We start from the raw sequence: 55896 nt of genomic DNA, 5'->3' as shown, positions 1-55896 counted from the left end.
CGGCCCTCGGTGGACGTGGTGACCGGACTGATCAAGGCCAACGTGCCGTCCCGGCTCGCCTTCGCCACCAGCTCGCTGACCGACTCCCGGGTGATCCTCGACCAGCCTGGCGCCGAGAGGCTGCTCGGCCAGGGCGACGGGCTGTTCCTGCCGATGGGCGCCTCCGCCCCGGTCCGGATCCAGGGCGCGTGGGTGTCCGAGGCCGAGGTCACCGCCGTCGTGGAGCACTGGCGCGTCCAGGCCGCCCCCGCCTACGACCCGACGGTTACCGCCGCTCCGACCGCCGACACCACGGCGACCGGCGGGGCTGTCGACGCCGCGGGCCTGGACGACGCCGACCGGGAGCTGCTGGTCCAGGCCGCCGAGTTGATCGTCACCAGCCAGTTCGGCTCGACCTCGATGCTGCAGCGCAAGCTGCGCGTCGGGTTCGCCAAGGCCGGCCGGCTCATGGACGCCCTGCACCAGATGCGCGTGGTCGGCCCGTCCGAGGGCTCCAAGGCCCGCGAGGTGCTGCTGCGCCCCGACGAGCTGCCCAACCTGCTCGCCACCCTCACCGGCCAGCACGCCGACACCGACGGCCCGGCGACCAACGTGGTGCCGTTCCCCCGCACCGGCCGCTAACGCGGCGCGGGCGGCCCCCTACGCCTTCCGAGCTCGGGGCCGCCCGCCACACCCCATCCATCCGCATCAGATGAGAGAGGAGCACCACCCATGGTGCCTGATTCCGCGAACTCGGCCCAGCTCGGCGCCCCGTACGCCAGCTCCTACGACGCACGCGGCCACCGCCGGCACTTCCAGATCCCCACCGCCGGCGCCCACGCCGTGCTCGTGGAGATCTCCCCCGGCCTGACCGACAGCACCTCCCGCTGCACCGGCTGCGGCATCACCGACAGCGACTTCAGCGAGCTGGAGATCCTCGCCCGCGCCGGTGCCCACGCCTCGGCCTGCGGCCGAGGCACCGTCACCGCCGCCCTGGACGCTGAGGTCGCAGGTGTGCGCGCCGAGCTGCTCCGCGTCGACCCCAAGGCGTCGGGCTACCTGCAGATGGCCGGGGTGCTGCTCGGCGCCGGCCTGGCCGTGCTCGGCGGCGCTGGAGCCGGCGGCCACCTGCCCACCACCGCGGTGCTCACCGGTGCGGTCACCGCCGCGGTGGTCCTCGTCGCCGTGGTCCTGCTGCTGCTGGCCTCCCGGCCCCGCCTGGCTGGCGGGTACGGCTTCATGGCCTACGCCGACGCCGACGACGCGCAGACCGTGCTGACCCGCCTCGCCGAAGGCGACGTTGAGCACGTCGCGCAGATGACCCCGCTGACCCGCGCGCGGGAGCTGTGGCTGCTCTCCCGTGCCGTTCGCGCCAAGTACACCGCCATCGCCCGCGCGGTGCCGCTGCTGCTGGCCGGCTACGCCGGCGCGGCCGTCACCGCCGCCCTCGCGATCTGGGGACGGTGACCCGATGGCGACCACCACCACGATCGTCGTGCAGGACCGCGTCGACGCCTACGAGCTGTTCGCCGCCGCCCGTACCGTGCTCGGCCTGCCCCTGGACGGCCGCTGGCACCTGGTCGACCACGGCCGCATCCACATGCTGCAAACGCTGCCCGAGCAGGGCATGCCCGCCCTCGCCAGCGTGCACTTCCCCGTCGACGGCCGCCGGCACCCCGGCGAGCCCGACGCCGGCATCCCCGGCGGCTACGCCCTGCTGGCCTTCACCAGCGACGGCGGCGACACCAGCCAGACCCGGCGCTGGCACCGCGACCTCGCCAGCCGCGCCGGCTCCTGGCTCACCACCCGAAGGCTGCGCTGGACCGTCTCCCTCGTCGACGGGCCCTTCACCACCGGCTACGCACCCCACGACCCGCAGGCGGTGGTCCAGTGACCCGCCGCCGTCCGTTCGAGACCTTCGTCGTCGGCACCAGCGACGAGTACCGCCTGGACGTCGTCACCGACCCCGATGTCGACAACCCGAGCACGATCGTCTACTTCACCGCCCGCGACGTCGACGCCGCCTGCCAGCAGGCGCAGAAGCTGCTCGCCGCGGTCGAGGGTGCCGACGACCGATTCGGGGAGCTGTACGTCCACGACGGCGACGGCACCGCCCTCTACTGCGACACCATCCACCTGCCCGCGTGACCATCCCCCACACCGCGTACGGGCGGCCCGCCACGCCGGGCCGCCCGTCACCGCGTCCACGCTCGGAAACCGTTACTACGCAAGGCCGTCCGGCTCATCCTGATATGTGCGCAATTCGAGCGACTGTCCGCACAGGACTGAACGGATCCGAGCGTGTTGGTACCCCTACCGACGCGAAAGTCACCGTAAGATCCACGGGTCACGCGCCTACCGCGCTTAATTCGATCTTGAGAGGGAGCGCCCCGGCTCAACCTCTAACTGAAGACAGCAAGAGAGCCCCACACCCTGTGTTTGCTTGGCGGCGGATACCAGGGTCTGAGGCTCCAACAAGCTCGGAGGACATCGTAGCACTCAACCTTCGGGCTGGGTGCACTCTTGTCTCCGACACCTTTCCCGCGTGTCGCGGCGACGCCTATCCGCACCCAGTCTCACCCCACTTTGCCGACGCGATAGCTGCGGCTGCTTCATCGATCACCGGCGGTGGTCGATGATGCTGATTTCACTCGCCTCTGGCCCGGCGTCGTTGGGCGTGTTGGAGGTCGGTCGGGCAGGTCAGTTGCGTCTGGCCTTGCCGGACGTGGCTCGTCTGCCGTACGCCACGGGCCAGCAGGAGCCGTGCGCGGACTGCGCGGCCGTAGGGCGGGCCGGTCAGGGTGTGTCGCGCGACGGGCCGGGCTCGGATCCGCTGTGTCTGTCGTGTTGGCGGGGTCGGCAGCGTCGCGCGCCGCGGCGTTCGTTGACGCCGGATGAGGCCGGGTGGCTGGCGGAGCTGACCGAGCAGTTGGCGTGTCCGACGTGCCGTCCGGATCCGGCCCCGGTGGTGGTGGACCTGCCGCCGGCGGCGGTGCGGGCGCGGCGGCACCGGCGGCGGCGCGACCGTGCCCGTGGGCAGGGCCGAGGGCGGGCGTCGCGGCGTGCGGGTTGCTGGCGGTGCGGGGAGGCCGAGTGGGTCGCCTCGGCCCGGGCGGTGTTCGCCGACGACCAGGCGCAGGCCGCCGTTGAGGCGCAGCGCGTCGACGAGCTGCACGCCGCGCATCGGGCGACGTTGCGGCGGCTGGCCCGCGCCGAGCGGCGGCTGGGCTACGTGCAGACGTGGCACGACCGGGTGGCCGGCGTGGTCGAGGCGATGCCGACGCTGACCAAGACCGGCTCGCGTGGGCGGCTGCAGCTCAAGCAGGGCCCGGCGGGCCGGGCCCGGCCGCTGTGGCTGATCGCCGACTTCTACGCCCGGATGGCCGCCGACCGCGCCGCGCGCGGGTTGAGCGGTCGCGGCCGGCCGCCGCAGCACCCTCTTGTGGTGGGCGTCATGGCGATCGCCGCGGACCCCGCCGCCGGGCGGCGGTCGATGGCCGGGCTGCATCCGAGCGCGGCGTTCGCCGGCGTGACGGCCAAGACGGTGAGCACCGCCTGGGCCTACAGCGAGCGGGTCGGCGCGACGGTGCGGCGGGAGGTGGGCCGCACGTGCAGCCTGGCTGAGCGGGAGGAGACCGGGTTGCGGCGGCGTCGCAGCGTGTACGACTTCGCGCCGCTGCACACCTCGCCGTTCGACCCGACGCCGCACCTGGGGGCGGCGGCGACGGTGGTGGCCCGGCTGCTGCAGCGCGCCGTGCAGCTCGTCGACGAGCACCAGGGCGCGGTGGAGGAGGCCCGGCGGGCGGTGGCGGCGGCCGAGGCCGCCGTGCTCGACGCCCACGCCGTCGTCGCCGAGCGCACCGCTGAGGACCTGCGGCTGCAGGCGGGCGTCAGCGCCGAGTGGCTGCCGGATGCCCGCCAGGCGGTCACGGCCGCCGTGGCGGCGCGGGCTCGTGCCACCCGGGCGGCTGCTCCCCCGGTCGACGTGCGTGCCGTGGTAGACGAGCAGCGGGCCGCCCGGGCCACGGCCGGAACCGTGGTGGCCACCGTCGCGTCCGCGTTCGACCTGGCCGAACGGATGGCGAATTTTTACCACCCTCCCCGTATGGGGTCCAGAAAGAGATCTTCTTCCGGTCTAAGGGGTTTGTTTTTCTCTGCTCAGCCGACGTCACCGTTAGCCGGAGCTCGGCGGCCTGACGGCCGGGGTGAAGAGCAGAACGGCGGCGCTTCGCGCCCAGCACCTGCAAAGGGAGTGGCCGGGCCGACAGCGCCTGCGCGTCCTAGGACGACGAAGAGGTCGTGTGCCGGCTCACCGGCCCGTCCGCGCCGCTCAGAGGCCATGGCATGGGCGAAACCCCTGGCTGCCGGGTTGGCGCGACGGTGGGAGTTCGTGGCCCGGTTCCTCGACGACGCCAACGACGGCCGCCGCAACCCACGGGCGGTGGCCCGCGAGCGGGGGCTGCGCCTGGCGATGCTCGCCGCAACCCTCGCCCCCCGGCTGAGCCGGCACTGGACGGCCGGCGACGTGGTGCGTCTGGTGGAGCGCCACGGCCTGGCCGGGCCCTACGCCGAGGCCCGCACCGTCATCGGCGCCGGCGACGCCCACTCCCCCCTGCGCTACCTGGCGACCGTGCTCGACCGGGCCCTGACCAACCCGGCCGCTGCCGTGCCGCACCCCTCACCGGTGCGCCAGGCGTTCGAGCGCGACGTCCTGGCCGCCGAGCGCGCCGCGCAAGCCGACCGCACCACCGCGCTGCGCACCGCACTCGCCGAGCGCGACCAGGCCGCGGCGGCCGAGCGCGCCGGGGCGGGCACCGCCCGGCACGCCGCCCTCGCCGCGGCGCGGGCGGCCGGGCGCGGCGACCACGCCGCCGCCCGCGCGATCGCCGCCGCCGACGAGTGGCCGGCGGTTACCCAGCCGGGCACCGGCCTCGCGCCGGACCTGGACCACTAACCCGCCCCTCGCCCCGGTACCTCAGTAAGGCCCGGCCTCTGAAATCGTCTCTACGGCGATCTCAGAGGCCCCCTTTTGTGATCACTAACAATCATGATCCATTAGTTTCTAATTTCTAAAACCAGATAAATGTTTCTGTTTTCTAGAAACAAAAATTGGGTTAGGATGAGGTCATGACGGAGACGAGCGTGGACGGCGCGCCCCGAGGCGTGCAGCCGACCTGCAAGTACGACCAGCGACCCCTGGCCTACACCGGCCGGGGCCGCCCGCCGGAGTTCTGCCCGGACGACGAACGCCGCCACCCCGGCGGCAAGAGCTGCCGGCAGGCATACGCCGAGCAGCGGCAGGCGGAACTGGCCGCCGGCCTGGACAAGCCCCTCGCCGCGTATCGAGAGGCCACCTCCCGGGTGCTGCCGGCCGTGCAGGCGCTGTCCGGGGACCTGGCCGCCGTGGTGGAGGCGATGCGCGCCGTGGACGGCTCCGCCCTGTCCCGCGTCGAGCAGGCCGAAGCCGCCGCCGTGGCGGCCGTCGAGCGGGCCCAGGCCGCCGAGGCCGAGCGCGACAAGGCCACCCGGGACGCCCGTACCGCCCGCGCCGACGCCACCACCGCGACCGAGGCCCGACGGGTGGCCGAGCGGCGGGCCCGCGACGCCGAGAATGAGGCCGAGAAGACCCAGCGCGACGCCTGGCGGCAGATCGCCGATGCTCGCGAGGCCCAAGGCCGCGCCGAGGCCCACGCCGGCGAACGCGCCCAGGCCGTCATCACCGAGACGCAGCGCCGCGAGGCCGCCGAGCAGCTCGCCGCCGCCCGCGGCGACGAGCTGAAGGCCGTTCGCGCCGAGCTCAAGGACGCCCAGGCCGAACTCCGCAAGGCCGACAAGGCCCGCGCCGCGGCAGACCAACGCGCCGACCGCGCCGAGGCCGCCACCGCCGCCGTCACCGCCGAGCGCGACACCGCCCGCGCCGAGATCGCCCGCCTCACCACCGCGCTCGCCGACGCCGGCCGCGCCCACGACGACCTGACCGCCCAGCTCACCACCACCGGCGCCGAGCGCGACACCGCCCGCGCGGAGCTGGCCGACGTGCGCGCCCAGCTCGCCGCTGCGGCGGCCCGCGCCGACGTCGCCCAGGGCGCTGCCGAGGCCGCCGCCGCCGAGCGGCGAGCTGCCGAACAGGCCCTCGTGAACGCCCGCGAAGAGACGGGCCGCCACCAGGCCGCCGTCAGCTCTGCCACCGACCGGGCCCAGCGCGCCGAGGCCCGCGCCGACCAGCTCCAGGCCCAGCTCGACCAGCTCCGTGCCCGCCAGGAGTAGCGGAAGCCCCGGGAGGGGTCAGGCTCGACCTGACCCCTCCCGGGCTTCCTTGGGCTGCTCAGGCGCGTGGTCGACGACCGCGCGGCCGGTCGGCGGGAAGGTGGGCGTTCAAGGCCGCCACGACCACCTCGGACCGGGTGATGCGGCCACCCAGCGAGCGGGGGCCTGCTCCGATCTGCTCCTGAACCCATCCCACCAGGGCGTCGATGACCTGAAGCTCTCCGGCCAGGGGGCGGATCGGCAGCTGGACCCGGCGGATCTTGGCCGCCGCGCGCCGCTGGGCCGAGCTGCGCCACGGGAACGGCTCGCCGGCGGCCGTGGCGATTGGCCGGCGGGCCTCCGCGACCAGCCTTGGTAGCTCGGCCAGGTGTGCGCGCAGCGCGTCGAGCACCAGCTCGGTGTTGCTCGTCGAGCTACGCCGGGCGCGCTCGAAGCGGGCCATGAGGGGCGCCGGGACGCTGAGGACCGTGGGACTGACCGCGAGCGCGGCGGGATCGTCCAGGTCGACCGACAGGTCCGGCAACCCGCTGGCGGGCCCGACACGGTTCCCGGGCCCCTCCCCCGCCGCCGTTGAGCCGGCGGTCTCGGTACGCGCCGGGCGGGCCTGCGCCGGTACATCCTGCTCCGGCGCCGGTGCGTTCTCGGCGACCGTGGTCGCGCGAGCGGCGACCGCTGGCCCGGCCGGCGCCGATTCCGTGTCATCAGGGACGCGCGTGTCGGCCGGCGGCGCCGTCAAGGCGGAGACCGCCGAGGTCCGGTCAGCGCTGACCAGGCCAGTCAGAGATGAGCCGCGGCCCCCGAAGCCACTGAGCTTCGGCGGTGGCGGGGTGTAGGCGTCGTCGGGGCCGTCCTGCTCGCTCACGTCGCTCACCGCGCCAGCGCACTGAACCGGGTGAAGACCTCGCCGGCGAGGTCCTCGTACTCCTGGGCGACCTTCCCGGCCTCGGTGCTGGGCACCGGCCGGCCCTTCGCCGTGCCGGCACGCACCTCCCACCACTTCGGGCCCTCGACCTGCTCCAGCTCATGCACGAGCTGACCTCGGTCGCGGCAGGCCTTGGCCACCGACGGCATGTGGCGGATCACGGAGTTGAACACGACCGCGTCGGTGCCCGCGGCCTTCAGGTCCGCCTCCAGCTCGCGACGGACCTCACGGCGCTGCCCCACCTCGTCGCCCTGGCGGTTGACGCGGTACTGGAACCCGAACATGGCCACGCCCAGCAGCTCCAGGTCCTCGTTGATGGACATGGCCCGGCTGAACCGCTCGGCGACACCGGACAGGCCCTGCCGGCTGGCCTGGTCGAAGCTCACCGGCACCAGAGCGGCCCTGCTCGCGACCAGAACCAGGTCCTGCAGGTTGATCTCGCGGGGCGGGCAGTCGATGAGGATCCAGTCGTACTCATCGGCGATGGTCGCCAGGACCTCCGCCAGAGCCAGACGCGCCCGGTGGGCGTGGCCGCGCGCGGTCTTGCCGAACATCATGCCGTTGACCTCGTCCAAGGCCGACCCGCCGGGGATCACGTCCAGCCAGGGACGCACGTCGCGCAGCCGGTGCGGCACCGTACCCGCCTGCAGCGCCGTCATCAGGCCCTTGCCGTCGTCGCCGACCTGCACCCCCTCGGGCAGCCGCCCATCGACCGGCACGTCCTCGGGCTTGAGATAGCCGAGGTCCAGGCCGAGGTTCCCCTGCGGGTCGCAGTCGACCAGGAGCACCCGCCGCGGCGAGTTAGCCTGCTCCGCCGCCAGGGCCAGCAGACCTCCCAGGTTGGCGGTCACCGACGTCTTGCCCTGACCGCCCTTGCCGTTGAGCACCGCGAGGACGCGGCCCAGGGACGGCCGTAGGCGGCGCGACAGCTCCATCGCCATCGCAAGGTCTGGGTCAAGCCCCACTTGCCCGAACGTCATCGGTCTGCCCTTCTCTCTTCCCGCAGGAGGCGTCTGTGGCCGTGTGCCTACCACCTACGAGCCCCATCGCGCCAGACGCCGCGCGCTCCCCCGCGCCGTAGATCACACACCAGATCACCAGCGCAATCACCTGCCGGAGCGCGCCATCACTCACGCGCCAGATAGCGCACGGGATCGCACGTCATACGACGCGCTATGGAGCGCGCAATTACGCACATCGCTTGACAAACGATATTGTCAAGGCCAGAGTGGACGGTATGACAAACGATGCTGTCAACGACAGCTCAAGAGATGGCGGGGGCGACAAGCGCAAAGACAGAGCGCACTCGCTCGCAGCGCAGCTCTCCCATGATGTGGCGCGCGACCTGGTGACCAACGTCGCGGCGCATGTCGCGCAGCAGATCGGGAGCGACAGCGCGGTTGCTACAGAGCAGGAACGCTACCTGCGAGAGCTGACCGTGTTGGTGGCGATCCGTGCAGCGGCGGACGACCTGGCGACCGTGGCGGCGTTCAACGCCGCGAGCAACGGCGCGATGTACCCCGCGATCGGTGAGGCAGCAGGAATGACGCGACAGGCAGCACGTGTGCGGTGGCCGGGCCTGGCTGACATCGCCAAGAAGGCCCACGACAGAACCGGCGTCCCTGGTTCGCGTGCCGCCGCGGCGGCATCAGGAGAGGAGCAGTGACCGTGACAACCGAGGTGCTTCCGGAGGCTACCGAGGCACACGATTCCCAGGAATCAAGAGCGGCGACCATCGCGCCGATGCGGCCCGTTTCTGCACCCGTCGCCGACGTCGTGACCCACCCTGCGAACCCGCGCAAGAACCTTGGCGACCTGTCCGAGCTGGAGGCTTCGATCCGTGAGGTTGGCGTAATCCAACCGCCGGTGGTGCTGCCCGCCGCCCGGGTCGCCGCCGCTTGGCCGGCCCACGCCGACAAGCTCGCCGGCGCACAGTGGGTGGTGCTGGTCGGCGCTCGCCGCCGCACGGCCGCCGGGCGCGTCTACGGCGACGACCCGGACGCCACCCTGAACGTGCTGGTACGCGAAGACGCGATCGCCGACGACCCGTTGGCGCAACTGGACGTGATGACCGCCGAGAACGTGGCCCGGGCACCGCTGAGCCCTGTGGAGGAGGCCCGCGCGTTCGCCGAGCAGGAGGCCGCCGGGCGCACCCAGCGCGACATCGCGCAGAAGGTCGGCTGCTCGCAGTCGCACGTGTCCAAGCGGTTGAAGCTGCTCAAGCTGCCCGAGGTGTTGCTGGCCGAGCTGGAGACCGGGCAGAGCGCCGACGACGACCAGGAGCAGCCGGACGGCAAGAAGAAGCCGACCTTGCAGATCAAGGACGCCCTGGCCTTCGTCGACGCCGCTGGCAGCGACCAGGAGCTGATGCTGGCCGCCTACCGGATGCGCGACGATCGGCGACACCACTGGACCCCCGCGCAACTGGTCAACCAGGTCCGCAGCGATCGGGAGCGGCAGGAAACCCGCGACGCGGCGAAGAAGAAGCTCGCCGCCGAGGGCGTGCCAGTCATCGACAGCGCGTACCAGCAGTTCGGCGACCGCTACGCGCAACGTCGGCTGGACGGGGCCAAAGCCGTCGCCAAGGCCCGCAAGGACGGCGCCCTGGTCGCCGAGGTCAACACTTACGGACAGGTCAGCTACTACTCGACCGCCGGCAAGCCGAAGGCCGCGGACAACCGCACGCCCGCCGAGCAGCAGCGAATCACCGACGAGCGGGAACGCCGCAAGGCGATGACCGCCCGGTTCGAGGCCGCCGCGGTGCTGGCCGCCCAGGCACCGAAACTGCCGAAGGCGGCCGAGGACATCATCGACGCCTGGCTGTGGGCACCGGGCAACGAATGCGCCCAGCTCGCCCAGAAGTGGCTGCGCGCCGCCGGCGTCGGCCCCGACCCGAACCTGCCGAACTACCAGTGGTGGGAGCAGATCCGCCGAGCCGACTGGAACACCCGAGTGCACGCCGCGCACGCCCTCGGCATCGCCCGACGCGAGGTCCAGACCCGCACCACCTACCGCACCTGGAACCAGAACGACGCGACCTGGCTCGCCCGCCTGGTCAAGGACGCCGGCTACACCCCCAGCGAATGGGAGCAGGCCCGCCTCGACGCCATCGAAGCGCCGGAGTCTGAGCCCGCCGCCGGCCAGCCCGAGCCGGGCGAGCAGGCTAATGGCCCGCAGCGGGTGTCGTTGGTCTTCGACGACGGGGGCGCCTGCTGTTGGCTGCTGTTCTACGACTCGCAGGTCCAGAAACCGGCCGCGTACGCCCAGCACCTCAAGGAAGCGGGCAACGTCGACGCCGCCCAGGCGTGGGCGGCCGAGCTGCTCACCGACCGCCACGGCATCAAGGTCACCGGCTGGACCGACGGGCAGTTCGTACCCGGCCAGCCGGCCCGCATCGCCGTTCGCGCCACTGACACCTCCACCGCGACGGCCGGGCCAGTGGGGGAGTGGCGGCTGCTGCACGACCCGGTCGACGACGCCTGGCTGCTGCTGGCCGACGACAAGCCCCACGCCGACCACGACGGCCTGGCCGCCGCCGACGTCGACCAGGCGTGCCAATGGGCCACCGGAGTGATGGCCGACGCCGACGTGGTGTGCCACGGCTGGACCGCCCGCGCCGGCGGCAACGCGACGCTCGAGTACGTGGCCGACCTGACCGGCGAGTGCTGACATGAGCGACCACGGCATCGGCTGGGAACAGCTGCGCGAGATACCCATGCTCGACCTCGCGCCCGGCGACACGTGGGTTCAACCGGCGATCGGGTCGACGTGGTCGGCCGGACCGGACGGCCGCCTCGCGGGCTGGGACCACGGCTGGCACACCCGACCGCCACGAGGCAGGGCGTTGACGGTGCTCAGCCGCGACGGCGACGCCATCACCATCCGCAGCCACGAAGGCGAGGAGAAGACCGTCACGATCCCGCGTGACCGCGACGCCCACGTGCTGCTCGTCGACCGGCCCGACCGGTGCGGCTGGACCGCCCGGAGCGACGACAACACCACGCCCCCAGCCGGCACCGAGAGGGCGGCGCTGGCGCCTGCCGGGGAGGTGGGGTCGCATGCCGCCGCCCTGGCCTACACCGCGGCGATGAGCGCAGCCGCCGCGGACACCGCCGCCAGCCTGCGGCGCACCATCGCCACGATGGGCCGCCGCCAGGTCGGCGAAGACGCGATCGGGCACCTGAGTGCGGCCCGGGACCAGGCCGCGGTGATGGCGGGCGCGCTCGCCAGCGCCCACGAGGTCCTCACGAAGCACACGGCCGTCGCCGAGGCATACGCCGCCGCGCCGGACGCCGGCGACAAGAACTGGATGAGCGACGACGCGGCCGGCCGGCACCGCGCCCCCGAACCCCGAGAGGACACCATGACCCCTACCCACCCGCCTGCTGGCGGCAGCCCGGAACCGCCGTCGCCCGGTGTCGCCGACCTGCTCGGCTACGCCGACGGCGACACCTGCCACGGGACCGACCAGGTGGCCAGTGCGGCTGGCCCGGCCACCTCCCTGGCGTTGATGGACTACGGCGACGGCAACGACCGCTGGAGCGGTGGCCGGTACGTCGCCGTCGGCACCTCGCCCGGCCAGTGGAACCCGGTCACCGGCGCGGAGCAGCCCGTCGGCGAGGAACGCCAGCAGCCGATGGCCTACGTCGCGCCGCACCTGGACTCGGCCGAGGCAGAGGCCGCCGCCGCGCACCTCGACGAGCTGGCCGACCTCGCCGAGGCCGGGCACCGGCCGCCGAAGCCCACCAAGTGGGGCCGGGCGGCGCAGCGCCTGGAGCACCTGCTCGCCGGCGACGCCGACCTCGCGCGGGAGAAGGTGACGATCGTCGACGACGAGCTGCCGGTCACCGTGCGGGACCTCCTGGCCCTGCTGCGCGACAAGGCACCCGCCGCCGGCCCGTCGACCCGCCGGCACGTGCCCACCACAGCGATGCGCGAGGCCGGTGGCGACACCGGCGTGCTGTGGATGGACCTGGTCGACCACGACGGCGCGACCCGGGTCGCCGTCAGCGGCGTCGAAGGTGAGGAAGACCCGGCCAGCGACTACTGGCAGCCCTACACCGCCCAGCACACCCCGGAGCAGGCCCGGGAACTGGCCACCAAGCTGCGGACCTTCGCCGCCGGCGCCCGGGAGGCTGCCCGTGGGGCGCTGTACCTCGGTGACGGCGACGAGGCTGGCTACCTGGACTGGTCGGTGCGGACCTCCGACGGCGGCCGGAACCTGGAGATCGGCGCCGGTGCCGACGCGGTGAACTTCGACCTCAACCCCACCCAGATGCGGGAGCTGCACGACGCGCTGACCGCCACCATCACCGCCGACGACTTCGCCGACGCGCCCGGCGCCTACTGGCCCAAGGAGAACGACGCGCGGTACATCGACTGGTCGGACTTCGAGTACGAGCGCGGCTTCAGCCTGCAAGCCGGCGACGGCACCCGCACGGTGAGCCTCACCCTGACCCTGAAGCAGTTGCAGGCATGGCGGGACCGGCTCGCCACCGAACTCGCCGGCGAGGGCCCGCAGTGACCTCCCCGCGGCGGGTCCGAGTGCTCGGCGACCTGTACCACGGGCGAATCCCGGCCGGCGCGGTCTACGTCGGCCGCGCTGCGCCCGGCCTACCGGCCAGCCGGTACGCCAACCCGCACCGCGTCGGCACCTGTCGCCGCTGCAAGCGGGAGCACGACCAGGCCGACGCGATCGCCTCGTACGCCGCCGACCTCGACCGGCAACCAGACCTCGTGGCCGCCGCGCGACGGGACCTCGCCGACGTCGACGTCGCGTGCTGGTGCCGCGAGAACGTGCTCCTCTGCCACGGCGAGGTGCTGCGGCGCGTCGCCGCCGGCGCCACGCCCCGCACCGCCCTGGCGGCCGTACTCGACGGAACCCCCGCCCCCGTCCCACTGTTCACGCGGTCGGGGTCGTGCTCGAACACGACCCCGACCACTACCTCCGGAACCCGAAACCGCTGACCAGCAACCCCGAGACACCCGAAAGGCAGACCCATCATGACCGACCTCCGTACCTACACCCACCCCGACGTGTACCTGCGCGGCACCGCCGAGGGCTGGGCCGACCCGCAGACCGACCCGACCCGCATCGATTGGCCCGCCCGGCAGGCCGCCGCCGCCATCCCGTTCCGGGTCGTCAACGGCCGGCCGGTCAACCCGGGCGAGCGCACCCACATCCGCTACGGCCGCAACCGCCTCGGGCACTGGGGCGAGGCGCAGTGCGCCGACGCCGCGGTGACCGCCACCGACACCACCGGCGGCCGGTGGATCGTCATGATCGAGCGCCGCGACGGCGGCGGGTGGGCCCTGCCCGGTGGCCACATCGAGCCGGGCGAAACTCCGGCCGACGCGGCGGCCCGGGAACTGACCGAGGAAACCGGCCTGATCGTCACCCTCACCGACCCGTGGGTCCGCACCCTGCCGGCCCGCTACGTGCCGGACCCCCGCTGCTCGGACGAGGCGTGGATGGTCACCACCCTCACCACTGTCAGCCTCGGCGTCTACGAGCCCGACAGCCTGCCCCTGCTCGCCGCCGGCGACGACGCCGCCCGCGCGGCCTGGATCCGCGCCACTGGCTACGCCGACCTCGCCCGGCACCTGGCCACCGAGCACGGCGGGATCGTGTTCTCCGCACACCAGCCGATGCTCGGCGACCTGCTCGGCGCACCGGCCTGGCCGACGGTGACCATGATGGCCGAGATCGACGGCATCGCGCTGAGCGACATCGGCGAGGACGGCGACATCGTCGCGCTGGGTCACCACGACCCGGCCCGGCTGCTGACCGCGCTGCGCCGCTACGCCAACGAGATGTGGGGCGAGGCCCTGGCCCCGGCCGACCCCGCCGACCCGCACGCGCAGATCCGTCACGAGTGGGTCGTCAACACCGGTGACACCGTCGCTGGCCCCGAGCAGGAGTGGTGCCTGGAGCCGGCCCAGGCCGACGCCCCGGGTGCCTTCCCGGTGACCCGCTGGTACGAGAGCTGACCGACCGGGGGCGGATTCCACGGAATCCGCCCCCGCCCAAGATCGACCGCTCATGCCTTCAGAGTCGATCTTCATAGCGGCACGAAAACGTCATACCGATGCGTACTGTCCGACCCGGAAGCTCACCTTCGAAGGGGCCCGGATGACCACGACGCTCGACCCGACGATCGCTGAGGCGATCACGGTACTCACCCCACCCGCGCGCCGCACCTACGGCGAGCGCGTCCACCAGGCCGCCGCCGGCGAGGCGTCGTGACCGGCATGCAGGCCGCCGCCGAGCTCCGGGTGCGCTGCGTCGTGCCGGACCTCGACGACGAACTCCTAGCCGTGATCCGGCAACTGGAGGAGATCCTGACCGCCATCGACCCGGGCCAGCCGGGCGAGCCCGATGCGCTGCCCGCGCCCCTCGCTGGCGATCAGGCACTGCAGGCGCTGCTGCGGATCTGGGAGCTCGTGCACCCTGGACAGGGAGAGAACGCGATCGAGGCCGGCTGCGGCCGGCTGCTGGCCCCAGACGGCCGGCTGGAGCTGCTGCCCACTGAGGGTGGTCGACCTGCCCGCCGAGGACCTGGCCGTGCTCGCCGCCGGCGGCGCCCTACTCCGGCAGCTCTACGACCGTGGCGACGATCTGGTCGTCGACGTCGTGCACGAGCACGCCCCGGATGCCCGGCATCTGTCGGGCAGCAAGCGCGACGAGCACGAGCGGTACGTCGCCGGCGCGCTGGCCCGGGTGCACGGGCTGCTCACCGCCGCCACCGACCCGCACACCGACCCGGCCGTCGAAGCCGACGCGGTGCTGCTGATCGGCCGCCTCCGCGCCGACCCCCGCGCGGACGTGACCCTCACCAGCGCCGAGTACGAGGCGTACCGGCGGATCGCCGTGGCCGCCAACACGGTGTGGTCCGGCAGCTCCATCGACCTGATCAAGTACGGCTTCTTCATCTGACCCGAGCACCGAAGGAGGCCCACGTGGCCACGTCCCCCACCGCCTACACCCCGGACCAGCTCACCGAGCTGCTGGTCGCCGGCGCCACCTGCACCGACCGCAACAACATCAGCGCGGCCGTGCACCTGATCACCTTCACCTCGCTGCCGCACCGGGCGCGCTTCGGCGAGCTGCTCGACGTCGACGACGTTGACGGCCCCGACGGCCTGCGCACCACCGCGGCGTTCGTCCGCGACTGGAAGACCCTGCCCGACAGCCCGGCGGCGGACCGGCTCGCCAGCGGCGACCAGCGGCTGATCGCCCTCGCGGTCAGCCTGGCCACCGGCGAGCCGGTCGACCTCCGCGACAACGCCAGCGTCGGCGGGCACGCGTACGCCCGCCGCGTCATCGAGGCCATCGCGATCGCCACCGGCTACGCCGAGCACTACGAGATCACCCCCACGGCGAAGCTGCACGAGATGCTCGCCGCCCGCGACGCCCTGCTCGCCTGAACAAACCGGCCGGGCCCCGGACCGGGCGCGTTCCCGGTGACCCCGACACCCAGGGCCGTCGGATGACGGTCGCGCCACCCCGCCGGATCGTAAGCAACCTTGCAAAGTTTATGTAAGGCGGCTTACGCTCCGTGGATGGAGATTGCGAGTGTCCCCTTCGGGCTACGTCCGCTCGTCGAGCGTCATGGCCCTCCGGTCGAGGTCGAGGAAGCGCGGCGTCGTTGGTCCGAGCTGGTCACCGCGGCCGAGGCGGGGGCCGTCACGCTTGTCACCCGCGACCGGTACCAGTGGGCCGCCCTGGTGCCGATGAGCGAGGTCGCCGAGATCTCGCCCGATGTGCCGAGCTGGCCGGTGTCCGACGCCCGGGGCAAGCTCGGCCGCCTGGTCGGCGAGATTCACAGCCTCGATGTCCGGGTGCAGGTGCTCACCCGCCGCGGCCGGCCCGTGGCCGCGCTGGTCGACGCCGGCACCCTGCTTGACCGGCCTGAGCCGGCCGACCGGCTGCCGGCCGAGGCGTTGCTGCGAGACGGTCACCGCATCGAGTTGGTCTTCGAGCCCGGCCGGCCCGGCCGCGTCGGCCACGACGGCCATGTCGTCGAGGAGCCGGAGGACTGGTTCTACGCCGCCAACGCCTACGACAACCGCGACACGGTCGTCGCGGTCGGCGTCGGCGACACCCTCGGCGAGGCTCTGCTGCGACTGGCCCCGCCGCCGGCCGTCGAGGCGGACGACCACCCGCCATTCTGACCCCGCCGATTCCCCGGAATCGCTACCCGGTTCATGACCGGCTGGTGATGCCTCCATAAGTGATCTTATCGAGGCGTGAAGTATCGGACCCGGACCGTAGCGTCGCCCGGGTTGCACCACCCGCAAGAACCCACCCAGGAGAAGGAAGAGCTCATGGCCAACGGCGTCAGCACCAACCCCTTCGAGGTCGGCCCGTTCGACACCCCGGAGCAGCGCATCGCCCACCTGGAGGAGCAGTTCCACAAGCACCGCGACGTCGACGGCGTGCCGGTGCTCGGTGAGGAGGAGCTGCTTGTCGTTGCCGAGCTGCTCGACCGGCTGAACGCGCTGACCAACCCCGACGGCATCACCCGCGACCCGTGGGGCCGGCTCGCCCGGCTCATGGCGGTGCGGATCTACGACCGGCTCGGCATCTGAAGCGAACCCGTCCCGCGATCGTCCAGGGGCGCGGGTCGGGACCATCCGAACTGGCCCCGGCCCGCGCCCGTCGATCATCTCCGACCACACAGGAGGCCGCAGCACATGACTGACACCGCCGCCCTGAACACGGTGACGCCGGCGCGGGCCCGCCTCGCCGGCGTCTTGACCGAGATCGCCGCTCTGGATCCGTCCCGCCGCGGGCACACCGGTCCGGACACCCTGGAGATCACCGCCGCCTACGCCGAGCGCAACGCCCTGATCTGGACGGCGCTGGCCCTGGCCCACGAGGCCGGCATCCCGGCCGGCGTCGGCCACGACTCGACCGACCCGCGCCCCGTCGTGGTCTACCTGGAGCTGCCCACCGGCCAGGTGTCCTGGCACCTGCCCGCCCACCTGACCGGCTGGGACGGGCACAGCACCGCGGCGAAGTACGCACGGGTCGCCGCCTTCGCCGAGGCGATCGGCGCGCCGGCGTGAGCACCGTCGACACCGACAACTGGATCGCTCGCCTGGAGCGGGAGCTGAAGGGCTCGGTGCCCGGGATGGTGCTGCTCGCCCTGGACGTCACCGACGACGGGGCGCTGGCGATCGGGATCCTGCGGGTGCCGTTCGACGCCCGGGGCGGCTGGCACGGGCCGCGGATGCTGCTGGCCATCCTGGCCGCCGCCGACGCCCGCGGCCTGGACGTGGTGTGCACCCCGACCCACTCGTATGGCGCCGACAGGCGCCTGTTGGTCCGGGCGCTGAGCCGGGCCGGGTTCGTGCCCGTGCTCGACGACCCGTCCGGTCACACCATGCGCCGCCCCACACCCTGCCCCCGCCTGCGGAAGGACACGAGCTGGTGAGCGAGAACGACGTGGCGGCCGAGCCCGCCGCCGTGCCGAAGACCCGCGCCCGCAAGGAGCCGAAGCCCAAGCCGCCGCCGACCGATCTGGGTCCGATCCAGGTGCTGCGGCACACCGGCCTGGCGGAGTGGCAGTGGGACGCCGGCACCACGGCTGGGCTGATCCCGCCGGCTGACTGCGGCGGCCGGTGGTCGATCGTGGTGGCCGACCAGGTCGCCGCGCGGCGCGACGAGATCGTGGCCGCCGTGGGCACCGAGGCCCCGATCGGCGGGCGCCGGGCCGCCGCCCGGCTGGCCGAACGCACCGGCCTGCCCGTCGACAAGTCGGACGTGGAGGCTCTGGCCGACGCAGGGGCGCTGGCAGTGGTGGGCTGGTACAAGGAATGGCCGCTGTGGGACTGCCGGGCCCTGGACGCCGTCGACGTCGACCAGCTCGGCGCGGTGGTGGCCGAACGGCAAGCGTGGCTCGCCGCCAGCGTCAGCAAATGGGACGCGCCCGCCTACCTCGGCTGGCGGCGCGACGAGTTCGAGCGGGTCGCCAAGGAACGCGGGCTGTCCCCGGGCCGTCAGGAGCGGTACGCCAAGGCGGACCTGGACGCGCTCGCCGGCGATGACGACCTCATCGAACAGGTGCGCGTCGACCGGCTGCTGATGAGCCACCAGGCCGCGCAGCACCTGGAGATCCGCCCGACCGACTTCAAGTACCTGCTCGCCGCCGACTTGATCGCCCCGCGCCGCCACACGTCCGTGGAGATCACCCGCTACCGCGACGTCAGCGTGCCCTTGTACCGGGTCGGTGACCTTGAGGCGCTGCGCGAGCACCCAGGCATCGACTGGGAAGCCGTGCACGCCGTCAAGGCGGGAGAGCCGTCCCCGCTGCGGGAACTGGCCCGCCGCCCGGTCGACCGGGCCGCCGTGGTCCGCCGGTGGGTGGCCGAGCTGGGCGACCGGCACGGCATCGAGGTCTGGGCGTGGTTCCACCCCGGCGCCGGCCGCTGGGAGGTCGACTGGGAACGCGTCGACGGTGCACCCACCGAGAAGCAGGTCCGCCAGGCGATCACCAACCACCCCTACCTCAAGGAGCACCGGCACGAGATCGCGGTGGCCACCGAGGCCGGCGCGGCGATCCGCTGGGCCCGCGCCATGCGCGAGCCTGGGGCCGCGGTCATCCTGGACACCGAGACCACCGGCCTGGCCGGCTACCTCGTGGAAGTCGCCGTCGTCGACGCCTGCACCGGTGAGACGCTGCTGGACACCCTGGTCGCCCCGGGCTGCGAGGTGGAGCCGGAGGCCCGGTGGGTGCACGGCATCACCGACGCCGCGCTGGCCGACGCCCCGCCCTTGGCCGAGGTGCTGCCCCGGCTGCTGGAGGTCACCGGCGGCAAGACGGTGCTGGCCTACAACGCCGAGTTCGACCACAGCACCATCGCCCGGCACGCCGGCCGCGACGGCCTGAACGCCGCGCACCTCGGCGATCTCGGCACCTGGTCGTGTCTGATGGGCCGCCGCTCCGACTGGGAACTCGTGCGTCGCTGGCTACCCCTGGGCGGTGGCCACCGTGCGCTGGGCGACTGCCAGACCGCCTACGAGCTGCTGTGCGCCATGACCGCGCCCTTGCGTACCCCCAAGGTGGCCCGGCGGTGACGATCGAGGTTCGCATCGTCGCCGGCGACGTCGACCAGGCCGACGCCGCGGCGCTGGCCATCGGCCGCGTTCTCACCGTCACCCGGGAAAGCCCGCCCCGGCCGCGCCGCTCCGGTGACGGCATCACCGTGTACCTGGACGTCGAACTGCCGCCGGTCGACCTGGACGCCCTGGACCGGGCCGATCCGGCCAACCGGTGCGGCCGGGCCGGCTGTGGCCAGTACGTGCCACTCGACGACGCCCTGCCGGTGCCGACCGTCGACGACGACGGCGGTGTCCGCTACGCGCGCTGGCACCCGGCGTGCCTGCGCGCCGAACAACGAGATCGGAGGTTGACCCGGTGACCGTCCTGTCCGGCTAGCTGCTACCGGGCCGGAGCTTCACGGGGGAGGTCAGGTCGGGCCTGACCTCCCTCGACATGCCAGCTCAGGGGGCCGGCGAAGCGGACGCAGACGGCGACCCGGAAGGTCGCGGCGGTGCAGTCACCGGGACCGGCGTGACCGCGTCGACGCCCTCCACATCGGGCTTGGGCTTCAACTCGCCGGTCACGCAGCTCTTGATGTACGCCTCTTCGACCTGGCCCTCCCACTTCTTGCTGGTGCCCCCGCCGTCCTGGTCCTGGGGCGGGCTCACCTTGAGCAGGTCAAAGCCGATCTTGCACGCCTCGGTAGACGGCTCGGTCTTCTGCTCGTACAGCTTGGCTCGGTAGTCGATGCCCTTCTGGGCGACCTCGTCCAGGTACTTCATCCGCTCTTCGTACGACGCCACCGTGCACCCGCTGACGGCCAACGCCGCGACGGCCACCCCACAGGCGGCCACCTTCCGCAATCTCATGACCGCACAGTGTAGGGATAGATGGCGGTGATCCGACCCCGCCTTCAGGGGTGATGCAGCGAATGGCCGGCACCCACCCCCCGGGTGCCGGCCGTGCTGCGCTTCGTCGACGGTGCGGTGCGGCAGAGATGGCACGTGGCCCTCGACAGCGCGACCCCTTCGTCCTGAACATCGATTGGGCGCTGCCGACGGTGACGGGCTCGCGGCGGTTTCGTGAGCGCGACGGCCCGCCGCAAGGTTGTCCAACAATCGATCGTTTTCCGGACAAGATCAAAAGGCGTCGCATCGGCCGGTCGGGCCTGTCCAACAAACCTGTCCAAAAAGTCGGCGTGTCCAAGAATCGTGCGTCGGGTTTGTTGGGCATCCTGGACGGCATGACCGACCCCACCCCCGCTCTGCCTGACCTTCTCGCGCCCGCTCCGCTCGCCGGGGTGCTCGTCGGCTACGGCCGGGTGTCGACCCGCGAGCAGAACCTCGCCCGCCAGCAGGCGGCGCTGACCGCGGCCGGCTGTGCGCGCTGCTTCTTCGACAAGGCCTCCGGCAAGAACGCCGACCGGCCCGAGCTGACCCGCATGTTCGACTACATCCGCCCCGGGGACGCCCTCACCGTCGTGTCCCTGGATCGGCTCGGCCGATCCCTGGAGGACCTGATCGGCATCGTGGGTCAGCTCAAGCGCCAGGGGGTGGGGTTCCTGTCGCTGCACGAGAAGCTGGACACCACCACGCCGGGTGGCATGTTCGTCTTCCACGTCTTCGCCGCCCTGGCCGAGTTCATTCGCACGATCATCGTGGCCAATACCAACGAGGGCCTGGCCGCCGCCCGTGCTCGCGGCCAACGCCTCGGCCGGCCGCCGGTGATGACGCCGGAGAAGGTCGCATACGCGATGCAGTTGCTCGCCGAGCCGGACCGGTCGCTGTCATCGATCGCCAAGCTGCTCGGAGTCTCGCGCAGCACCCTGTACAAGGTGCTGCCCGAGCTGCTGCCGCGTCCGCTCGCTCAGCAGCGCCTCGGCGCCCAGATCGCCGCCCTGCCCGCAGACGACCGGCCGGTGCCGTCGACCGCGGCGCACGACCAACTCCTCACCCAGCGTCCGGCCCCCGTCGAACCGGCCGCCGAACCGCGGTGATCGCCGGGGGCGGCCACGCAGACCCACACCTTCGCCTGGGCGATGGTCCACAGCCTGCGCGCTCGCCGTGCGAGCTCGACGCCGAAAGAAAGAGGCGGGAGGAGGGGTGCGGCTGTCAAACGAACGTTTTACACTCGCAGGGTGGGTTACGACTGGCTTCCCGAGGCCCTGGCCGCGCTGCTCGGCGTCGAGCCGTACGAGGTCGCGCAGGTGCTCGCCGCGCGGCGGCGGCTGCCGCTGGCGGCCACCAGCGGCGGCGTGCGGTTCATCGCGGTGATGGGACGTACCCAGGCCGGCCGCCCGCTGGTGGTGGCGGTGCGCAAGGTGAGTGAGTTCGACCAGCAGATCATCGGGGCGCGGGAGATGACCCCGGCGGAGCTGAAGCGGTTCGAGGCATGGGAGATGAACGCATGAGCGAGGACGTGGTACGGGCGGCCGAGGCGTTCGCCCGCGGTGAGGTCGAGTACGACGAGACCGCTCAGGTGGAGCTGCCGCCGGCGGCGGAGACGGAGCCGATGGTGATGCGCGGGGTGCGCCTGCCCGTCGACCTGGACCAGCGGGTGCGCTCCGCCGCGGACGCCGCCGGCGTGAAGCCCTCCACCCTGATCCGGGAGTGGATCGAGCTGGGGCTGACCGAGCTGGAGAACGACCGGCCGGTGTCGCTGTCCGCGCTGCGCCGCGCGATCGCCCACGTTACCCAGGCGAGCAGGGCCGCCTAAGCTGGCGAACCATGATGCCCCGACCCCTCAGCTCCGGGTCGGGGCATCACCACGTCCGGCCCTGCCGAACCGACGCTCGGCGGCGTCACATCTAGGCAACAGCAGCGCGATGGGGTGACCCTTTTAAGGCAGGAGCGAAACACGACGTCGGCTTCGCTGTGGATCGCTCGCCATCCGGTGGCGGCGCCAGGGCGGGGTAGCGTGCGGACATGGCCGTGGACTGGGGTCGGGTGACCCCGACGCTGCGCGCAGGGGACTGGACCTGTGCCATCCACGGGCGGATCCGTCCCCGCACCGCCGGACCGGTGCCCGTCTGCCCGCACTGTGACGCGCTGGCGCACAAGGTGCAGGTGAGCCGGTCCGGGCAGCGACAGTTTGTGGCCCCGAGCCCGGCCTGCTGCTCCGGGCCTGATCGGCACCCGTGGGCGGCTGGCCAGTTCCAGGTGTTTTGGACGCCCTGCCCGTGCCCGCCGCCCACCACGCATCGCGGCCACCACACCTGGGTCTGCTTCACCTGCCAGGTCCCCACCCACTGGCCGCCTCTCGCGGCGGCGGGACCGACGTGATGATGCTGCGGAATCAGCCGTCAGCGTCCGGAAGCTGAGCGAGAACGTCCGGTGGTGCCGGCTCGACCGGCAGTGGCCGGGGCTCGGTGTGTTTGTTCGGGTTGCACCGGTTGAACGGCCCGTACTCGGCGGTCAGGGCGTTGAGGTGCGGGTCGAGGTGGTCGCGCCACCAGATGCTCATGCCGGTTTGGGGGTCGCTGACCCGCAGGGTTTCCCAGGCCCGCCACAGCGCGTAGAGGCGGGAGATCGCTTCGGGGTGGGCCCACCAGCGGGGGCACCAGTTCAGCCCGGAGTCCGGGCCGGAGGCGAGACGGCGCTCGACGACGTGGGCGAGGTAGTCAGCGACGAACGCCTCGACGTTGCGGTAGACCGGCTCCGCGCCGGCCGGGTCGGCGGACGGGGGCGCGGCGGTCGGTGGGGTCGCGTCCGGGTCGCCGGCGAGCTGCCCGAGTAGGGCGCTGAGGTCGGCGACGGCATCGGCGGCCGGGCCGACGGCAGGTGTGGTCATGGGGTCGGCTCCGGCGGGGCGTCGGGGGTGAGGGTCCAGTCGGTGCGGCCGTGGGGGTCCCAGCGGGCGATCGACGCGCGGATCGCCTCCGCGTATGGGCCGTCCTGCCAGGGGGCGGTGCGGGCGAGCGCGGGCGGGGCGCCGGAGGCGTAGACGACCATCCGGCCGCGGGGCAGGGCGTGCAGGTCGGACACGTCGAGGATGCGCTGGCGGCGGGTGGCGTGGGAGACCGACCGCTGGCCCCACCCGGACCCGCTGCTGCTGGTCGACCGGGTGACGACGTCGTGCTCGCCGATCAGCTTCGACAGCTCTTCCAGCCAGTCGGGGTCGGCGACGCCGCCGCCGTAGGTGCGGACGTTCGCCGCGGACCACAGTTTGCGCATGCCTTCGCGGCCCCACACGTCGACGCCCTGGGGGTAGGACTGCAGGATCGTGATGATCGGCAGGCCGTGCGAGCCGTAGTAGGAGTAGAGGCTGGGGAGCTGCCGCAGCCGGCAGATGTTGGCGGCCTCGTCGAGGATGCTCAGCAGCGGCGGATCCAGCCGGCGGCCGGCCGAGGCCCGGGCGCGCAGCTCGCCGGCGCGCAGCACCGCGTCGGTGAGGGCTGCGACCAGCGGGGCGGGGGAGCCGGGGCCGCCCTGGGAGAGCAGGTACAGCACGTCGGTGCTTGCGACGAACGCGGCCGGGTCGAACTCGAGGACACCGCCGCGCGTGGGTGGGGTGACCCAGGCGGTGACGGCGGGCTCGGTGAGGCACATGAGCATCTTCTGCGCGCCGGCGTAGATGCCGCCGCGGGTCTTGTCGGGCATGTTGACCACCCCGGAGACCGCGTCGGCGGGCAGCGGGAAGCCGTGCTCGCGCAGCAGCATCGCCGGTTCGTCGTCGCGGGGGCTGACCGACCAGCGGTACGCGGCGAGGATGTCCCGGCCCGACACCGCGGCGGCGAGTAGCAGGTTCGCCACCAGTTCCTCGGAGCTGGGGTCGAAGAAGGCGTCGCGGCTGACGCCGGGCTCGCGCTCGGCGGCGGCGAAGTGCTCGCCGAGGCGGCGGGCGTCAGTGATGGTGGCCACCGCGCGCAGCGGGTTCCACCACATGCCCTGCCCGGCGCCGAGGATGTGCTGCGGGTCGAACGCCCACACCTGACCACGGGCGGCGCGAACCTCGCGGGTGGCGTCGACGATGTCGCCCTTGACGCTGGTTACGAGGGTGGGCCCAGGTGCCGCGACGACGGCCGGGATCGCGCGGCTGGTGGTCTTGCCGGTGCGCGGGCCCCAGATGTCGACGGCCATGTCCTCCCACGACTGGCGCAGCGGCATCCCGCCGGCGACGGTGTAGGCGATCAGCACGCCGAGCTGATCGGGATCGGGCCGGTTGACGTCGGCGAGGCTGGGCCGCAGCCGCCGGCCACTGTCCGCGACACCCTTCGGGCCGAGGTGGGCCAGGTCCTTGCGGCTGGCCATCCGCCGAGCGGCGGAGTCGACCCGGGTGCGCCGCCGGCGGCTCCACCGCCAGGCCGCCACCGCCGCCGTGGCCAGCAGCACCAGGACGGCGACCTCGATGACGGCGACGACGGTGCACGCGGTGGTCCAGGTGATGTCGCCCCGAAGCACGGCGGTGGCAACCCGGATGGGGCCGCCGCCGGTGTAGCCGGGTGGGCGGGTGAGCACGACCGGCAGCCACGCCGCGCTGGCGACGACCAGGACCACGGCGGCGATGCCGCCGACGATGAGGCCGGCGTCGTCGTGGCCGCCGCGCGGGCCGGCGGGGCGGCTCACGTCATCGTCCAGCGGAAGTCGGTGTTGCCGAGCTGCTTCTCCACCTCCGTGGGTTCCAGGTGCACCGGGATGCCCGGCCGAGACCCAACCTTGATCAGGAAGTTGCCGCGCCCGACGGTCTCGCTGCCCTCAGCGGCCGTCCAGGACGGGGGTGCCGACCAGGACAGCACCTCCCGCCGTTCGGCCCGCGACAGCGGCCGTACTCGGGAGACGGAGTCCAGCTCCTGCTCCGAGCAGGGGCCGATCATCAGCACCGCAGACCGCTCAGCGAAACCGCGGGCCTTGGCCCGGTCGTGGGCGGTGGGCAGCGCCTCCAGGTCGGCCAGGGAGTGGGTGATGAACGCGGTGCCGGTGCCCTTCTGCCTGTTCAACCGGGTCAGCCCGTCGGCGCGGTCGACCAGGCCGTGCCCGACGCGCAGCGCCCGCCACAGCTCGTCCAGCACGGTGAAAAAGGTCCGGGCCGGGGCCAGGTTGAGGTCAGCCATCAGGTGCGCGGCCTCCACCTGCGCGAAGCCGTAGGACCAGGTCGACAGCAGGGTCGCGGCGGTGCGCAGCTCGTCGGTGTCGTCGATGCTGGAGATGTCCACGCACACGGCCGGGGTGTCGAGCCGGATCGCGGTCGTGGTCTGCCCCTCGAAGGTGTCACCGAGCGGACCGTGCAGCAGCGCCAGCAGGGTGCGGCGCAGCCCGTTGGTTTCTTCCCGATAGCGGGGCAGGTCCTGCTCCTCCTGCCAGAGGGTGACCGCACGGACCTCCGGTGGGGCGTCGCGGATGACCCGCAGGACGTCGGAGAGCACCGGCGGGGTGTCGGTTTCCCGTTCGGCGAGGTAGCGCAGCGCGGCGGACAGCACGGTGGTCTCATCCGAGCTGACGGGCCCGCGCCGGATGAGGGTGGCCAGGGCGACCAGCATGTTCAGCCGCCGGTCGGTGACCGCAGCCCGCACCACGGCGCCGGTGCGCTCGTCGACGCGGTCCAGGACCTGCCGCCACGGACCAGCGTCCAGGGGGTTGATCCGGTCCAGGCCGGGCCCAACCCGCAGCACCTGCCCGCCCAGGGCGCGGACCAGCTCGGCATAGTCGGGTTTGAGGTCACCGAGGATCAGCGGGGTCACGCCCTGAGCGGTCAGGCCGAGGACCATCCGCCGCACGGCGGTGGACTTGCCCATGCCGGGCTCACCCTCGATCCATACCGACGGGTTGTTGATCAGCCGGGCGCGGGTGTACCAGGAGATCGGGTCGAAGCACACCGCCGAGCCGGTGTAGAGGTGCCGGCCGACCGGCACGCCGATCATCGGCGTCGACGCGCCGGTGCCGAAGGGAAACAGCCCGCACACCTGCACGGTGGTGCCCCGGTACTCCGTCGGCGGCTCGATGTACGACCATCGGCCGCCGCCGGGTGCGGCGTAGCCGAGGCGTCCGGGCCGGCGGCCGGTTGGTCGACGCGGCGGGGGTGAGGTGTCCTCGCGGGTGCTGATCGTCATGCCGGTGTCCTAGAAGGGGATCGTGGCGTGGGTGGGCAGGACCACGCCGGCGGGCAGGCCGGCAGCGAACCCGGCGGCCTGGCAGCCGTACATCGGCCGCAGCACCAGGCGGGCCTCTCCGGCGCGGGCCCGGATGATGCCGCTGGCCTCGTCGAGCTGCTTCTCGTCGGCGACGGTCGCGGTGACCAGCACGGTGAACCGGGTGACCCCGGCGCCTGCGGCTTCCTCCTGGGCGGCCTGCTCGGCGGCGGCTAGGTCGGTCAGGTCTCGGGCGCTGGGCCGGTGCTTCTTGCTGGCCAGGAACCGGGCGTCGCGCTTGTCGGCCTCGACCAGCCGGGCCGCCTCGCCCGGCGAGTACGGCCGGTAGACCATGGTGACCCGCTTGCGCAGCAACTGCGGGTCCGGGTCGGTCAGCCGGGCGAACAGCCGCGAGTACACCACCCCGCGCGGGGCTTCGACCATGCACCAGGTGCGCGAGATCCCGGAGTCGTGCCGGTAGGAGTCCCAGCTCTCCCGGGTGGCCACCGGGCCGGCCTGCGTCCAGTCCGGGGTGAGCCCGGGGTCCCGGGCCAGGTCCAGGGCGGCGGTCGGGTCGTACGCGGCGCGCACCACACCGGCCAGGCCGCGGGCGGACATCGGCCTGATGCCGTCGCCGGTGGCGCCGGTCAGCCCGGCGTGCAGGTGCGGCAGGCGGGCGGCAACCTCCCGGCAGACGTCCTCGTGCGACATCGACCGCCCGGGTGGGGCGGTGTAGGTCAGCGACACGCGGGTGTCCACGGTCGCGGATCCGGCCGGGTACGACTGGACGACGTCGTCGAGGACCTGCAGCGCCAGCGACGGCGCGTCGGGGCGGGACGTGGCGGCCACCTCGGCGGCCAGCCGGGTGCCGGGATCCGGTGTCGTTTCGACGGTGACCTGGGCCTGCACGAGGTGCGGCTCGCGGGACAGCGCCGCCAGCCAGGACGCCAGGTGGCTCACGCGGCCGTCGATGACCGCCTGGTCGACCAGGTCCATCCCCTCCGGGGCGCAGCGCAGGGTGACGGTGTAGTGCCGGCTCTGCGGCACCACCACCACGGCCACCATCCCGGAACGGCCGGTCTCGACCTCGTACACCTCGGAGCGGGCCAGCACGCCGGGCAGTTGGTGGGCGGCGGTCACCCGAGATGCGACCCCGGAGACGTAGACGTGGTGGCGGCGAGACCGGGCCAGCCACCATGCCACCCGGGCGGTGATGACCTGGAATCCGCTGCGCCCGTTGATCCGGATCGCCAGCGGCGCGAGGACCAGGACGCCGATGACGGCGGTGGCCAGCGCTGCGAGGGTGGAGATCGGCAGCATCGCGGCGGCGATCACCATGACCAGGAACGCGGCAATGGTGCCGGCCGGACCGAGCCCGAACAGGCCCGCGCCGCGACCGAGCCGCCAGTTGCCATAGGTGGGCTGCTGCTCGCTGGCCCGTTCCTTCACTCCGGTGCTCATGCGCCCTCACCGTCCACCGCTCCGGATGCCGTCCCGCCGACCTTGCGCACGGCCGCCGGGCCGACCTTCGCCGCCGCGACGCCCGCGGCGGCGGCGACACCGACCGGCCCAGCTGCGGCGGCCCCTGCCCCCGCAGCTCCGGCCCCGGCGCCAGCGGCCCCAGCTCCGGCTCCCCCTGTGCCGGCCCCGGCCGCTGCAGCCCCGCCGGAGCCGGCCGCCCCGGCTCCGCCAGGACCGGCCGTGCCTGCTGCGCCCGTGCCGCCGCCGGACGGGCGTGGCGCGGGCGCTGGCGGTGACTGTGCCGCGCCACCCGGGCGGCCCGAACCGCCGGAGGCCCCCGCGCCTCCGCTGCCCCGGGATCCGCCGCCGCTGGAGCCGCTGAGGCGCACCGCGCCGGAGGCGAGCTGCCCGGCGGCGGACGTGGCGGCGACCGCAGCGCCGCTGGCACCTCCGGTGGACAGCACCGCCACCGCCGGAGCGATGAGCCGCATCAGCGCGGGTAGCGCCACGATGGCCATGCAGAACATCACCATGCCGGTGAGCACGTCAGTTAGGGTCTGGCCCTGGCCCAACCAGAACACGGCGGCGTAGATCGTGGCGGCGGCCGGCTTGTAGAACACTAGAGCGAGCATCCACGTCAGGTATCGGTTGCGCGTGGAGCCGCCCACTGCGGCGGCAACCGGCAGCGCCCCGGCCAACAGCACCAGACCGGCGTTGCGGGCCAGCAGCAGCAGGAGCTGCACCATCGTGGACAGGAACACCATGATCGAAATGCCGATGACCACGATGGCGGGCATTCCAGTGGTGGCGGTGGCGGGTGCGAGCAGCAGGAGCCGTTTGCCGAGGTCGCCGTTGGCGGAGGCGCTGAGGATCCAGTCGGCGTAGGCGTCGCCGATCTCGATGAGCAGCTGCACCGCCGGCACGCCGGCGCCGGCGAGCACGACCAGTGCCACCAGGTTCTTGGCGAAGGCACCGGCTTCCCGGCCGTTGCGTTCCAGCGCCATCTTGATCGCCGCGACCAGGACGGAGCCGACCGCGATCGCGGCGACCGCCCAGCCGGTGTAGGCCTGCAGGTGCTTGACGGCGCCGGAGTTCTGCGACACCACCGGGGTGGGGATCGACAGCCAGCCGGTGACCAGCGTCTTGAGCATCTCGGCGGCGGCCTGCGACGCCTGCTCGGCGAGTTCCTCGAGGAACCGGCCGGCGCTGTTCTCCAGGATCTGGCCGGGGATGCAGGTGAGGTCGATCGGTGGGCAGTCCGGCATTACCGTGCCCCCCACTCGACGACGCCAGTGAGGTCGCTGGTCACACGGTTGACGGAAACCCAGGCACCACCCGGGGGCGCCTGCATCCGCCAGTCGCCGTTCTGCCACAGCAGGGTCAGCGACAGCACGTGGTAGCGCGGGGTCCCGGCTGACGGCGCGCGGAGCACAAGCCCGATCACCGCCGTGTCAGGGGTGTAGGACTGGTAGCTGAAGCCCGCCACCTGGCTCTGCGACCCAGGATCGGCGGGACTGGCGTCGCTGGCGCGCAGTTCGGCCAACAGCCGGTCACGGTCAGCGCTGGGCGCGAACTGACGCTCGATGGTCGGCTCCCAGTGCTCCCGACCCAGCGAGTAGCTGGACCGCATGCTGATCTGCGCTGCGGCGAGCAGGGCGCCCTCCGGGGTGTGCGCGAAGCCGGATGCGCTGGTCTCGGTGACCTGCTTCGGGCCGGCGGTGGCGCTGACCGGAACGGCGAGCGGACCGACCAGTTCCCACCGCACCCCCGCCGGCGGGGTGGTCGGCACGGCGGTGGGCAGCGGCTGCTCCGGATCGCTCTCCGCCGGGGCGGGGTTCGCTGGCGATCCGCCGCCACCGACGTCGTTGCCGTCACCTCCGGGGGCGAGCACGGCGATCAGCACCCCGGCGATGACGACGAGCAGCACCAGCGCCGCGGAGGCGACGAAGCCGGGCCGCGTCCACGGCGGACGGTCGGCGAAGTCCTGGGGGGCAGACGAGCGCGGCATCGGCGTTCCTCCTAGATCAGCGCGCCGACCACCGCGGACGCGCTACCGATGAGCATGCAAGCGGCGAACACCCAGCCGAGCTGGGAGATGTTGGTGTCGTCACCGCGGCGGTGCGCCAGGGCCATCTTCGCCGCGGTGTACAGCACCCCGCCGACGCAGGCGGCGGTGGCCAGGTAGGCGATCCACTTCAAGATCGTCAGGATCTTGTCGCCCACGCCGGGCGGGGCCTCGCCGCCGCCCGGGTCGGGCACCGGTGCGGCGGCGAGCGCGGCCTGGAGGTGGTCGAGGTGGTCGATCAGGGTCATCGTTTCCCCTCCGGGGGTGTGTGTACCTTCTGCCAGATCTCGGTGCGCAGCGCCTCGACGTCCGGGGGAGCGCCGACGTCGCGCGGATCGTCGGCGGCGAGCAGTGCGTCGACCCAGCCGACGCGCCACACCTGCGGCGCCCACCCGCGCAGCAGATGCAGCCGTTCGGTGGCGATGCGCGGTGGCCGCCGCGGGGAGGCGGCGACCGCGACCACCCCGAGCACCGTCATCAAGCCGGACATGCCGGAGCGGCGGCGCCACTGCTCGATCGCGCCGGTCGCCGCCCAGGTGCCGGACGCCGATGCCCGGCACACCAGGACCACGTTGGCAACGGGCATCGCCGGCGTGACCGCCGGCCAGCCCTTGCCGAAGTCCAACCCGAAGCCGACCAGTCGGGCGAGCGTGCTCACCCCCGCGCCGCCGTGACACCCGACCCACCACACCGGCGGCCAGGCGTCGAGATTCGGCGGAATCAGCGCGAACGGCATCTCGGGAGCAGGGCCGGGACGTGTGCGCGAAGGCCCGACAGCCACAGCCTTCACCGGCGACTCCGCCAGCGCACGCAGATACTTCCCGTCATCCGATGCCTCCCCCGTGTTTCAAGGTCACCGACGAGTACCCGACAGTAGCACTGCGTTTCCGAATGGATCTATGGTGTTTGCTCTGCCGCGATAGGACGCGAAAGGCACCACGGGGGAGGCGTCGAATGGCACGCAGAGCACGATCATCCGCGCGCATCGATCAGTTCGATCGGTCGGTCCGCATCGCCTACGGCTTTGTCCTCGCCGGACTGTTGCTGGCCGGCTGCACGCCCGCCGGCGAGGCGGGCGCTCCCTCGCAGGAGCGCAACGGCCCGGTCTACCCGACACGCGGCGTCGATGACGGATCGCCGTCGCCGGCGGGCGAACAACCCGGCCGCGACGACCACGATCACAACCCACCGTCAGTGGCCCCGCCGCCGCCTGCGCAGGCCGCTCCCGTGGCGGCGGCTTTCGCGGCGGCGTGGGCGCGCTCGGACCTGTCACCACAGGCGTGGTGGCAGGGGGTCGCCGAGCGCTGCGACGAGGGGTTCGCCCAGGCGCTGCGAACCGTCGACCCGTCGCGCGTTCCGGCGTCGCGGGTGACGGGCAGCCCGGTCGCGAAACAGGCGCCGAAGGACGGCGCGGCGGTGTACGAGGTGGCCACCGACGCGGGCACGTTGACCGTCACCCTCGCCGCGGTGAATGGCCGCTGGCTGGTCACCGGGAACGACTTCACCCGGTCGGTGAGCCGATGAACCGCCAAACGGCCACGCTCGCCGCGGCAGTGCTGGCAGCCATCGCGCTGGTGTGCGGCGGCACGATCGGGTTGCCGCTGGTGATGTTCGGCCAAGCAGATGCGGAAGCGGCGGCGTGCGAGGTGCCGTCCCTGCCGGGATCCTCACCGGTCCCGGGAGACGGCGCATGGGGCAGCGTCGAGACCACCAACGCCGCCACCATCGTCGCCGTCGGCCGGCAGCGCAAGGTACCGCCGCGCGGCTACGTCATCGCCCTGGCAACCGCGATGCAGGAGTCCACACTGCGCAACCTGGCCAACGCCAAGGTGCCTGAGTCGCTGCGGCTGCCGCACGAGGGCGTGGGCCGCGACCACGACTCTGTCGGGCTGTTCCAGCAGCGGCCCGGATGGGGCAGCGTCCGCGAGCGGATGACGCCCACCTACGCGGCGGGGAAGTTCTACGAGGCGCTGGTCAAGGTCGACGGCTGGGAGCGGATGCGGCTGACCGACGCGGCGCAGGCGGTGCAGCGCTCCGGACTGCCGGAGGCGTACCAGAAGTGGGAGGACGACGCCGAGCAGCTCGCCGCGCGGGTCCTCGGGCTGCCGAACATCGACGACATCGGCGGCGGCGCACCAACCGCCCCGTGCGGCGTCGACGACTTGGGGCCGGTGCCTGTCGGTCCGGGCGGTTGGGTGCAGCCGATCCGCGCCATCGTCGGCAGTGGCTTCGGCCCCCGTGGGCGCAACTTCCACGCCGGTGTCGACATGTCAAAGGCCGACGTACGGGGCGACCCGATCCGCGCGGCCTCGGCCGGCGTGGTGGAGCAGGTCAAGTGCGACTGGTACACCACGTGCAACCGGGACGGGAACACCAGTCAGCGTGGATGCGGTTGGTATGTCGACATCCGGCACCCAGGCAACATCGTGACCCGCTACTGCCACATGATCCAGCCGCCCGAGGTGAGCATCGGTCAGCAGGTCAAGGCCGGAACGGTCATCGGGTTCGTCGGCAACAGCGGCGGCAGCTCCGGCCCGCACCTGCACTTCGAGGTGCACGTCAACGTCCCGCCCGGCCCCTACAACGCCAATCGCAGCAACGCCGTCGACCCGGTGCCGTTCATGCGCGACCGCGGTGCTCCCTTGGGGGCGGCCACGTGACCGGGTGCAGCGCGATGGCCTCCCCCGTTGCAGCGGAGGAGGCCACCAACGTGCCAGGGCGGAGGTTACACCTGGGGCTGAGCTGCCTCGACCGGCGGCGTGACCTGCTCGCCCGGCTCAGCGGGCGTCGCCGGTCGCGGCGGACGGCGGCGTCGGGCGGGTGCGGACTCGGGAGCGTCCAGGCCGAGCTTGGCCAGGTCCTGGACGGTCCAGCCACCCCGCAGGGCGGCGTCGTACCGGTCGGCGTAGCGGGCGTTAGCCTCGCGCAGAGACTCGGCGAGCTGGTCACGCTCATGCCGGGCGGTGGCCGCGTCACCGACCAGATTGGCGCGCTCTCGCAGCAGCGCAAGGGCCGCCCTCTCGGTCTCGCTGCGCACGGCCTTGGCGCTCTGTTCGGCCATGAAGTCCTCCCCAGGGTCACTGCGGTCTGGTGGGTGTGGACGCCGAGCTTAGCGGCCAAGATCCGCCAGCGCGGTACCGCTTTCCCACCCTTCCCCCCGGCCGGTGGGGGCGCCCTTCACGTCAGCCGAGGACGTCGACCAGGGTCAAGGGTGGGCCGGAGGCCCATCGCGCAGCGACGCAACGCGCCCTTGACGCTGGGCGGCGGCCGGCTACCGTCTCCAGCCCCCACGGGGTGGGTTCTTGACGTGCGCCGTCGAGCGCAATCGACGCTACGAAGCAGCCGGGTCGTGGGCACACGACCAGCCGAGCGCCGTCGTGCGCACTCGACGCCATGGCCCAGCCCGGCCGCAGGCACACGACCAGCCGGCGCTGCCGGAGCAAGTTGGAGTAAAAGAGGTTCTTTTCAGTCCGGCGGCCATGATCCTGGCCGGCGGACTGGCCCCTGCCGGGGGCGGTCACTGCGTTCCGAAAGGAGGCCCGTCGGTGGCCGATAAGCCGCAGGTCGGTGTGGTCCGCTTCGGTGCGGCGCAGTCTCGCCGGCGACGCCACAACGCCGAACCACGCCGCCGATGGGTGACGGTGCGACTGTCTGACGAGGAGTACGGGACGGTCCTGGCGAACGCGGCTGCGGCACGTCTCGCGGTCGCCGCCTACCTCGCGGAGGTCGGCACCGCCCCGATGGTGCCGGCGGAAGGCGGGCCGGACGGGGCGGCGGAGGCGGGTCCGCTGCTGGTCGAGTTGATGGGCGTGCACCGGCAAGTTCGGGGCGCGGCGCACAACCTGAACCAGGCGGTGACGCGCCTGCACTCCACCGGCGAGCGGGCCGAGGACCTGGCCGCGACGGCGGCGTACCTAGCCCGGGTCGCGGCGCGCGTCGACGATCTCGTCACGGCGATCGCCGCCGCGCAGACGGGCCGGCGATGATCCCAAAGGTCACCTACGGCGCCCGGGTACGCGGACTGCTGGAGTACCTGTGGGGGCCGGGGAAGGCCGAGGAACACGTCAACCCGCACCTGGTCGCCGGGTACGACGACGTGACCGTGCTCGCCCCCGAACGCCGTGAGCGCGACGGCGGCGGGTGGTCGCTGGAGGAGCTGGCGGCGCGGCTGGACGCGCCGCAGATCGCCGCCGGCGAGCGCGGGGTGAAGCAGTACGTGTGGCAGTGCTCGCTGAGCCTGCCCGCGCAGGAGGGGCAGCTCGACGACGCGACCTGGGGCCGCATCGCGGGCCGGTTCGTGGCCGAGATGGGCTTCACCGGCGACGCGGAGCGGGCCGGGTGCCGGTGGATCGCGGTGCGGCACGGCCTGTCGGCCAAGGGCAACGACCACGTGCACCTGGTCGTCACCCTCGCCACCGAGGACGGGGCCCCGGTGTGGCTGCGGCAGGACAAGCGGCGTAGCCAGCAGGTCGCCGACCTCTTGGAGGACGAGTTCGGGCTGGGCAAGTGGACACCCGGCCGGGCCGGGGCGACGAAGCGGCCGGAGCTGAACCGGCCAGAGGTCGACCGGGCCCGGCGCAGCGGCCAGGCACCGGACCGGGAACTGCTGCGCCGCCAGGTCCGGGCGGCCCTGGCCGGCGCCGGCAGCGAAGCCGAGTGGGTCGCGCGGATGAAGGGCGCGGGCCTGCTTGTCGCCGCGCGGACCGCGGCGAAGGACCCGAACCAGGTGGTCGGGTACGCGGTCGCGCTGCGGCCGGCCGGGGCGGGTACGCCGACCTGGTACGCCGGGCGCAGCCTGGACGGCGACCTCAGCCTCCCCCAGGTCCGCAAGCGGTGGCCTGAGGCCGAGCGGCCCTCAGCCGGTCAGTGGAAGGCGGCGGATTCCGCGGAATCGAGCCTGCGCAGCGAGGACCGGATGGCGGTGTGGCGATCGTCTGCCGCCGCGCTGGAGGCCATCAGCGGGAGGCTGGCCGGGGTAGGTCCCGACTCACCGCAGTGGCCTGCGGTGGCGCGAGCCAGCGCCGAGCTGCTGGCGCGCGTGGCGGCGGCCACCGAACCGTCAGGGCGGGGCCCGGTGAGCCGGGCCGCCGACGCCCTGGCTCGCGCGGCGGCCTCACCGCGCCGCGCACCGACGCCCGCGGCGTCGTCCATCGCCGGGGAGCTGGGCCGCGTGGCGGACGCCCTGATGGTCGCCGGACACGCCCGCACCGGTGGAGAGGCGGCCATCCTGCTCGCCGTAGTCGTCCAATCGGCCCGACTGGTCGTGGCGCTGGCTGAGCTGCGCGCCGCCCAGCAGCAAGCCCACGCCGCCGGCGCGGCTGCCGCCGCCGCAGCCCACCTGATGCCCCTGCTCCAGTCGGGCGCCCAGCTCGTCGACCAGGTGCACATGCCGACCCAGGCCGAGCCGCCGCAGCGGCCGGTCCACACCGCGCCGGGCCCGGTCCGGCCCCGCGTCGACCCGAGCGTCGACCGGGAGACGCAGCGTTGAGGAGGACAGGGTAGTGCCCGACAACGAGATGGCCGAGATCCACCAGCGGGCCACGGCGGCGGTCACCGCCGCGATTCAGGCCGCCGGGCAACTGGCGCAGGTGCTCATCGACGCCCGCATCGCCCAGCTGCAACGCGCTGCCCGGACGAGCGAGGAACAAGCCCGGCGGATCCGCGCCCAGGTGCGCGCAGCGCAGCAGGCCGATGCGGCGGTGTGGCGGCCGGCGACCCGGGCGTCGTGGTGGCGGCAGGCGTCGGCCGAGGACATCGCGCGGGCCTGGCGGGCCAGCGCCGGGTGGGCGGCCGTCGACCCGCGCGCCGAGGCCGCGCAGCGGGTCATGGTGGTGCGGCTCGCCGAGCGCGGTGTCCACGTCGACCCGCGGACCGGTGCCCGGCCGGGGGATGAGGCGTGGCTGTCCGACCAACTCGACAGCGCGGCCCTGGACGGCCGGACGGCGGAACCTCGGCCCGATGACGCCGGCGAGCGCCGCCGCACCGCCCAGGAGCGCCAGGAGGCGATGGCGGTGCACGTGCGGGAGGTGTGGACCGCCGACCGGGCGGAGCGGGTCATCGGCTCGACGGCGTGGCCGGCGCTGGCGTACAAGCTCGACCAGTTGGAACGCGAAGGGCACGATGTGCGTGATCTTCTGCGGCAGGTGCCCGGCTTCGTCGACCGGGCTCACACCCCCGCCGCGTACGCGTTCCGGGTGGTGGACGACTACGCCACGGGCCAGACCGCGGCGGGCGAACGAGCCGCAACCACCACGGCCGGTGGTGAAGATCGCACGGTCACTCTTGAAGGTGAGTGGCGGGAGGCCGCCGGCGCCACCGCCGAGCGCACGCAGGGCGAGCGCGTCGACGTGGACCGATCCTCGGCGGCCGGCCCGGCTGACGGCGATGTCCGGGCGGCGCAGCTCGCCGCCCAGGCTTTCCCGCAGTCGACCAAGTCCGTCGTGGTCGACACCACGGCGGCCCCGTCGTCAGCGAGCGCGCAGCAGCCCCCGGCGCGGTCGGTCGCGTCGAATGCGCCCGCCCCTTCGCCTGGCCGATAGCCGCCTACGCGGTGCCAGGACGCTCGCGCCGAGCGACGTGAGCCAACGCCCACAGGACATCGGCCGGTCGCACCGTGAGCGGCTCATCGCCGGCGGCGTCGAGCGCGGCGTAGTGAGCCTCCACGATCTCTCGCAGGACCGCCCCGGGCCTGACGCCACGTGCTTCGGCGTCCCCCATCACCCGGCGGGCGACGTCGACGGAGTAGCGCGCGGACATGCTCACCTTCGTCGGCGGCGGAGTGTCGTCGACCACCGCGTCGGACCAGTCCCTGTTGTCCAGGGACTCCTGCGTCGCCCTGATGCCATCTGCTCGGCTCATCGGGTCTACCGGCATGGGCGCAGTATACGAACGCATACGCCGCGATCAGCCGGTCTCCCCGAACTGCTCGACCGGTCCGGTGATCTCGACCGCGCCCACCGACTGACGACCGGCAGAGAGGCCGCACCAGCGCACGCTGACCGGGACGTCACGGTGACCGGACGCGAGCGGCGACCACGAAACCCGGGAGCGGAAGACACGACCCGCCAGGGCGGTCACCGCTCGCGTGCGCCGGCATGGTCGTGGCCCATGACCCGGTGAGTGGTGCCAGGAGTAGGAGAGACCGGTGCCGCCGCCGACGCGGTGCCAGTCCCCGCAACGAATGCTTTGGCCGCGACTGCGACCGCGTCAACCGGTCGTGGCCCGGACCCGCTCTGGTGATCCGGTCGCCGGGGGGCGAGCTTGTCCCACACCAGGTGGGTCAAGCCGTCGCGGAACGCCTGATCGCCATGCAGTTCGGCGAGACGTACCACATCGCCGGGGTCATCGAGCTGGCCGATGGCGGTGGTCATCGCGGCAGCGAACGTGGTGTTGAAGGCAGTCCGGTCGCCGGCCCGCGCGGCGGCCTGGACGTCGTCGACGCGCAGGGCCTGCTGAGTGCAGGCGTCGAGCAGCGCGCGATCCGCCGGCGTGGTGGCCTCGACGATGGCGGCCGGTGTCAGTGGGCTGAGCACCTCGGTCTGGTCCGGCTCGTTGTCGCGCTGTGTCGACGAGTCCGCCGATGACGTTGGCGGTGGCGTGTCGCGGACTGCCTGGTGCACGGCCTGCCCGGCGGCGGTGTAGAGGGCTTGGCGCCAGGTCGGGTCGTCGCACTTGAGCATCACCGCGACGGCCATTTCCGTGTTGCCGGGGTCCGCGAGGGCGTGGGTGAGCGCCTTGTCGAACGGGGCGGAGAAGGCGGCCAGGTCGGTGGTGCGGGCGGCGTCCTGGACCGCGCCGCCACCGGCGACGTGCTGCACACGCCGGTCCAGCCATGCCTGTTCGTCGGGGGTCAGGCTGCCGCGCAGGTCCGCCGGCATCCAGTCGTCGACGGTGACGGGCACTGCGGGCGGGGCGGCCGACGGTGGTGGGCTCGTGTCAGCCATCAGGTCGATGACCGCGTTGATCGCGCGCAGCCGGCGGCGGGTGTCGAGCAGCTCGTCGCGGCGAGGGAACGGCTGGTCGAGCTGCTCGGTGGCCCGGTTGATCTCTTCTTGCTGCTGGGCGATGCGGGCCTGCACGGTGGCCCGGGTGGATTCGAGGTCCGTGAGTTGGTTCTCCAACCGCCGGACCAGGCCGGTGGGGTCACCCTCGACAGCGGAGGTGAGCCCGATGGTGGTGGAGGAGTCAGGGATTCCGTCGAATCGCAGCGCGACGAGCATGCCGTCGCGGCCGGACCAGAACACCGCGTCGACACCGAAGCCGCCGAGCTCGGCCACGCCGGCGACCTCGCGCCGGTCGGTGGAGGCGACACCCTGCGCGTGGGCGGTCAGGGCGTGTTGTAGGGCCCGGCCCGCGTCGGCGCGCTTGGTGAACCGGTGCCCGGCGACGGTCATGCCGAACTTCTCACCGCGGGTGTCCTGGCGCCGGCTGATGACGTCGTCGAGCACCTCGACGCGGCGGGTGTCCTTGGTGATCCACGCCTTCAGCTCGCCGACCTGCCGGCGCAGCGCCGCCTGGGTGTTGTGGTGCGTCCGGTCGGCGCGTTCGAGCCGGGTGAGGTCTTGGGCGACCTGCTCGCGGTCCATCAGCAGCGGGTTGCCAGTGGCGATGGCCTTGATCTGGTGCGCCTGGAGGGTCTCGTCGCTGACGTCCTCGATCTCCCGGGCGGAGGTGCCGCGCATGATCTGGTCGATGAAGGTGCCCTTGCGGGCCACGGTTTGCCAGGAGAAGGCGTCGAAGCTGCCGGCGACGACGTAGCGGTAGATGCTGACCTCGGCGTTCTGGTTGCCCTGGCGCAGGATGCGGCCCTCGCGCTGGGTGACGTCGGCCGGGCGCCACGGGCAGTCGAGGTGGTGCAGGGCGACCGCGCGGGCCTGGACGTTGGTGCCGACGCCCATCTTGGCGGTCGAGCCGATGAGCACGGCGACGTCGCCGGAGCGGCAGGCGTTGAACAGGCTGGCCTTCTTGGCGTCGGTGTCGGCCTCGTGGATGTAGCGGATCTTCTCCCGGGGCATCCCTCGCTCGACGAGCAAATCGGTGAGCGCGTCGTAGACGTTCCAGCGGTCAGGGTTCGGGGTGGACTGGTCGCAGAAGACGATCTGCAGCGCACCCGGGGTGGGATGCGGGACGGGGTCGGCCGCGTCGGGGTTGACCAGGTAGACGGTGTCGCGGGTGTCGCGCCAGATCGCCGCGATCCGCTCCGCCGCGGCGTCGATCTTGCCGGGTGTGTTCTGCTGCTCGCCGATGAGCCGCAGGTCCAGGGAGGCGGCGCGGGCCTCGCCCGAGACCTTGAGCATGTTGTCTTCGCTGGGCTCGACCTGGCGGTTGCGGATCCGCTCGACGCGCTCGTCCAGGCCGGAGATGAACTCCTCCAGCTCCGGGGACGGGTCGAGGGTGACGATGTGCGGGGCGCGTTCGCCGTCGTCGCGCTGGGTCAACTGCGGGGTGGGCAGGGCCAGGTCTTCGGGGGTGCGGACGTCGCCGTAGGTGCGCATCATCAGCGACAGCTCGGGCACGTTGGCGTACTTGGCCAGCCGGGCCCGCATCTGGAAGCCCTGCCCGGTCGGGGACACCTCGATCGCGGTCACGACCTTGGCGAAGGTGGCAGCCCAGGTGTCGAAGTCGATGGTGCCGGTGGCCTGCAGGAGGTCCGGGCGGAGTTGGCGGGTCACCACGTACAGCTCGCGTACCGAGTTGGCGATGGGGGTGGCGGTGGCGCCGCACACCACCCGCTGGCCGCGTTGGCGGCGCAGGTAGGACAGCTTCATGCGGAAGTCGACCGCGCGGTCGGAGCCGTCGTTACCGGCGTCGGGGATGGAGCTGGTGATGGTGTCGTTCTTCAGCTCGTGCAGCTCGTCGCGGTAGACGAAGTCGATGCCAGTCTGCTCGAACGTGACGCCCGGGTCCTTGACCTTGTCGAGCTTCTCCTTGATCCGCTCTTCCTTGCGCAGCAGCGCCTTCTGCAGCCGCTTGACGCTGCTGGATCGCTTCGCGTCCTCGCCGTTGGCGATGGCCTGCTCACCGGCGCGAACGATTTTGTCCCGCAGCTCCTGCAGCTCCTCATCGAGGAAGCGGCGCTGCTCGTCCGGGGACAGCGACAGCCGTTCGAAGAATGAGGCGGCCATGATGATCGCGTCCCAGTCGCCGGTGGCGCAGCGGGCGACGAACCGGCGCCGCCGCTCGGTGCTCATGTCATCGCGGCCGGCGGCCAGCAGCCGGGCCCGCGGGTAGATCTGCAGGAACTCGCGGGTGAACTGCTCCAGCATGTGGTTGGGCACCACGATCGCCGGCTTGTTGACCAGTCCGAGGCGGCGCTGCTCCATCGCCGAGATGGCCATCACCGCGGTCTTGCCGGCCCCGACGGCGTGGAACAGCCCGACCGCCGGCTCGGCGACGATGCGGGCCACCGCCTCCACCTGGTGCGGGCGGGGCTTGAAGCCCACCGCGATGCCGGGCAGCGACCGGGTCACCCCGACGTAGCTGCGCGGCACGGTGGCGTTGAACATCTCGTTGTAGGTGGTGGCGACCTGCTCGGCGCGGTCCGGGTCCTCCCACACCCACGCGCCGAAGCGTTCCTCCAGCTCGATTGCCTTGGCCTGCGCGGCGGCGGTGGCCTCCGCGTCGAGGGCGCGTTTGCCCTCCTCCACCTCGACGAACACTCGAATCGGGGTCTTGGTCAGTAGCCGCTGCGCCAGGTCCGGCGCGGCCATACCCGGCGTGCCCCAGGTCGAGCGGGCCAGCACGCCGGTGCGGGAGCCGCGGACCCGCCAGTCGGATCCGCCGACGTGCTCCACCCGCAGCCCCGGGTCACGCAGGGTCTCCTGAAGGAACTGCTGCACGATGGGGGCGGGCAAGAACGGAGCGCCGAACGCTGCGTCGATCTCCCCCGGCCCGAGGTCACGAGGGATCACCCGTTGCAGGGCGCGCACGTTGGTCTCGAAGCGAGGGTCGGACTCGGCGGCGGCCTGGGCGGCGCGCAGCTTCACGCGCACGTTGCCCGACAGGTACTCCGGGGCCTCCACGAGCCGGCCCGTGCCGGGGTCGTCGTAGACCAGGTCACCGAGCGCGGCGCGGGCCTCCGGCTCGCTGACCCCGAGCAGCCGGGCGACCTCGGGCAGCCGCACGTCGCCGTGCGTGTCGACGCAGATGGCCAGGGCGTCGGCCGGGGTGTCCGCGCCGAGCTGCGGCGCCCGGGGCAGGATCACCCGGCGGGCGAAGATGTCGGCCTTCGTCGCGGTCTGGGTGGTGTCGTCGAAGTGCTCCAGGGCGAACACGGTGGCGGCGTGCGGGTCGGTCTGCCGGAAGCGGCCCATCGGCGGGTTGATCCGGGCCATCTTCGGCTCGCCCGTCTCCGGGTCGGTGCGGCCGGTGCGGCGCAGGGTGTAGCGGTTGAGCGGCCCGTGGACGGCCACGTAGGCGTCGTACCGGTCGTTCAGCTCGGCGCGCAGCGCCGCCGGTGACCCCTGCGCGGGCGGGCCGCCGTGCTCGTCGCCGTCGTCGACGGTGGCGGCCTCCGCCGACAGCAGCGCGGTCACGGTGTCGCGCAGCCCGAGCAGCGCCCGCAGCTCGTCGGCCTGGCTGGCCGGCACCTCGTGCGGCACCACCTGGCCGTCGACCACGCTGGTGAAGCTGCCGTCGCTCTTGGCCTCGATGTGGCCCTCGGCGCGGTCGGTGGGCGCGAGCACCGCCAACGGCTCGGCCGGCTGGCGCTCACCGTCTTCGCGCGGCGTCATGGTCAGGCCCTCCCGGCGGGCCTCGTCGACGACGTCGCGCAGCACCCGGGCCAGGGCCTCACCGGTGTCGCCGGTCGCGCGGACGGTCAGCTCGCCTTCGCGGTGCAGGCCGTGGGCCAGGACGATCTCACCGAGCACGCGTTCCGGGTGCTCGAAGAAGTATTCGTTGACGTGGTCTGACTGGTCTGCGGTGGTGTCCAGGTCCAGGGGGCGACTCTGCTCCCAGGCCATCGGGGCAGGCTCCCGGTCCGGCTCACGGCGGCGCAGGATCAGCAGGTCGGTGATGGCCTGCGTCCCGGCAGCGGCCTGGTGCGCGCCGGTGGGCAGACGCACCGCGCCCACCAGGTCGGCCAGCGCCGCCATCTCCCGCCGCGCGGCCGGGTGCCGAGCGTCCATCGTGTAGCGAGAGGTCAGCACCGCGACCAGGCCGCCGGGCCGGGTCAGATGCAGGCTCTTGATGATGAAGTGGTTGTGCACGCTGTGCCGGCCGGGGTTGTGCCGCCGGTCCAGCAGCGGCATCTTGGCGAACGGCACGTTGCCCACGGCCAGGTCGAACGCCCCGGACGGGGCGCGGGTGTCGGCGAAGCTCTCGGTCCGGATCTCCGCGTGCGGATACAGGGCGGCGGCGATGCCAGCGGTCACCGGGTCCAGCTCCACCCCGACCATCCGCGCCTGCGGCGGGGCCAGGCCGATGAAGTTGCCCGACCCGCAGCCCGGTTCCAGCACCGTCCCGCCGTCGAAGCCAAGCTCGCGCACCGCGTCCCAGATCGCCTGCACATAGGTCGCGTCGGTGTAGTGCGCGTTCAGGACGGTTCGCTCCGCCGCGGCGTACTCCGCCGGCGACAGCAGCTCCCGCAGCTCGGCGCGCTGCTCGGCGAAGCGGGCGTAGTCCGGGTGGTTGGTGCGCGACTCGAACACGCCCGGCACCGCGCCCCAGCTCGCCCACCGTGCCAGCACGGCCTGCTCCTGCGCGGTCGCTGGCCGCCCGGCGGCCTGCAACTCTCGCAAGGTCCGCAGGGCGGCCAGGTTCGCCCGCAGCTTGGCCATCTGACCGGAGGGCGCCAGATCCTGCTGGCCGCCCGGACGGAACGATTCCGCGGCATCAACCACCGCGGCGTCGGCCTCCACCGCGGCGGCCGTCCCGGCACCGGTGTCGCCTGGCTCGACCTCATCGGCCGGGTCGGCTACCGGGCCGGGGTCGCCGGATCGTCCTCGTTGTCCTCTTCCTCCGCGACCCGCTGCCACCACGGGTCGGTCGGGTCCTCCACCAGCGGCGTCCACGTCGGGCCCGCCGCCGGCGTCGTCGACGCGGTCGGCGTCTCGCCCGTCGGCTGGTCGGTCGCCGGGTCGATCAGGATCAGCTCGGGGAGGATCTCCTCCTCCGCCATCTGCTTCGCCGCGTTCAGCCGGCCCAACTTGCCGAGGTACCCCTCGCCCGGCTGATCCGGACCGGCCAGCTCCCGCGTCCGCTGCTCGATCTGCTCTGCCGCCTGCTCCCCCAAAGTCGAGAAGAAGCTGCTCGGGTCCTCGATGGTCGCGTACCGCTGGGGCAGGTACGTCTGCCAGTGCTTCTGGGCCTGCGCCCCGTAGTGGTTCATCCGTTTCCTCCGCGTCGGCCGGGCCGTCCTGGTCGTCGTCGGCGGGCGGGTCGGCGGTCGCCGCCTCGCCCGCGTCGACGACCGGCGGCGCGTGCGCCGTCGCTGCGCCGTCCAGGACGGCCGGCGCGGGCGCCGGCACGTCCAGCGCCGGTGGCGCCGGCGGCATGTCGATGGTCGCGGGCTCGGGGTCCAGGCGTTGCGCGACGTACGCCTCCAACGCGGCGATGTCTACCCCGCTCGCGCCGACCTGGTAGCGCAGCATCGATCGCGCCGACCGGGCGACGCCGGCCCGGCCGGCGGGGGTCTGGTAGGTGCGCGCCGCCCAGTCCACTCGGGCGGTGACCACGGCTTCCAGCAGCGGCCGGGCGCGGTCCTGCGGCCGTGGGCCGACCGCCCGCAGCGCCCCGCCGGCTGTCGGGTGAGCCTGCACGGCAGGGGCGAGCAGGTGATACGCCCGCTCCGCCGCGCGCCGGCCGTCGTCTCCGGCGCCGATGGCCACCGTCACCCCGGCGGCGACGTCGGTCTGCTCGGTCAGCACGGCGACCTGGCCCGGTGTCAGCGTCGGCCCGCACGGCGCGACGACCACCGGGGCGTCCTCGCGGGCCGCCGCGGACCGGGCGATCGCCTCCAACGCCGTGGCGGCCACGACCACCGGCCGGCCGGCCCGCTCCGGCTGCTCGGCGAGCCCGACCAGCACGTCGGCCGGCCGGTGGATCGCGGTGGCCGGGCCGTGCAGCACCGGCGGCACCGACTCGTCGGCACCGGGCGGGGCGTAGCCGACGAAGCTCACCACCGCGTGCGGTGGCCGGTGCTCACGCACCCCGACCATCACCCGGTCCTGGAAGCGGTCGACCAGCAGCCCGCCCCGGCCCGTCGACGCCAGACCGGAGGCCAGGATCTCGACGTCGGTGAAGCCAGCTCGGCGCAGCTCGTTGACCAGCGCCGTCGGGCGGCCCGGCGCGTACCCGAGCACCCACCGGCCGTCGACCGGCACGCCCTGCCCGGCCAGCCACCGGCGTGGCCCCGCACCGTCGGGCCCGTCAAGCTGCGCCCGGTAGAAGCGGGCCGCGACCTCCTGTGCCGCCAGCAGCCGCTCCCGCTCCGCTGAACTCGCGCGAGGGTCCGCGCCGGGCCGGGGCGCGACCTGGGCGTGCAGCGACGCCGCCCGTAGAGCCAGGGCTGCCGCCCGATCACGGGCCGCGTCGACGCGCTCGGCGGTCTCAGCCGGGACCAAGCCGCCGGGCTGGTCCGGGGCCGTCATGACACCCGCTCGTCGTCGGGCTCACCCGCTGCCAGCACCCCTTGGGCGCGCAACCGCTCGAACAGCCGCTGGTGGTACTCCAGCGTGGACGTGAGCTGGTCAATTTGGTCCTGCAAAGCCGCGATCGTGCTGTCTGCAGTTCGCGGCGGTGCAGGCTGCGTAGCTTCGTCGGTCATCGTTCCCCCGTAGTGATCGACTCCCCGCCCACGGTAGTCAGCCCCGGCGCGCAACGTCGAGAGAGATCCGGGCCACGACCGCCGCCGCGCCAGCGGAGGCCGCGTCACCGCCAGCGCCGCGCCAAGGGGGCGATGCCACGGAATCACCGCCGGGAGAGCGAGCCGGCCCAGCAGACGCGGACGGGTACCCGGCCGTCGTGGTGGCGCTCTCCAATATCGACGCCTCCGGCGGGGCCTCTCTCGGAGATCCGGCGGGGACCACAGGTGCCAGGTGGGTGAGTGGTCACCCGGGGGTGGGATCTCCTCGCGCCGGCCGCCCAGAGGGCTACCAGACCGTCTCTGGGACGGCCAGGCCAAGCCGCTTCGCGGTCGGCTACGCCGAGCCCGGCCGTCCCAGAGCCGGCCCGGTTGATCGGAGATCGGCCGACACGAGGAGATCCCACCCCACCCCCGGCACCGCGCGCGGGCAAGCCCGCAAACCCCGCCCACGGGGCCTACCCCGAGCCCTGCGCCGCGTCGTGCCGGTCGAGGACGTACTTGACGCTGCTCTTAGCCCATTGTCCCTTCCCGGACGGCGTCGGGACCTGCTCGGCGTTCAACGCTGTGGCGATCGCGGCCAGCGACAGTCCCTCACCCCGCAGTTGCACCGCCCGGGCGGCTGAGGGCGGCAACGGCGCCGGCGGCCGACCCAACCGCACACCCCGGTCCCGGGCTGCCGCCATCCCCGCCGACACCTCGGGCCGGCGCATCTCCGATTCGCTGCTCATGCCCGCAAGCGTACGGCAAAAAGGTACAGAAAAAGACCCTCGGGACAGCTTTTCCTATACCTTTTCCTGTACGATAGAGGAGCAAGGAACGGTCCGACCGGGTGAGCCAACACCCAGCCGAACCAGGAGAAACAGCCCCTCTGCGAAAGGGAGTTCCATGTCCCAGCGTACGACGATCCCGACCCGGGAGATCGACCACCAGGACGAGTGCATCGGCTGCGGTGCTCACCTCGCCAACCCCTGCGGCCCGCTGTGCCCGTTCGAGACCGGCGAGTTCGGTCCGGCGGTCATCCTGCGGGCCGCCAACCGCCGAGTGCTCGCCCACCCGGCGGGGGTCGGCTACGACCTCGCCGCCGCCATCTTCGACGCCGCCGTCGACCTGGCCGGCCGCGACCAGGCGCAGGCCCTCGCCGACCAGGCGCGGGCGGCGCTGAGCGACTACCTGGTCGACCAGTGGGGGCCGCAGGCCCAGGCGATCCACAGCCAGGTGGTCTACCGGCACGGCCTCTTCGCCCACCTCGACGAGATCGCGGTCTCGCTGTACGGCGCGGCCGACCAGCACGACGGCAACGACCCCGACCCCGACGACTGCTGACAACCGACCGGGCCGGCCCACCGAGAGGGCCGGCCCGGGCTCCCGCCAGCCCGACTCTCAGCACATCGAAGGGATCGAGACCATGACCAGCACCACCCCCAACCGGCCCGCCCAGCTCGCGCCGGTGCGCATCGGCCGAGGCCGCTCCGTGCACCTCGGCAACCTGAGCAGCATCAAGGGCCCGGCCGGCGAGCCCCGCTACATCCCCAGCGCGTGCGGCGCCGGCACCCGAGGCGACACCGTCGCGGCCGGCGCCGCCGTCACCGAGCCGATCGACTGCCGCACCTGCACAAAGGGCAACCCGATCCGCGTGGTCTGGATCAACGCCAGAGTCACCGCGGCGACCAACGGACCGGTGACCCTGCCGCACACCGGCCTGACCGTGCCGCACACCCAGCTCCGCGTCGACGGCCCCACCCAGCCCGGCCCCGACCGCGCGGAACAGCACCGGCTGTACCTCGGCGACCACTTCCTCGGCTGGATCACCACGCACCCGCACCGCCCGCACCGAGTCGCCACCTACCGCCCGGTGAACCCCCACTTCTGGGGAAGGGACCTCGACGAGTACGCCGCCACGGCGCGGCTGTTCACCGGCGAGCCCGCCACCGTCGCCGACGTGCTCGCCGAGCTGGTCCGCGAGCACATCACCGCGGAGAACGTCGCCGCGCAGGTGGCCGCCTCCCGAGCCTCGGTCCGGCTGATGCAGCACACCCTCGACGGCGACGGCCAGGCCGTGGGGGCGCCGTACCCGATCACCTACGCCAGCGCCACCGCGCCGCTGACCACCGATGCCGCCTGGCACCGCGCGATCGCCCGCGCCCTGCGCCGCGACCTGCCCGCCGGCACCGGCCAGCACTGGCAGGTATGGACCCCCGCCGGTTGGACCCGGCTGCCCGACGTGGTCGACGTCGACCAGGACCTCGACTGACCGTCTCCCGCGCCCGGGCCACCACCGGCCCGGGCGCGGGCACGCCACCCGACCAACCACACGACGGGGAGATCACCATGACCACCAACCACCGGGCCGAGGCCCGCACCATCCTCGCCACCGCCACCCCAGCCACCCACCGCCCGTTGCTGGCCTGGGCCATCGGGATCACCACGTGCAGTCACGCCATCGACCCCCTGACCTACTGGCGCACCCGAGACGCCCGGCGGCTCGCCCCGGAGTACGCCGGGCAGACACTGCCCGCCGGCCGGATGCTGCGCCTCGACCGGACACGGATCGAGATCACCGACGGGAACCTCCACCGGCCGCTGAGGCTCAACTGGACCGACGTAGGCGCCGTCCTGGACAACGGCCGTATCACCAACGACCTGATCCAGAGCTGCCAGGAGGCCGTCACCGCCTGGCGCGACCACCCAGGCGGCTTCCGAGGCGCCGGCTGGACCGAGGTCGTCGACGCCTGCTCACGAGCCGGACAAGCCGTATGGGCGGCGTGCCGGCCGGCCGACCCCGGGGAGCAACTCGACCTGTTCGCCAGCGTCATGCCGGCCTAGCCGGGAGGCATCAGCCCTCGATGTGCTCCTCCGCGCCGGTCATCACCGCAGCCCGCCGCTCATGCTCTCGGCACAGGTCGAGGTCCTCCCCCGCTATCCACCGGTCACCGAAAATGATGCCGGTCCGTACGACCTGCCAGGTCGCGGTGGCCCTGCGCGTGCACCCGGCGACGTCACAGGAGGAGACCTGCGCCGGCTGACGAACCACGGCAGGAGTGATGACCGGGACAGGCGGCATGTAGGGCGGCTCCTCACGTGCGCTGGAGATCAGGAACCACGAGGATACGAGCCGTTTTCATGCATTGCACCGTGGTCTTTGTGCTGCTCAGGCCAAGGATCGAGCACTCGCGATCGAGCAAAAGTCCGGTGCCACTGGCGTATGCTGTCCGGTATGACCAGGCCGGTAAGGAAGCTGTCGATCTCCGTCCCGCCAGACGTCGCCGAGCGGCTGGAGCAGGAGCCCAACGCCAGCGCCTACATCACCCAGGCCGTCCGCGACCGGATGCGTCTGGATGCCCTGGACGCCGAGCTGGCACACGCCGGCATCCAGATCACCGAGCAGGGCGTCGCCGCCGCCCGAGCCCGCCGCGCCGCCGTCGAAGCCGAATGGCCCACGGAACGCCGCCAGGCCGTCCGCGAGCGGATCCGCCAACACATGCAGGAAGAGATTGCCAGCGCCCTCGACCAGCCCGCCGCGTGACCCCCGACGACGATGATCGGCCGGTGCGGCTGCTGCTGGACCGGTCTGCGCTCCTGGCCTACGTCGCCGGCTCGGTGCACGTCGCCGAGCCGCTGCATGAGGTCATCGCCGACCGCAACCGCTTCGGCGTCACCGCCGTCACCGCCGCCGAAGCCCTGGCCGCCATCGACGACCCGAAAGACCGCGCCACCCTCCGCCGGCTCCTGACCCTCGATGCCTGTCTAGTGCTGTCTACCGACGGTCACACCTGGCACGAGCTGGCCTACTGGCGCGGGTACACCGGCCGCGCCGACCTGGCGACCACCATCATGGCCAGCTTCGACCACGACGCGGCGATCCTCACCCGAGAGGACCGGTACGGCGACGGCGACCTACCCGTCATCTACATGCCGGACTAGCTACACCGTCAGCCGCTCATTCCCGATGTGTAGTGATCGTTCGAAGCTCAACCGGCTCCTGGTCCATGGGCGCGGCGGGGCGCTGGAACAGCACCCCGGATCGCCGTCGAGGGTCGGTAGACGTACGCAAGTAGGTCCAGCCACGGGCGAGGTAGTAGTTGTGCAACTCCTTGTTGGTCTTCCAAGCGTCCAAGCGGACGTATCGACATCCATACCGGAAGGCGTAATCGCCTGCCCATGCCAGTAGAAGGGCTCCGAGTTCCTCGCCAGCGCGGTCGAGGCGCACCGCCAGCTTCGAGACGTAAGCGGCCGGTTCTGCCAGCTCCGCGGGGGTCCAGAAGTCAGAGTCACCGGTCATCTCGACGGTGATCGTGCCGATCGCCTCATCGTCGTCCCAGAGGATCCAGATGTCGCCAGCGGCCAGCGAGGGGCCCAGCTTGGTCCGCCATCTTTCCCACGTCGCCCACTGATCGGAGCCCCGATCGCGTAGCCACTGGATTCGCTGCGTGAGCAGGCTCATTGCGATCTCGAACTCGTCGTCGTCCTCGGCGGGACGAATAGTTAGGGCCAAGGTGGGTTCAGCTCCAGGTTCGCTCGAACTTGCGCTCGAACACGATGACATGTTGATCACTCGGCAGCACGTTGACTGTGCACCTCACCGGCGTGCCGTCGGCGACATAGCCGGTCACGTAGTGAACGGCTACCGGCGTTCCCGGACCTAAGCCCAAGCGGTGGATCTGCTCTGGGGTAGGCATCCGGGTGTAGATCTCGTCGATCGCACGGTCCTGGGGATATCCAAGATCGGCAAGCACCTGGTTCGTGCCCCGAGCGACGTCGGCCGGAGACATGATCTCGGACTCTTTGACGATGTCGAGGGGGAAGTGTGAGTCGTTGATGTTGATCGGCTCGCCGTTGATGTAGCGGACCCGTCGACGGGCAACCACAACCGTGCCCGGATCGACCTGGAGACGCTGCGCGATATCGGGCGGTGCCTGAACTAGAGAGACGTCGATCGTCTGGCTTGGGAGGCGTCCTTCCTCGGTGATCTGCTGGCAGAAGCGGTCCATCTCTGGGCTTGCCGGCTGGTCCCGCGATTCGCCTTGTGGGCGATAGAGCATGTTCTCCCGCTTGCGCACGAAGTGCCCGAGCGGGCGCTTCGCCACCACGAGGCCCTCCGACACTAGGACCGCCAGGCCGTTGCGGACCGTCTGTCGCGCAACCCCCCACTGCTCGGCCAGCTCGAGTTCCGTCGGCAACTGCTCGCCGCTCGTCAGCTCACCTGACGCGATCTTGTCGCGTATCGCAGCGGCGATGCGCTGGTAGGCCGGCATTGAGCTGCCTCTGAAGGTCTCCACGTTCCGAGTCTCGCTCACGCGGCCGAACAATGTCTAGTCAATGTTGCCCTTACCCCTTGACGCCCCTTGGTGCTCAGTAGCACCATCAACACCAAGCGCATTGTCTGGTCAATGAGTACCTAATAGACCTTGAATGCGCGTGCATGCAGCAAGAGGGCTCGGCGGGATAGCCCCCCACCGAGCCCGGACGGCATCCACCCCGACTTCGCAAGGAGGAACAGATGCCAGCAATGAGGGTAAGCCCTGCCCCGGCCGATCCGGCGCAGGCTCCTTCCGGATCGATGGCAGGCGAGGTGTCGGCGCTGGTGGCGCGGGCGCAGGCTGGTGACGCGGAGGCGTTCGGCCTGGTCTACGACCGGTATGTCGACCAGGTCTTCCGCTTCATCTACCGCCGGGTCCTGGACCGGCAGGTGGCGGAGGACCTGACCTCGGAGACGTTCCTGCGGGCGCTGCGCAACCTGGCCAGCTTCCGCCGGCCGGGCGGCGACTTCGGCGCCTGGGTGACCACGATCGCCCGGAACCTGGTCATCAACTGGCAGCGGTCGCACCAGCGGCGTGAGCGGCCGGTCGCCGAGCTGCGGGACGCGGCCCCGGTCGACCGGGCGCCGAGCCCGGAGGCCGCCGCGGTGAACACCCTGACCCGTGAGGCCCTGCTGGCCGGGATCGAGCAGCTCAACCCGGTGCAGCAGCAGTGCATCACGCTGCGATACCTGCGCGAGCTGTCGATCGAGGAGACCGCGCAGGTGCTGGGCAAGACCCCGGCGGCGATCAAGGCGCTCCAGTACAAGGCGCTGCGGGCCCTGCGGGGGCTGCTGCCGGTGACGGCGGTGATGCCGGCATGAGCACCACGACGATGGCGCCGGTCAACGGCGTCGACCGGGCCGCCCTGGTGCGGGCCGCGAAGGGCACGCCGGTCGTCCCCGACCTGGGAACGCCGATGGGCATCCGGGTCATCACCGCGCCGGCTGACGTGACGGCCCCGACCGGCGCGGAGGACGTCCTCACCGGCAAGACGCTGGAGGAGCTGCTGGCGCTGGCCAAGGGCAGCGAGGCCGGCCGCACCCGTCAGCTCGCCGAGAAGATCGGCACCCTGGTTGCGGAGCTGACCGGCCGGCTGGAGATCGAGCAGGCCGCCGAGGCCCGCCGCCGCGAGTTGGCCGAGAAGGAAGCCAAGCTCACCGCCGAGCTCGCCGCGCTGCGGCAGAAGATGGGCACCGGGCCGGAGGCCGCCGCGCACCGCGCCGCGATCCGCCAGTGGGCCCAGGCCAACGGCTACGCCGTACGCGAGCGCGGCCGGATTCCGCGGAATGTCGTCCAGGCGTGGGCGACCGCGACCGGGTCGGAGGTGACCCGGTGAAGGCGCGAACGATGCTGATCCCGGTCACCGTCGCGGTGTCCCTGGCAGCGCACCTGTGGAGCGTGCGGACGGTGTGGACGCAGCGCGCCGAGCTGGCGAGAGCCCGCAGTGCGGCGCTGGTCGACCCGCTGACGGGCCTGGCGAACCGGACCGGTCTGCGGGAGGCCCTGGCAGACCTGGCCATGGAGCCGTACGACCTGGCGATCGTGGACCTGGACGGGTTCAAGCAGGTCAACGACACCTACGGCCACGACGCGGGCGACGCGGTGCTGGTCGAGGTCGCGGCCCGACTGTCCGGCGCGATTGGCGAGGTCGACGGCGCGGTGGCGGCCCGGCTCGGCGGTGACGAGATCGTGCTGGCCTGCCCCTCGCCGGCGCCGATCGCGCACCTGCTCGGCGCCGAGGTGGTGCGGGCCCTGACCGCGCCGGTGGTGCTGCCGGGCGGGCAAGCCCTGGCGGTGCGGGCCAGCGTCGGCGTGGTGTCGGCGATGGTCGGTGACGAGCCGTCGCGGGTGCTTCGCGCGGCGGACCTGGCGCTGTACCGGGCGAAGGCGGCCGGCGGCGACCAGGCCGCCGAGTACGACCGGATCGCCGAGCTGCCGCCGGTCGAGTCGCGGCCGGTCGTGCGGTTGCGGGAGATGGCCGAGGCCGCTCGCGCGCTGGGGGGTGCGGCATGACGGCCCCGACGAAGGCACTGGACCTGGCTGCCGCGCTGGCCCAGCACCGTGCCGGCCTGCGCAAGATGTCGAACGTCGAGCTGGAGCGGCGAGCTGCCGAGGTCGCGGCGCTGCCGGGCTGGTTCGCCGGCGAGCTGCGCCGGATGGTCGACGACGAGCGCGAGTCCCGCCGCACGGCGAATCGGCCGGTCACGCCGGCCTGCTCACGGACGCTGCGGATCGCCGCCGGTGCTGCGGTGGCCGGGGCCCCGGCGGCGGCGCTGACTGGTCAGGCCCTCGCGAAGTACGCCGACCAGGTGCCGCAGGTGCTGCTGTACTCCCCCGCCGTCGCGGTCGGCCTGGTGGTTGCCGCCGCCGGCGCTAGCTGGGCGGCCCGGTGGATCGACGACCGCCGCCACCCTCTCGCCGTCGACGTCGACGAGGCCGACCTGGACCCCCTCGGCAAGGAGCTGCTCGCCCGGGTGCGGGCGGCCCGCCAGGCGCGCGGGGAGGTGTGCTGATGGCCGCCCTGCTGGTGGTGCGGGTGCACCTGGACTGGACCGGCCCGGGCCACTACGACCGCGACCGGTCGCTGCCCTGCCGGGTCTGCGACACCGCCACGAAGATGCGTGACGCCAAGGGCGCGGCGTGCCACCAGTCGTGCGCCGAGGACGAGATCGCCCGGGAGCTGCTCGGCACCGGGAAGGCGCTGATCGCCGACGAGCGGGTGCCCAGCCTGTCGGCCGCTGGGCGGGTGACTCGATGAAGCAGAAGCTCGCCAACGCGTCGTGGGGTCCGTGGATCGCGATGGTGGCCGCGGTGATCCTCACGGCCAAGGGTGAGTTCGACCTGGCGGTGCTGGCGCACTTCTCGCCGTGGATCGCCTGGATGTTCCCGGTGATGATCGACGTGTACGTGATCACCGCCTTCCACCGTCGCAGGTGGAAGGACATGGTCATCGGCATGCTGCTGATGATCTTCTGCCAGATCGCGGTGCACCTTCTGCCCGTCTACATCACCAAGGGCGAGGAGACGCCGTGGGGCCTGGTGGTCGCGGTCGCCTGCATCGCGCCGATCGTGGTCGTCAGGGTCAAGATCCTCACGGGCCGTACCGGAAAGGAGATCGCGGCTGCCGAGGAGGCGGCCCGGCAGGCGGAAGAGGTCCGCGCGGCGCGGGCGGAAACCGCTGCCGCTCGGGCTGCGCAGGCGGAAGCCGAGAAGGCGGCGCGGACGGAAACGGCGCGGGCCGAGGCGGAAACCGCCGCCCGGGTCGCGGCGGAAACCCGCGCGACCGAGGCGGAAACGCAGGCGCAGGCGCAGGCGGAAAAGCGAGCGGAAATCGAGGCCGCCACCGAGGCGGAAATCGCCGCCCACACCCGGGCCGTAGCCGAGGCCGCCGAGGCCGCTCGGGCCGCCGAGCAGCGTGCTGCCGCCGCTACCGAGGCGGCCCGCCTGGCCGAGGGGCGGCTCGCCGAGGCCCGCGACGCCGCGGATCGGGCCGCCACCGCTCGGGTCCTGGCCGAGCAGACCTCCACCGAGCAGGTGCGGATCCTGAACGAGGCCGCTGAGCAGGCCGAACGCGACTACCAGCAGACCCTGGCCGAGGCCCGCTACACCGCCCAGGCCGCCCAGGACCGGGCCGACGAACTGGACGAAACGGTCCGGGCGCTGCGGGCTCAGCTCGACGAGGCGCAGCGTTTCGCCGAGCGGCAGGCCACCGCCCGGGCGGTGGCCGAGCAGGAGGCCCAGGCGATCAAGGATGCCCGCGATGGTCTCGTCAACGAGCTGGAGCGCACCCGCCGGGCCCTCGCTCGGGCGCAGGAGAAGGCGGAAACCAGTGCCGGTCGGCAGCCGGAAATCGTGCGGCCCGCCGCCCGGAAATCTCTGGCCTCGGTTCCGGCGGCGCTGCCGGACAACCTGCCTGAGGTGGACAAGGTCCGACCGGAAACGGTGGCGGTCATCCTGGCCGCCCGGGCGGAAAACCCGGACGCCACCCAGGCCGAGCTGGCGGAGATCACCAAGATTTCCGACCGCACGATCCGCCGGGTCCTCAATGCCGTGCCGGCGGAAATCGTCGGCCAGGTCCTCGCACTCACCAGCGGTCGCGTCGCGTGACCGGGGGCCGGCCCGGGCGTTTCTGGTCGGGTCGGCCCAAGATCAACAACCCCTCTCCCCCACAAGATCAACTAGGAGGTGTGATGTCGGGCTACCGCAGGACCCGAGCCGCCGAACGCGTCGTCGGAGTTTCCGCAGGCCACAGCCGTGATGACCGGCGTCGGGTCCGGGACGCGGCGCGGTCGGTGGTCGGTGAGCTGCCGGCGGCCCCGAAGCGTTCGGAGTCCCGGCCGCAGCGCAAGCGGGCCGCTTTCGGGGTCCGGATCGCTGCCGCGAAAACCCCTGGTCAGAAGGTGTCCGCCGCCGCGTCGTTCCTGGCCAGCGCCCTGGCCGAGCTGCCCGCCGCGCGGGCCGACCAGGTCGCCGGACACACCGTCGAGCAGCTCAAGAACTTGGCCGAGCAACTGCTGAAGGAGGCATCGGCATGAGCACCACGACCAACGAGCAGGCCAGCCCGGCCCGCCGCCGCCCGTCGCCCGTACCCGTGACGGAGCGTGAAACCGCACTCCCCACTCCGCACTCCGCAGGGGTCCCGGCCGGGACGGCCAGCAGCGCAGCGCGCGCAGGTGCGCGCGCGAGGGTAGCCCCGGAAACCGTACTCACGCAAGGTCACCAGCCGACCGATTCGCCGGGGGTCTGGGACGGCCTGAAGGAGCGTCTGGCGGCGTACTGGCGTCCCCCGTCGGTGGTCGCCGACCCGCCGGCGACGCTGCTGGAGCTGATCGCCTACGCCCGCACCGGCGAGTGGACCAGCGCCGGCATCGGCCCGGTACGCGCGCTGGGCATCGGCTACTCGTGGCTGGCCGTCGCGGCGACGACGGTCCTGTACTACGCGGCCTGGATCGTGCAGCGCCCCGGCCGCCTGGCCACCGTCACCGTCCTGTACGGGCTGCTCGCCCACACTCCGCCCGGCGCCTGGCTGCCCTGGCCGGGCTGGCTGTAACACCTCCCGCTCGCATTCCGCGGAATCCCCCTGCTCCACCTACCCGCCTCGAAGGGAGGCACCCGATGTCCACTCTCACCCTCTTGGCCGCGGCAGCGCCCAAGGACGACAACTCGACCGAGCTGAAGTCGGCCGCGATCACCCTCGCCGTGTTCTGCCTGGTCGCCGGCCTGGTCCAGTGGAAGCGCAAGAAGACCCCGAAGCTCACCGGCTGGCTGATGCTCATCGCTGGCGGCGGTATCGCTGGCGCGGCCGGCTGGGCCGGTGACTTCATGCGCAAGGCCGGCGAGCTGATCGGCAGCGCCGCGTCCGCCGGGACCGCGAAGGCGTTCGGCCTGGCGATCCCCGGCGCGCTCGCCTTCGGCGTGTTCCTGTGGCTGTTGCACGACCTGTGGCCGACCAAGGCGTCGAAGGCGTCGAAGTTCCTGCCGTGGCTGGCCCTGGCCTTCCCCACGCTGCTGGCTATCGCCGGTGGGGTGTGGGCCGGCGCCGGCGACGGGGCGATGAACGCCGTCGGCGAGGGGGCCGCCGACGTGGCCAGCGCGTTCGTGACGGCGTGGTGATGGACGTGTTCCTGCCGCTGCTGCTCGTCATCGCCCTGGTGTGGGTGCTCAAGAACGCCGTCGAGGACGTCATGCACGCCTCGAAGGGCCAGAACAGCCCGCGCCGCGAGTTCTGGGACAAGCGGTGGGCCGCCCGGGAGAAGCGCACCGGCAAGGCCCGCCCGAAGGCGACCGGCTTCTGGAGCCGCGGCCCGCTGCGCCGGTACCTGTTCGACTCCTGGGCCGACGCCTGGGCCAACGCCAACACCAAGCGCGCCGACCGGGTCGACGACGAACGCGCCGCGTACGAGGCGGCCCGCGTCGAGCAGGTCGCCGCCCGCGACGCCGCTCTCGCCGCCGCCGCCGAGCGGCGTACCCAGCAGGCCCGCCCCATCCC

59 protein-coding genes and 1 pseudogene (1 of these 60 only partly in view) are annotated in these 55896 nt (G+C 72.7%); 42 read left to right on the top strand and 18 right to left on the bottom strand.

From position 1 onward, the window contains the following. From ABD52_RS06800 to ABD52_RS06775, 6 genes are all read left to right on the top strand, one after another. Positions 1-621: the 3' end of a DNA translocase FtsK gene (locus ABD52_RS06800; RefSeq protein ID WP_047891189.1), read on the top strand. Its footprint begins 1797 nt before the window's first position; the window shows 621 of its 2418 coding nt (coding positions 1798-2418); its start codon lies beyond the left edge, outside the window; it ends in the stop codon at positions 619-621. A gap of 90 nt (positions 622-711) precedes the next feature. Beyond that, positions 712-1446, top strand: coding sequence for a Pycsar system effector family protein (locus ABD52_RS38115; RefSeq protein ID WP_082171230.1), 735 nt, complete (start codon positions 712-714; stop codon positions 1444-1446). 4 nt (positions 1447-1450) lie between these two features. After that, positions 1451-1873, top strand: coding sequence for a hypothetical protein (locus ABD52_RS06790; RefSeq protein ID WP_047891188.1), 423 nt, complete (start codon positions 1451-1453; stop codon positions 1871-1873). Next, positions 1870-2127 carry a hypothetical protein gene (locus ABD52_RS06785; RefSeq protein ID WP_047891187.1) on the top strand — a complete coding sequence of 86 codons (258 nt, stop codon included), beginning with the start codon at positions 1870-1872 and terminating at the stop codon, positions 2125-2127. Before ABD52_RS06790 ends, ABD52_RS06785 begins: the two co-directional genes overlap by 4 nt. A gap of 736 nt (positions 2128-2863) precedes the next feature. Continuing rightward, positions 2864-4933: a hypothetical protein gene (locus ABD52_RS40645; RefSeq protein WP_235437382.1), complete on the top strand. Its 2070-nt coding sequence runs from the start codon at positions 2864-2866 to the stop codon at positions 4931-4933. A 173-nt stretch (positions 4934-5106) separates the two neighbouring features. Beyond that, complete coding sequence (locus ABD52_RS06775; RefSeq protein WP_047891186.1) at positions 5107-6246, top strand: hypothetical protein; 1140 nt, start codon at positions 5107-5109, stop codon at positions 6244-6246. Between the two features lie 58 nt (positions 6247-6304). Here ABD52_RS06775 and ABD52_RS39730 read toward each other — a convergent pair whose 3' ends face one another. Continuing rightward, the gene (locus ABD52_RS39730; RefSeq protein ID WP_047891215.1) at positions 6305-7108 is read right to left on the bottom strand and encodes a hypothetical protein; all 804 of its coding nucleotides are present in this window, start codon (positions 7106-7108) and stop codon (positions 6305-6307) included. A 5-nt stretch (positions 7109-7113) separates the two neighbouring features. Continuing rightward, positions 7114-8133: a ParA family protein gene (locus tag ABD52_RS06765; RefSeq protein WP_235437381.1), complete on the bottom strand. Its 1020-nt coding sequence runs from the start codon at positions 8131-8133 to the stop codon at positions 7114-7116. A gap of 272 nt (positions 8134-8405) precedes the next feature. Here ABD52_RS06765 and ABD52_RS37390 point away from each other — a divergent pair, with 272 nt between their 5' ends. The 5 genes and pseudogenes from ABD52_RS37390 to ABD52_RS06740 all read left to right on the top strand — a co-directional run. Continuing rightward, a complete protein-coding gene (locus tag ABD52_RS37390) occupies positions 8406-8834 on the top strand; it encodes a hypothetical protein (protein ID WP_152748201.1) in 429 nt (142 codons plus the stop codon). Positions 8835-8911: 77 nt separating this feature from the next. Then, the gene (locus tag ABD52_RS06755; RefSeq protein ID WP_082171229.1) at positions 8912-10837 is read left to right on the top strand and encodes a ParB/RepB/Spo0J family partition protein; all 1926 of its coding nucleotides are present in this window, start codon (positions 8912-8914) and stop codon (positions 10835-10837) included. Position 10838: 1 nt separating this feature from the next. Next, positions 10839-12692 (top strand): hypothetical protein, encoded by a 1854-nt coding sequence (locus ABD52_RS06750; protein WP_047891183.1) that lies wholly within the window; start codon positions 10839-10841, stop codon positions 12690-12692. After that, positions 12689-13135 (top strand): DUF4326 domain-containing protein, encoded by a 447-nt coding sequence (locus tag ABD52_RS06745; protein ID WP_053065310.1) that lies wholly within the window; start codon positions 12689-12691, stop codon positions 13133-13135. Before ABD52_RS06750 ends, ABD52_RS06745 begins: the two co-directional genes overlap by 4 nt. Positions 13136-13171: 36 nt before the next feature. Then, positions 13172-13834 (top strand): annotated as a pseudogene (locus tag ABD52_RS06740) (NUDIX domain-containing protein); the annotation flags it as partial. Between the two features lie 645 nt (positions 13835-14479). Here the strand turns inward: ABD52_RS06740 and ABD52_RS39725 are convergent. After that, on the bottom strand, positions 14480-14617 hold the full coding sequence (locus ABD52_RS39725; RefSeq protein WP_161801609.1) for a hypothetical protein: 138 nt from the start codon (positions 14615-14617) through the stop codon (positions 14480-14482). Between the two features lie 85 nt (positions 14618-14702). On the opposite strand from ABD52_RS39725, the gene ABD52_RS06735 reads away from it, so the two are divergent. From ABD52_RS06735 to ABD52_RS06695, 8 genes are all read left to right on the top strand, one after another. Then, positions 14703-15104 (top strand): hypothetical protein, encoded by a 402-nt coding sequence (locus ABD52_RS06735; protein WP_047891182.1) that lies wholly within the window; start codon positions 14703-14705, stop codon positions 15102-15104. Positions 15105-15127: 23 nt separating this feature from the next. Continuing rightward, the gene (locus ABD52_RS06730) at positions 15128-15595 is read left to right on the top strand and encodes a hypothetical protein (protein WP_047891181.1); all 468 of its coding nucleotides are present in this window, start codon (positions 15128-15130) and stop codon (positions 15593-15595) included. Positions 15596-15730: 135 nt separating this feature from the next. Continuing rightward, complete coding sequence (locus ABD52_RS06725) at positions 15731-16342, top strand: type II toxin-antitoxin system Phd/YefM family antitoxin (protein WP_053065309.1); 612 nt, start codon at positions 15731-15733, stop codon at positions 16340-16342. 153 nt (positions 16343-16495) lie between these two features. Beyond that, on the top strand, positions 16496-16759 hold the full coding sequence (locus tag ABD52_RS06720) for a hypothetical protein (RefSeq protein WP_047891180.1): 264 nt from the start codon (positions 16496-16498) through the stop codon (positions 16757-16759). Between the two features lie 105 nt (positions 16760-16864). Then, positions 16865-17239: a hypothetical protein gene (locus tag ABD52_RS06715; protein WP_053065308.1), complete on the top strand. Its 375-nt coding sequence runs from the start codon at positions 16865-16867 to the stop codon at positions 17237-17239. After that, positions 17236-17607, top strand: a complete 372-nt coding sequence (locus ABD52_RS06710; RefSeq protein ID WP_047891179.1) for a hypothetical protein — start codon at positions 17236-17238, stop codon at positions 17605-17607. The genes ABD52_RS06715 and ABD52_RS06710 overlap by 4 nt, the downstream gene beginning before the upstream one ends. Further along, positions 17604-19250 (top strand): 3'-5' exonuclease, encoded by a 1647-nt coding sequence (locus ABD52_RS38110; RefSeq protein WP_053065307.1) that lies wholly within the window; start codon positions 17604-17606, stop codon positions 19248-19250. Before ABD52_RS06710 ends, ABD52_RS38110 begins: the two co-directional genes overlap by 4 nt. Continuing rightward, a complete protein-coding gene (locus ABD52_RS06695) occupies positions 19247-19594 on the top strand; it encodes a hypothetical protein (protein WP_047891178.1) in 348 nt (115 codons plus the stop codon). Before ABD52_RS38110 ends, ABD52_RS06695 begins: the two co-directional genes overlap by 4 nt. An 82-nt stretch (positions 19595-19676) precedes the next feature. Here the strand turns inward: ABD52_RS06695 and ABD52_RS06690 are convergent, their stop codons facing one another. Beyond that, positions 19677-20084: a hypothetical protein gene (locus ABD52_RS06690; RefSeq protein WP_152748199.1), complete on the bottom strand. Its 408-nt coding sequence runs from the start codon at positions 20082-20084 to the stop codon at positions 19677-19679. Between the two features lie 128 nt (positions 20085-20212). On the opposite strand from ABD52_RS06690, the gene ABD52_RS06685 reads away from it, so the two are divergent. The 3 genes from ABD52_RS06685 (at position 20213) to ABD52_RS40105 (ending at position 21930) form a co-directional block, all read left to right on the top strand. Then, on the top strand, positions 20213-21211 hold the full coding sequence (locus ABD52_RS06685; protein ID WP_235437380.1) for a recombinase family protein: 999 nt from the start codon (positions 20213-20215) through the stop codon (positions 21209-21211). 141 nt (positions 21212-21352) lie between these two features. Next, positions 21353-21625 carry a hypothetical protein gene (locus ABD52_RS06680; RefSeq protein ID WP_047891176.1) on the top strand — a complete coding sequence of 91 codons (273 nt, stop codon included), beginning with the start codon at positions 21353-21355 and terminating at the stop codon, positions 21623-21625. Further along, positions 21622-21930, top strand: a complete 309-nt coding sequence (locus ABD52_RS40105; protein ID WP_047891175.1) for a hypothetical protein — start codon at positions 21622-21624, stop codon at positions 21928-21930. Before ABD52_RS06680 ends, ABD52_RS40105 begins: the two co-directional genes overlap by 4 nt. Positions 21931-22509: 579 nt before the next feature. Here ABD52_RS40105 and ABD52_RS06670 read toward each other — a convergent pair. The 8 genes from ABD52_RS06670 to ABD52_RS06635 are packed head-to-tail and all read right to left on the bottom strand — an operon-like array spanning position 22510 to position 30540. Further along, positions 22510-23004, bottom strand: a complete 495-nt coding sequence (locus ABD52_RS06670; RefSeq protein WP_047891174.1) for a DUF4913 domain-containing protein — start codon at positions 23002-23004, stop codon at positions 22510-22512. Next, positions 23001-24779: a type IV secretory system conjugative DNA transfer family protein gene (locus ABD52_RS06665; protein ID WP_053065306.1), complete on the bottom strand. Its 1779-nt coding sequence runs from the start codon at positions 24777-24779 to the stop codon at positions 23001-23003. Before ABD52_RS06665 ends, ABD52_RS06670 begins: the two co-directional genes overlap by 4 nt. Beyond that, the gene (locus ABD52_RS06660) at positions 24776-26260 is read right to left on the bottom strand and encodes an ATP/GTP-binding protein (protein ID WP_047891173.1); all 1485 of its coding nucleotides are present in this window, start codon (positions 26258-26260) and stop codon (positions 24776-24778) included. The genes ABD52_RS06665 and ABD52_RS06660 overlap by 4 nt, the downstream gene beginning before the upstream one ends. Positions 26261-26269: 9 nt before the next feature. Next, positions 26270-27739: an SCO6880 family protein gene (locus tag ABD52_RS06655; protein ID WP_047891172.1), complete on the bottom strand. Its 1470-nt coding sequence runs from the start codon at positions 27737-27739 to the stop codon at positions 26270-26272. Beyond that, positions 27736-29019, bottom strand: coding sequence for a hypothetical protein (locus ABD52_RS39720; protein ID WP_161801608.1), 1284 nt, complete (start codon positions 29017-29019; stop codon positions 27736-27738). The genes ABD52_RS06655 and ABD52_RS39720 overlap by 4 nt, the downstream gene beginning before the upstream one ends. After that, on the bottom strand, positions 29004-29747 hold the full coding sequence (locus tag ABD52_RS06645) for a hypothetical protein (protein WP_047891170.1): 744 nt from the start codon (positions 29745-29747) through the stop codon (positions 29004-29006). Before ABD52_RS06645 ends, ABD52_RS39720 begins: the two co-directional genes overlap by 16 nt. 11 nt (positions 29748-29758) lie before the next feature. Beyond that, positions 29759-30052, bottom strand: a complete 294-nt coding sequence (locus ABD52_RS06640; protein ID WP_047891169.1) for a hypothetical protein — start codon at positions 30050-30052, stop codon at positions 29759-29761. After that, positions 30049-30540, bottom strand: coding sequence for a hypothetical protein (locus ABD52_RS06635; protein ID WP_235437379.1), 492 nt, complete (start codon positions 30538-30540; stop codon positions 30049-30051). Before ABD52_RS06635 ends, ABD52_RS06640 begins: the two co-directional genes overlap by 4 nt. 218 nt (positions 30541-30758) lie before the next feature. Between ABD52_RS06635 and ABD52_RS06630 the strand changes: the two genes are divergently transcribed. Further along, on the top strand, positions 30759-31328 hold the full coding sequence (locus ABD52_RS06630) for a hypothetical protein (RefSeq protein WP_235437378.1): 570 nt from the start codon (positions 30759-30761) through the stop codon (positions 31326-31328). Further along, the gene (locus tag ABD52_RS06625; protein WP_200905170.1) at positions 31325-32464 is read left to right on the top strand and encodes a M23 family metallopeptidase; all 1140 of its coding nucleotides are present in this window, start codon (positions 31325-31327) and stop codon (positions 32462-32464) included. Before ABD52_RS06630 ends, ABD52_RS06625 begins: the two co-directional genes overlap by 4 nt. A gap of 65 nt (positions 32465-32529) precedes the next feature. Here ABD52_RS06625 and ABD52_RS06620 read toward each other — a convergent pair whose 3' ends face one another. Next, the gene (locus ABD52_RS06620; RefSeq protein WP_047891168.1) at positions 32530-32865 is read right to left on the bottom strand and encodes a hypothetical protein; all 336 of its coding nucleotides are present in this window, start codon (positions 32863-32865) and stop codon (positions 32530-32532) included. Positions 32866-33349: 484 nt separating this feature from the next. Between ABD52_RS06620 and ABD52_RS40100 the strand changes: the two genes are divergently transcribed. The 3 genes from ABD52_RS40100 to ABD52_RS06605 are packed head-to-tail and all read left to right on the top strand — an operon-like array spanning position 33350 to position 36343. After that, a complete protein-coding gene (locus ABD52_RS40100) occupies positions 33350-33790 on the top strand; it encodes a plasmid mobilization relaxosome protein MobC (RefSeq protein ID WP_047891167.1) in 441 nt (146 codons plus the stop codon). Beyond that, positions 33787-35292, top strand: coding sequence for a hypothetical protein (locus ABD52_RS06610; RefSeq protein ID WP_047891166.1), 1506 nt, complete (start codon positions 33787-33789; stop codon positions 35290-35292). The genes ABD52_RS40100 and ABD52_RS06610 overlap by 4 nt, the downstream gene beginning before the upstream one ends. A gap of 13 nt (positions 35293-35305) precedes the next feature. Further along, positions 35306-36343 carry a hypothetical protein gene (locus ABD52_RS06605; RefSeq protein WP_053065305.1) on the top strand — a complete coding sequence of 346 codons (1038 nt, stop codon included), beginning with the start codon at positions 35306-35308 and terminating at the stop codon, positions 36341-36343. 4 nt (positions 36344-36347) lie between these two features. Here the strand turns inward: ABD52_RS06605 and ABD52_RS06600 are convergent, their stop codons facing one another. The 3 genes from ABD52_RS06600 to ABD52_RS06570 all read right to left on the bottom strand — a co-directional run bounded on the left by ABD52_RS06600 (position 36348) and on the right by ABD52_RS06570 (position 45338). Further along, positions 36348-36677, bottom strand: a complete 330-nt coding sequence (locus tag ABD52_RS06600; RefSeq protein ID WP_152748198.1) for a hypothetical protein — start codon at positions 36675-36677, stop codon at positions 36348-36350. Positions 36678-36877: 200 nt separating this feature from the next. Further along, the gene (locus tag ABD52_RS06595) at positions 36878-44395 is read right to left on the bottom strand and encodes a helicase-related protein (RefSeq protein WP_082171227.1); all 7518 of its coding nucleotides are present in this window, start codon (positions 44393-44395) and stop codon (positions 36878-36880) included. A gap of 670 nt (positions 44396-45065) precedes the next feature. Beyond that, positions 45066-45338: a recombinase family protein gene (locus ABD52_RS06570; protein ID WP_053065303.1), complete on the bottom strand. Its 273-nt coding sequence runs from the start codon at positions 45336-45338 to the stop codon at positions 45066-45068. Between the two features lie 157 nt (positions 45339-45495). On the opposite strand from ABD52_RS06570, the gene ABD52_RS06565 reads away from it, so the two are divergent. The 5 genes from ABD52_RS06565 to ABD52_RS06540 all read left to right on the top strand — a co-directional run bounded on the left by ABD52_RS06565 (position 45496) and on the right by ABD52_RS06540 (position 48531). After that, positions 45496-45933 carry a hypothetical protein gene (locus ABD52_RS06565; RefSeq protein ID WP_047891161.1) on the top strand — a complete coding sequence of 146 codons (438 nt, stop codon included), beginning with the start codon at positions 45496-45498 and terminating at the stop codon, positions 45931-45933. Positions 45934-46015: 82 nt separating this feature from the next. Beyond that, entirely contained in the window at positions 46016-46861 is an 846-nt protein-coding gene (locus ABD52_RS40095) for a hypothetical protein (RefSeq protein WP_063778295.1), read from the top strand. 77 nt (positions 46862-46938) lie between these two features. Continuing rightward, positions 46939-47433 carry a hypothetical protein gene (locus tag ABD52_RS06555; protein WP_047891160.1) on the top strand — a complete coding sequence of 165 codons (495 nt, stop codon included), beginning with the start codon at positions 46939-46941 and terminating at the stop codon, positions 47431-47433. Positions 47434-47824: 391 nt separating this feature from the next. Continuing rightward, positions 47825-48133, top strand: a complete 309-nt coding sequence (locus ABD52_RS06545; RefSeq protein WP_047891197.1) for a hypothetical protein — start codon at positions 47825-47827, stop codon at positions 48131-48133. Continuing rightward, positions 48130-48531, top strand: a complete 402-nt coding sequence (locus tag ABD52_RS06540) for a hypothetical protein (protein WP_047891158.1) — start codon at positions 48130-48132, stop codon at positions 48529-48531. The genes ABD52_RS06545 and ABD52_RS06540 overlap by 4 nt, the downstream gene beginning before the upstream one ends. Before the next feature lie 16 nt (positions 48532-48547). Here the strand turns inward: ABD52_RS06540 and ABD52_RS06535 are convergent, their stop codons facing one another. Together ABD52_RS06535 and ABD52_RS06530 are read right to left on the bottom strand one after the other, a co-directional pair. Next, on the bottom strand, positions 48548-49051 hold the full coding sequence (locus ABD52_RS06535; protein WP_047891196.1) for a GNAT family N-acetyltransferase: 504 nt from the start codon (positions 49049-49051) through the stop codon (positions 48548-48550). Between the two features lie 58 nt (positions 49052-49109). Then, a complete protein-coding gene (locus ABD52_RS06530) occupies positions 49110-49886 on the bottom strand; it encodes a GntR family transcriptional regulator (protein ID WP_235437377.1) in 777 nt (258 codons plus the stop codon). 281 nt (positions 49887-50167) lie between these two features. Between ABD52_RS06530 and ABD52_RS06525 the strand changes: the two genes are divergently transcribed. The 10 genes from ABD52_RS06525 to ABD52_RS06480 form a co-directional block, all read left to right on the top strand. Next, the gene (locus tag ABD52_RS06525) at positions 50168-50728 is read left to right on the top strand and encodes a sigma-70 family RNA polymerase sigma factor (RefSeq protein WP_235437376.1); all 561 of its coding nucleotides are present in this window, start codon (positions 50168-50170) and stop codon (positions 50726-50728) included. Further along, a complete protein-coding gene (locus ABD52_RS06520) occupies positions 50725-51243 on the top strand; it encodes a histone-like nucleoid-structuring protein Lsr2 (protein WP_053065301.1) in 519 nt (172 codons plus the stop codon). Before ABD52_RS06525 ends, ABD52_RS06520 begins: the two co-directional genes overlap by 4 nt. 11 nt (positions 51244-51254) lie before the next feature. Beyond that, positions 51255-51920 carry a GGDEF domain-containing protein gene (locus ABD52_RS06515; protein ID WP_047891193.1) on the top strand — a complete coding sequence of 222 codons (666 nt, stop codon included), beginning with the start codon at positions 51255-51257 and terminating at the stop codon, positions 51918-51920. After that, positions 51917-52420 (top strand): hypothetical protein, encoded by a 504-nt coding sequence (locus ABD52_RS06510; RefSeq protein WP_047891156.1) that lies wholly within the window; start codon positions 51917-51919, stop codon positions 52418-52420. The genes ABD52_RS06515 and ABD52_RS06510 overlap by 4 nt, the downstream gene beginning before the upstream one ends. Next, positions 52420-52665, top strand: a complete 246-nt coding sequence (locus ABD52_RS06505) for a hypothetical protein (protein ID WP_047891192.1) — start codon at positions 52420-52422, stop codon at positions 52663-52665. Before ABD52_RS06510 ends, ABD52_RS06505 begins: the two co-directional genes overlap by 1 nt. Next, positions 52662-54014 (top strand): hypothetical protein, encoded by a 1353-nt coding sequence (locus ABD52_RS06500; protein WP_235437375.1) that lies wholly within the window; start codon positions 52662-52664, stop codon positions 54012-54014. The genes ABD52_RS06505 and ABD52_RS06500 overlap by 4 nt, the downstream gene beginning before the upstream one ends. A 185-nt stretch (positions 54015-54199) precedes the next feature. After that, complete coding sequence (locus ABD52_RS06495; RefSeq protein ID WP_152748195.1) at positions 54200-54442, top strand: hypothetical protein; 243 nt, start codon at positions 54200-54202, stop codon at positions 54440-54442. After that, positions 54439-54957 (top strand): hypothetical protein, encoded by a 519-nt coding sequence (locus ABD52_RS38960; RefSeq protein ID WP_152748194.1) that lies wholly within the window; start codon positions 54439-54441, stop codon positions 54955-54957. The genes ABD52_RS06495 and ABD52_RS38960 overlap by 4 nt, the downstream gene beginning before the upstream one ends. 65 nt (positions 54958-55022) lie before the next feature. Continuing rightward, positions 55023-55520, top strand: coding sequence for a hypothetical protein (locus ABD52_RS06485; protein ID WP_047891153.1), 498 nt, complete (start codon positions 55023-55025; stop codon positions 55518-55520). Beyond that, positions 55514-55896: hypothetical protein (locus tag ABD52_RS06480; protein ID WP_047891152.1), on the top strand; the 383-nt coding region annotated here is incomplete at its 3' end. The genes ABD52_RS06485 and ABD52_RS06480, both read left to right, overlap by 7 nt.

The organism is Micromonospora sp. RV43 (assembly GCF_001029515.1).
GTDB classification, from domain to species: Bacteria; Actinomycetota; Actinomycetes; order Mycobacteriales; family Micromonosporaceae; genus Micromonospora; species Micromonospora aurantiaca.
This window is presented reverse-complemented; position numbering and strand designations above follow the sequence as displayed.

Bases quoted from the DNA above. Each gene is read 5' to 3' on its own strand.
- ABD52_RS38115 (WP_082171230.1), top strand. From the start codon at position 712: ATGGTGCCTGATTCCGCGAACTCGGCCCAGCTCGGCGCCCCGTACGCC.
- ABD52_RS06790 (WP_047891188.1), top strand. From the start codon at position 1,451: ATGGCGACCACCACCACGATCGTCGTGCAGGACCGCGTCGACGCCTAC.
- ABD52_RS06775 (WP_047891186.1), top strand. From the start codon at position 5,107: ATGACGGAGACGAGCGTGGACGGCGCGCCCCGAGGCGTGCAGCCGACC.
- ABD52_RS37390 (WP_152748201.1), top strand. From the start codon at position 8,406: ATGACAAACGATGCTGTCAACGACAGCTCAAGAGATGGCGGGGGCGAC.
- ABD52_RS06755 (WP_082171229.1), top strand. From the start codon at position 8,912: ATGCGGCCCGTTTCTGCACCCGTCGCCGACGTCGTGACCCACCCTGCG.
- ABD52_RS06750 (WP_047891183.1), top strand. From the start codon at position 10,839: ATGAGCGACCACGGCATCGGCTGGGAACAGCTGCGCGAGATACCCATG.
- ABD52_RS06725 (WP_053065309.1), top strand. From the start codon at position 15,731: ATGGAGATTGCGAGTGTCCCCTTCGGGCTACGTCCGCTCGTCGAGCGT.
- ABD52_RS06720 (WP_047891180.1), top strand. From the start codon at position 16,496: ATGGCCAACGGCGTCAGCACCAACCCCTTCGAGGTCGGCCCGTTCGAC.
- ABD52_RS06715 (WP_053065308.1), top strand. From the start codon at position 16,865: ATGACTGACACCGCCGCCCTGAACACGGTGACGCCGGCGCGGGCCCGC.
- ABD52_RS06690 (WP_152748199.1), bottom strand. From the start codon at position 20,084: ATGAGATTGCGGAAGGTGGCCGCCTGTGGGGTGGCCGTCGCGGCGTTG.
- ABD52_RS06685 (WP_235437380.1), top strand. From the start codon at position 20,213: ATGGCACGTGGCCCTCGACAGCGCGACCCCTTCGTCCTGAACATCGAT.
- ABD52_RS40105 (WP_047891175.1), top strand. From the start codon at position 21,622: ATGAGCGAGGACGTGGTACGGGCGGCCGAGGCGTTCGCCCGCGGTGAG.
- ABD52_RS06670 (WP_047891174.1), bottom strand. From the start codon at position 23,004: ATGACCACACCTGCCGTCGGCCCGGCCGCCGATGCCGTCGCCGACCTC.
- ABD52_RS06660 (WP_047891173.1), bottom strand. From the start codon at position 26,260: ATGACGATCAGCACCCGCGAGGACACCTCACCCCCGCCGCGTCGACCA.
- ABD52_RS06655 (WP_047891172.1), bottom strand. From the start codon at position 27,739: ATGAGCACCGGAGTGAAGGAACGGGCCAGCGAGCAGCAGCCCACCTAT.
- ABD52_RS06645 (WP_047891170.1), bottom strand. From the start codon at position 29,747: ATGCCGCGCTCGTCTGCCCCCCAGGACTTCGCCGACCGTCCGCCGTGG.
- ABD52_RS06640 (WP_047891169.1), bottom strand. From the start codon at position 30,052: ATGACCCTGATCGACCACCTCGACCACCTCCAGGCCGCGCTCGCCGCC.
- ABD52_RS06635 (WP_235437379.1), bottom strand. From the start codon at position 30,540: ATGCCGTTCGCGCTGATTCCGCCGAATCTCGACGCCTGGCCGCCGGTG.
- ABD52_RS06630 (WP_235437378.1), top strand. From the start codon at position 30,759: ATGGCACGCAGAGCACGATCATCCGCGCGCATCGATCAGTTCGATCGG.
- ABD52_RS06625 (WP_200905170.1), top strand. From the start codon at position 31,325: ATGAACCGCCAAACGGCCACGCTCGCCGCGGCAGTGCTGGCAGCCATC.
- ABD52_RS06620 (WP_047891168.1), bottom strand. From the start codon at position 32,865: ATGGCCGAACAGAGCGCCAAGGCCGTGCGCAGCGAGACCGAGAGGGCG.
- ABD52_RS06610 (WP_047891166.1), top strand. From the start codon at position 33,787: ATGATCCCAAAGGTCACCTACGGCGCCCGGGTACGCGGACTGCTGGAG.
- ABD52_RS06600 (WP_152748198.1), bottom strand. From the start codon at position 36,677: ATGCCGGTAGACCCGATGAGCCGAGCAGATGGCATCAGGGCGACGCAG.
- ABD52_RS06595 (WP_082171227.1), bottom strand. From the start codon at position 44,395: ATGACGGCCCCGGACCAGCCCGGCGGCTTGGTCCCGGCTGAGACCGCC.
- ABD52_RS06570 (WP_053065303.1), bottom strand. From the start codon at position 45,338: ATGAGCAGCGAATCGGAGATGCGCCGGCCCGAGGTGTCGGCGGGGATG.
- ABD52_RS06565 (WP_047891161.1), top strand. From the start codon at position 45,496: ATGTCCCAGCGTACGACGATCCCGACCCGGGAGATCGACCACCAGGAC.
- ABD52_RS40095 (WP_063778295.1), top strand. From the start codon at position 46,016: ATGACCAGCACCACCCCCAACCGGCCCGCCCAGCTCGCGCCGGTGCGC.
- ABD52_RS06555 (WP_047891160.1), top strand. From the start codon at position 46,939: ATGACCACCAACCACCGGGCCGAGGCCCGCACCATCCTCGCCACCGCC.
- ABD52_RS06545 (WP_047891197.1), top strand. From the start codon at position 47,825: ATGACCAGGCCGGTAAGGAAGCTGTCGATCTCCGTCCCGCCAGACGTC.
- ABD52_RS06535 (WP_047891196.1), bottom strand. From the start codon at position 49,051: ATGAGCCTGCTCACGCAGCGAATCCAGTGGCTACGCGATCGGGGCTCC.
- ABD52_RS06525 (WP_235437376.1), top strand. From the start codon at position 50,168: ATGGCAGGCGAGGTGTCGGCGCTGGTGGCGCGGGCGCAGGCTGGTGAC.
- ABD52_RS06520 (WP_053065301.1), top strand. From the start codon at position 50,725: ATGAGCACCACGACGATGGCGCCGGTCAACGGCGTCGACCGGGCCGCC.
- ABD52_RS06515 (WP_047891193.1), top strand. From the start codon at position 51,255: ATGCTGATCCCGGTCACCGTCGCGGTGTCCCTGGCAGCGCACCTGTGG.
- ABD52_RS06510 (WP_047891156.1), top strand. From the start codon at position 51,917: ATGACGGCCCCGACGAAGGCACTGGACCTGGCTGCCGCGCTGGCCCAG.
- ABD52_RS06505 (WP_047891192.1), top strand. From the start codon at position 52,420: ATGGCCGCCCTGCTGGTGGTGCGGGTGCACCTGGACTGGACCGGCCCG.
- ABD52_RS06500 (WP_235437375.1), top strand. From the start codon at position 52,662: ATGAAGCAGAAGCTCGCCAACGCGTCGTGGGGTCCGTGGATCGCGATG.
- ABD52_RS38960 (WP_152748194.1), top strand. From the start codon at position 54,439: ATGAGCACCACGACCAACGAGCAGGCCAGCCCGGCCCGCCGCCGCCCG.
- ABD52_RS06485 (WP_047891153.1), top strand. From the start codon at position 55,023: ATGTCCACTCTCACCCTCTTGGCCGCGGCAGCGCCCAAGGACGACAAC.